This is a genomic window from Butyrivibrio sp. AE3009, from assembly GCF_000420845.1.
Classification (GTDB): domain Bacteria; phylum Bacillota; class Clostridia; order Lachnospirales; family Lachnospiraceae; genus Butyrivibrio.
This window is the reverse complement of sequence record NZ_ATVS01000013.1, coordinates 1-57,671: the sequence shown is the minus strand read 5'-3', so window position 1 is coordinate 57,671 and position 57,671 is coordinate 1. Positions and strand designations below refer to the sequence as shown.

At 42.1% G+C, this 57,671-nt stretch carries 50 protein-coding genes and 1 riboswitch (1 of these 51 running past the window's edge); of the genes, 33 read left to right on the top strand and 17 right to left on the bottom strand.

Annotated elements, in window-relative coordinates; all coding sequences use genetic code 11:
* Positions 1–810 carry the start of a hypothetical protein gene (locus tag G588_RS0108790; RefSeq protein ID WP_155830771.1) on the bottom strand. It extends 1,839 nt beyond the left edge of the window, so the window shows 810 of its 2,649 coding nt (coding positions 1–810); the start codon lies at positions 808–810; the stop codon falls past the left edge of the window.
* Positions 811–852: 42 nt separating this feature from the next.
* Positions 853–1,164, bottom strand: a complete 312-nt coding sequence (locus G588_RS0108780) for a PilZ domain-containing protein (protein ID WP_022778365.1) — start codon at positions 1,162–1,164, stop codon at positions 853–855.
* Positions 1,165–1,522: 358 nt separating this feature from the next.
* On the opposite strand from G588_RS0108780, the gene G588_RS0108775 reads away from it, so the two are divergent.
* Together G588_RS0108775 and G588_RS0108770 are read left to right on the top strand one after the other, a co-directional pair.
* Entirely contained in the window at positions 1,523–1,903 is a 381-nt protein-coding gene (locus tag G588_RS0108775) for a DUF805 domain-containing protein (protein WP_022778364.1), read from the top strand.
* Between the two features lie 110 nt (positions 1,904–2,013).
* Entirely contained in the window at positions 2,014–2,805 is a 792-nt protein-coding gene (locus G588_RS0108770) for a class B sortase (RefSeq protein ID WP_022778363.1), read from the top strand.
* 70 nt (positions 2,806–2,875) lie between these two features.
* On the opposite strand, the gene G588_RS0108765 is transcribed toward G588_RS0108770, so the two are convergent.
* Entirely contained in the window at positions 2,876–4,408 is a 1,533-nt protein-coding gene (locus tag G588_RS0108765; protein ID WP_022778362.1) for a flotillin family protein, read from the bottom strand.
* 360 nt (positions 4,409–4,768) lie between these two features.
* On the opposite strand from G588_RS0108765, the gene G588_RS0108760 reads away from it, so the two are divergent.
* The gene (locus tag G588_RS0108760) at positions 4,769–5,374 is read left to right on the top strand and encodes a YgjV family protein (RefSeq protein WP_022778361.1); all 606 of its coding nucleotides are present in this window, start codon (positions 4,769–4,771) and stop codon (positions 5,372–5,374) included.
* Between the two features lie 87 nt (positions 5,375–5,461).
* Here G588_RS0108760 and G588_RS0108755 read toward each other — a convergent pair whose 3' ends face one another.
* On the bottom strand, positions 5,462–5,698 hold the full coding sequence (locus G588_RS0108755; RefSeq protein WP_022778360.1) for a hypothetical protein: 237 nt from the start codon (positions 5,696–5,698) through the stop codon (positions 5,462–5,464).
* Positions 5,699–5,953: 255 nt separating this feature from the next.
* Between G588_RS0108755 and pta the strand changes: the two genes are divergently transcribed.
* Positions 5,954–6,937 carry a phosphate acetyltransferase gene (gene pta, locus G588_RS0108750; RefSeq protein WP_022778359.1) on the top strand — a complete coding sequence of 328 codons (984 nt, stop codon included), beginning with the start codon at positions 5,954–5,956 and terminating at the stop codon, positions 6,935–6,937.
* A 95-nt stretch (positions 6,938–7,032) separates the two neighbouring features.
* Here pta and G588_RS0108745 read toward each other — a convergent pair whose 3' ends face one another.
* Both G588_RS0108745 and G588_RS0108740 read right to left on the bottom strand, forming a co-directional pair.
* Positions 7,033–8,451: a sensor domain-containing diguanylate cyclase gene (locus G588_RS0108745; RefSeq protein WP_022778358.1), complete on the bottom strand. Its 1,419-nt coding sequence runs from the start codon at positions 8,449–8,451 to the stop codon at positions 7,033–7,035.
* Positions 8,452–8,579: 128 nt separating this feature from the next.
* Positions 8,580–9,527, bottom strand: a complete 948-nt coding sequence (locus G588_RS0108740; protein ID WP_022778357.1) for a GTP-binding protein — start codon at positions 9,525–9,527, stop codon at positions 8,580–8,582.
* Positions 9,528–9,650: 123 nt separating this feature from the next.
* On the opposite strand from G588_RS0108740, the gene G588_RS0108735 reads away from it, so the two are divergent.
* Positions 9,651–10,886, top strand: a complete 1,236-nt coding sequence (locus tag G588_RS0108735) for an extracellular solute-binding protein (protein ID WP_022778356.1) — start codon at positions 9,651–9,653, stop codon at positions 10,884–10,886.
* A gap of 100 nt (positions 10,887–10,986) precedes the next feature.
* Here G588_RS0108735 and larC read toward each other — a convergent pair whose 3' ends face one another.
* Positions 10,987–12,249 (bottom strand): nickel pincer cofactor biosynthesis protein LarC, encoded by a 1,263-nt coding sequence (larC, locus tag G588_RS0108730; RefSeq protein WP_022778355.1) that lies wholly within the window; start codon positions 12,247–12,249, stop codon positions 10,987–10,989.
* A 20-nt stretch (positions 12,250–12,269) separates the two neighbouring features.
* Complete coding sequence (hypA, locus tag G588_RS0108725; RefSeq protein ID WP_022778354.1) at positions 12,270–12,617, bottom strand: hydrogenase maturation nickel metallochaperone HypA; 348 nt, start codon at positions 12,615–12,617, stop codon at positions 12,270–12,272.
* A gap of 104 nt (positions 12,618–12,721) precedes the next feature.
* On the opposite strand from hypA, the gene G588_RS0108720 reads away from it, so the two are divergent.
* Positions 12,722–12,937, top strand: a complete 216-nt coding sequence (locus G588_RS0108720; RefSeq protein ID WP_022778353.1) for a hypothetical protein — start codon at positions 12,722–12,724, stop codon at positions 12,935–12,937.
* 33 nt (positions 12,938–12,970) lie between these two features.
* On the opposite strand, the gene G588_RS0108715 is transcribed toward G588_RS0108720, so the two are convergent.
* Both G588_RS0108715 and G588_RS0108710 read right to left on the bottom strand, forming a co-directional pair.
* Entirely contained in the window at positions 12,971–14,272 is a 1,302-nt protein-coding gene (locus G588_RS0108715) for an ATP-binding protein (protein ID WP_022778352.1), read from the bottom strand.
* A 254-nt stretch (positions 14,273–14,526) separates the two neighbouring features.
* Positions 14,527–15,699 (bottom strand): replication initiation protein, encoded by a 1,173-nt coding sequence (locus G588_RS0108710; RefSeq protein ID WP_022778351.1) that lies wholly within the window; start codon positions 15,697–15,699, stop codon positions 14,527–14,529.
* A 3,276-nt stretch (positions 15,700–18,975) separates the two neighbouring features.
* On the opposite strand from G588_RS0108710, the gene G588_RS0108705 reads away from it, so the two are divergent.
* Together G588_RS0108705 and G588_RS0108700 are read left to right on the top strand one after the other, a co-directional pair.
* Positions 18,976–19,803 (top strand): ParA family protein, encoded by an 828-nt coding sequence (locus G588_RS0108705; RefSeq protein WP_022778350.1) that lies wholly within the window; start codon positions 18,976–18,978, stop codon positions 19,801–19,803.
* A complete protein-coding gene (locus G588_RS0108700) occupies positions 19,803–20,723 on the top strand; it encodes a hypothetical protein (RefSeq protein ID WP_022778349.1) in 921 nt (306 codons plus the stop codon). The genes G588_RS0108705 and G588_RS0108700 overlap by 1 nt, the downstream gene beginning before the upstream one ends.
* A 94-nt stretch (positions 20,724–20,817) precedes the next feature.
* On the opposite strand, the gene G588_RS0108695 is transcribed toward G588_RS0108700, so the two are convergent.
* From G588_RS0108695 to G588_RS0108685, 3 genes are all read right to left on the bottom strand, one after another.
* Positions 20,818–21,102, bottom strand: a complete 285-nt coding sequence (locus tag G588_RS0108695; RefSeq protein ID WP_022778348.1) for an HU family DNA-binding protein — start codon at positions 21,100–21,102, stop codon at positions 20,818–20,820.
* Positions 21,103–21,287: 185 nt separating this feature from the next.
* Entirely contained in the window at positions 21,288–22,646 is a 1,359-nt protein-coding gene (locus tag G588_RS0108690) for an MATE family efflux transporter (protein WP_022778347.1), read from the bottom strand.
* Between the two features lie 87 nt (positions 22,647–22,733).
* Positions 22,734–23,582, bottom strand: a complete 849-nt coding sequence (locus tag G588_RS0108685) for a MerR family transcriptional regulator (protein ID WP_022778346.1) — start codon at positions 23,580–23,582, stop codon at positions 22,734–22,736.
* Between the two features lie 198 nt (positions 23,583–23,780).
* Between G588_RS0108685 and G588_RS0108680 the strand changes: the two genes are divergently transcribed.
* Genes G588_RS0108680 through G588_RS0108630 form a run of 11 tightly spaced genes read left to right on the top strand, consistent with a single transcriptional unit; the run spans position 23,781 to position 33,535 of the window.
* Complete coding sequence (locus G588_RS0108680) at positions 23,781–24,092, top strand: acyl carrier protein (RefSeq protein ID WP_081644299.1); 312 nt, start codon at positions 23,781–23,783, stop codon at positions 24,090–24,092.
* Positions 24,093–24,133: 41 nt separating this feature from the next.
* Positions 24,134–25,063: an enoyl-[acyl-carrier-protein] reductase FabK gene (fabK, locus tag G588_RS0108675; RefSeq protein WP_022778344.1), complete on the top strand. Its 930-nt coding sequence runs from the start codon at positions 24,134–24,136 to the stop codon at positions 25,061–25,063.
* 11 nt (positions 25,064–25,074) lie between these two features.
* Positions 25,075–26,007, top strand: a complete 933-nt coding sequence (locus G588_RS0108670) for an ACP S-malonyltransferase (protein WP_026668670.1) — start codon at positions 25,075–25,077, stop codon at positions 26,005–26,007.
* Positions 26,008–26,031: 24 nt separating this feature from the next.
* A complete protein-coding gene (gene fabG, locus G588_RS0108665) occupies positions 26,032–26,775 on the top strand; it encodes a 3-oxoacyl-[acyl-carrier-protein] reductase (protein ID WP_022778342.1) in 744 nt (247 codons plus the stop codon).
* Complete coding sequence (gene fabF, locus G588_RS0108660; protein WP_022778341.1) at positions 26,768–28,009, top strand: beta-ketoacyl-ACP synthase II; 1,242 nt, start codon at positions 26,768–26,770, stop codon at positions 28,007–28,009. The genes fabG and fabF overlap by 8 nt, the downstream gene beginning before the upstream one ends.
* Positions 28,010–28,012: 3 nt before the next feature.
* Positions 28,013–28,456, top strand: a complete 444-nt coding sequence (locus G588_RS21490) for an acetyl-CoA carboxylase biotin carboxyl carrier protein (protein ID WP_022778340.1) — start codon at positions 28,013–28,015, stop codon at positions 28,454–28,456.
* A 32-nt stretch (positions 28,457–28,488) separates the two neighbouring features.
* Positions 28,489–28,923 (top strand): 3-hydroxyacyl-ACP dehydratase FabZ family protein, encoded by a 435-nt coding sequence (locus G588_RS0108650; RefSeq protein WP_022778339.1) that lies wholly within the window; start codon positions 28,489–28,491, stop codon positions 28,921–28,923.
* 1 nt (position 28,924) lies between these two features.
* Positions 28,925–30,253, top strand: a complete 1,329-nt coding sequence (locus tag G588_RS0108645) for an acetyl-CoA carboxylase biotin carboxylase subunit (protein WP_022778338.1) — start codon at positions 28,925–28,927, stop codon at positions 30,251–30,253.
* A 3-nt stretch (positions 30,254–30,256) separates the two neighbouring features.
* Entirely contained in the window at positions 30,257–31,093 is an 837-nt protein-coding gene (locus G588_RS0108640; protein ID WP_022778337.1) for an acetyl-CoA carboxylase carboxyltransferase subunit beta, read from the top strand.
* Between the two features lie 2 nt (positions 31,094–31,095).
* Positions 31,096–31,851, top strand: coding sequence for a carboxyltransferase subunit alpha (gene accA / locus G588_RS0108635; RefSeq protein WP_022778336.1), 756 nt, complete (start codon positions 31,096–31,098; stop codon positions 31,849–31,851).
* Positions 31,852–31,882: 31 nt separating this feature from the next.
* Complete coding sequence (locus tag G588_RS0108630; RefSeq protein ID WP_022778335.1) at positions 31,883–33,535, top strand: AMP-binding protein; 1,653 nt, start codon at positions 31,883–31,885, stop codon at positions 33,533–33,535.
* Between the two features lie 8 nt (positions 33,536–33,543).
* On the opposite strand, the gene G588_RS21485 is transcribed toward G588_RS0108630, so the two are convergent.
* Both G588_RS21485 and G588_RS19685 read right to left on the bottom strand, forming a co-directional pair.
* Entirely contained in the window at positions 33,544–34,656 is a 1,113-nt protein-coding gene (locus G588_RS21485; protein WP_155830770.1) for a methyl-accepting chemotaxis protein, read from the bottom strand.
* On the bottom strand, positions 34,581–35,648 hold the full coding sequence (locus G588_RS19685; RefSeq protein ID WP_330361410.1) for an ABC transporter substrate-binding protein: 1,068 nt from the start codon (positions 35,646–35,648) through the stop codon (positions 34,581–34,583). Before G588_RS19685 ends, G588_RS21485 begins: the two co-directional genes overlap by 76 nt.
* Positions 35,649–36,091: 443 nt before the next feature.
* On the opposite strand from G588_RS19685, the gene G588_RS0108615 reads away from it, so the two are divergent.
* The 5 genes from G588_RS0108615 (at position 36,092) to G588_RS0108595 (ending at position 44,219) form a co-directional block, all read left to right on the top strand.
* Positions 36,092–39,439, top strand: a complete 3,348-nt coding sequence (locus tag G588_RS0108615; protein ID WP_022778333.1) for a hypothetical protein — start codon at positions 36,092–36,094, stop codon at positions 39,437–39,439.
* A 35-nt stretch (positions 39,440–39,474) separates the two neighbouring features.
* Positions 39,475–40,320: a class B sortase gene (locus G588_RS0108610; protein ID WP_022778332.1), complete on the top strand. Its 846-nt coding sequence runs from the start codon at positions 39,475–39,477 to the stop codon at positions 40,318–40,320.
* Between the two features lie 155 nt (positions 40,321–40,475).
* The gene (locus G588_RS0108605) at positions 40,476–40,847 is read left to right on the top strand and encodes a response regulator (RefSeq protein ID WP_022778331.1); all 372 of its coding nucleotides are present in this window, start codon (positions 40,476–40,478) and stop codon (positions 40,845–40,847) included.
* A 122-nt stretch (positions 40,848–40,969) separates the two neighbouring features.
* On the top strand, positions 40,970–42,964 hold the full coding sequence (locus tag G588_RS0108600; RefSeq protein ID WP_022778330.1) for a glycoside hydrolase family 31 protein: 1,995 nt from the start codon (positions 40,970–40,972) through the stop codon (positions 42,962–42,964).
* A 100-nt stretch (positions 42,965–43,064) separates the two neighbouring features.
* A complete protein-coding gene (locus G588_RS0108595; RefSeq protein ID WP_022778329.1) occupies positions 43,065–44,219 on the top strand; it encodes a glycosyl hydrolase family 8 in 1,155 nt (384 codons plus the stop codon).
* 6 nt (positions 44,220–44,225) lie between these two features.
* Here the strand turns inward: G588_RS0108595 and G588_RS0108590 are convergent, their stop codons facing one another.
* Positions 44,226–44,888, bottom strand: a complete 663-nt coding sequence (locus tag G588_RS0108590; RefSeq protein WP_022778328.1) for a DUF3592 domain-containing protein — start codon at positions 44,886–44,888, stop codon at positions 44,226–44,228.
* Positions 44,889–45,096: 208 nt separating this feature from the next.
* Between G588_RS0108590 and G588_RS0108585 the strand changes: the two genes are divergently transcribed.
* The 9 genes from G588_RS0108585 (at position 45,097) to G588_RS0108545 (ending at position 56,311) form a co-directional block, all read left to right on the top strand.
* Complete coding sequence (locus tag G588_RS0108585; protein WP_022778327.1) at positions 45,097–46,395, top strand: endo-1,4-beta-xylanase; 1,299 nt, start codon at positions 45,097–45,099, stop codon at positions 46,393–46,395.
* 118 nt (positions 46,396–46,513) lie between these two features.
* The gene (locus G588_RS21480; protein WP_022778326.1) at positions 46,514–48,106 is read left to right on the top strand and encodes an EAL domain-containing protein; all 1,593 of its coding nucleotides are present in this window, start codon (positions 46,514–46,516) and stop codon (positions 48,104–48,106) included.
* 109 nt (positions 48,107–48,215) lie between these two features.
* Positions 48,216–49,505 (top strand): alpha-amylase family glycosyl hydrolase, encoded by a 1,290-nt coding sequence (locus G588_RS0108575; protein ID WP_022778325.1) that lies wholly within the window; start codon positions 48,216–48,218, stop codon positions 49,503–49,505.
* Between the two features lie 118 nt (positions 49,506–49,623).
* Entirely contained in the window at positions 49,624–50,715 is a 1,092-nt protein-coding gene (locus tag G588_RS0108570; protein ID WP_022778324.1) for a hypothetical protein, read from the top strand.
* A gap of 3 nt (positions 50,716–50,718) precedes the next feature.
* Entirely contained in the window at positions 50,719–51,279 is a 561-nt protein-coding gene (locus tag G588_RS0108565; RefSeq protein WP_022778323.1) for a hypothetical protein, read from the top strand.
* 20 nt (positions 51,280–51,299) lie between these two features.
* Complete coding sequence (locus tag G588_RS0108560) at positions 51,300–52,088, top strand: hypothetical protein (RefSeq protein WP_022778322.1); 789 nt, start codon at positions 51,300–51,302, stop codon at positions 52,086–52,088.
* A gap of 163 nt (positions 52,089–52,251) precedes the next feature.
* Positions 52,252–53,202: a DMT family transporter gene (locus G588_RS0108555; RefSeq protein ID WP_022778321.1), complete on the top strand. Its 951-nt coding sequence runs from the start codon at positions 52,252–52,254 to the stop codon at positions 53,200–53,202.
* A 109-nt stretch (positions 53,203–53,311) separates the two neighbouring features.
* Positions 53,312–54,145 carry a YitT family protein gene (locus G588_RS0108550; protein WP_022778320.1) on the top strand — a complete coding sequence of 278 codons (834 nt, stop codon included), beginning with the start codon at positions 53,312–53,314 and terminating at the stop codon, positions 54,143–54,145.
* Between the two features lie 33 nt (positions 54,146–54,178).
* Complete coding sequence (locus G588_RS0108545) at positions 54,179–56,311, top strand: glycosyl hydrolase 115 family protein (RefSeq protein WP_022778319.1); 2,133 nt, start codon at positions 54,179–54,181, stop codon at positions 56,309–56,311.
* 15 nt (positions 56,312–56,326) lie between these two features.
* On the opposite strand, the gene G588_RS0108540 is transcribed toward G588_RS0108545, so the two are convergent.
* Positions 56,327–57,196 (bottom strand): helix-turn-helix domain-containing protein, encoded by an 870-nt coding sequence (locus G588_RS0108540; protein WP_022778318.1) that lies wholly within the window; start codon positions 57,194–57,196, stop codon positions 56,327–56,329.
* Between the two features lie 96 nt (positions 57,197–57,292).
* Positions 57,293–57,491, top strand: a riboswitch (cobalamin riboswitch).
* The last annotated feature ends 180 nt before the right edge of the window (positions 57,492–57,671 follow it).

Here is a 57,671-nt window from a genome sequence, read left to right as displayed (position 1 = left end):
TTTGAGATTATCTGCTTCTGCTTTGGCTTCTTCCAGCTTAGCCTTGGCTTCATTTACATCTGCGGATGCATCTGTAAGTGCTTCAAGATAGTCCTTTTCTGCTTTCCTAAGCTCAGCCTTAGCATTTGTATAATCTTTATTCAGCTGTTCCAGCTCAGTCTGTCTTTCCTCAACCACTTCCTGAGCCTGATCTATAAGTGTCTCCAGCTTCTGCAGCTCTTCGTTTGCCTTCTCTTCGTTTTTATCTTCAACAGCCTGATCAATCGCTTGATTTATTGTCTCGGCTTCAGTCTTGGCATCCGCTACTGTCTGTTCAACAACATCGGCAGCGACCTCTGCTTCCTGGATTATCTGAACTACTTCTCTTGCTGCTTCCTGCTCAGCTACATCTGCTTTTTCTGCTACCTTGAGGTCTTCTTCTGCGTTCTGAATGTCGGTAACCGCTTCCTGTACTGCCTCTTCGATGGCCTGTGCTGCTTCAATCACATCCTCAACTGCTTCTTCTGCAACTGCTCCGCCATCTTCTTCACTGGCTGCGGTCTCCTCGGTTGTGATCGGAGCGACCTCGCTGATTATATTCTCTATAGCCTCTTTTGCTACCTCTGCCTGTTCCTGTGCCGGTGCGGTTGTAACAGGTTCTGCTTCTGCAACTGCACTCTGCTGCGTTTCCGGCTCTGTAGGAGATGTCTCAGGTGCTTCCTCGCCTTCCGCATATGCTGTTATTGGTGCTGAAAGAGCCATCATAGCAGAAATTCCAACTACTAATGCGGATATTGTTTTCTTTTCAAATAAGTTATTCTTTCTCATCATATCACCCCTTTTTAAGAACCGATTATCAGTAACAAGTGCTTTTTAATCCAATGCTATATGTTCGAATAGATACTGAAGAACATCCTGGCTAAATCTCTTTGCGTTAAAGGCAAGTGTTCTGGTTCCGTCTTCTTCTTTGTCTTCTCTTACCACATCGGCGTACATTATAAGAGTTTCGGCTACTATGATCACGTCCTTGCCAATCATTGAAGGTGCATCTTCCTTTACTGTGATCGCCATACCCAGCGGACTGATATTTTTAACCTGTCCGTAGATCTTTTCCAAAGAATCTCTGTCTACTATCACGCTGTCTGCCTTGAATTCAATTCGATTGATTTTTCTACGTTCTTCCATATACCCACCTCATATTATTTGTTTCTTGCTACTATTATATCGGCAGTGCTCATCATAACTTTAATCATATTTGACAGTTATTTTGTCTTTTATGATTTTATTTATGATATGTTTATTGTTTTCATTTTTAGTTAAACATATCCTTCCTTATATAATAGATTTTCAATCGTATTACCCTATAATTTCGATTTAACCATTCCTAATTCGCCACCGAATGCTGTTTCTCACCTTTATTTCCCTAATTGAGATTTTTTTATCAAATTTTGCATCTTTGTAGTGATTTTTTTTCATTAATATGCTATGATTCAATCCGGTGGTTAACACTGAAAAAAGTTTATGTTTATTGGAGGATAAAAAAATGTCATTCGTAGATGCAATCAAATCTGTATTTTCACAGTACGCTAACTTCTCAGGAAGAGCACGCCGCAGTGAGTATTGGTACTATGTACTTTGCTATGCAATTATCTCAATTGTAATCAACTTACTTTCACAGGCATCTTCAGTATTTGCAATTGTCGGAACTGTCGTAGGTCTTGCTCTTATCTGCCCTACACTTGCAGTTGAGATCCGTAGACTTCACGATATTGGCAAGTCAGGCTGGTACCTTCTTTTCAACCTTATCCCTCTTGTAGGCGCAATCATTCTTCTTGTTTGGTTCTGCAAGGATTCAGAGCCCGGCGACAACATGTATGGCCCTAACCCTAAGGGAATCGGTGGTTTCCAGCAGCCCATGATGTAATTTCATCATTATTTTAACGTTTTAAACAGCTCAGGTTTTTTTAGCCCGGGCTGTTTTTTCTTGCACTAATTCCCCAGTAATCCTACAATAATTATCAGGGGGATAAATTTATGACTAAAAAAGTTCTTAATATCATACGAATCATTGTAATTCTAGCCTGTATTGGCGTGATCATCTACGAAGGAATCCACATTTATCTGGATCAAAAAGAATATACCGTGGCAGAGGATGAATATACTCAGCTCGAGATCAATGCAACCTCTGTAGCACTTCATAACGACGAGGACGCCGAGGTTGTGGACTACCCGCTCATATCCATTGACCATCAGCAGCTTTCTTCCTTAAACAAAGACTATGTGGCCTGGATATACTTCCCTGCCCTCGAAATTTCCTATCCTGTGGTCAAAGAAAATACCGTCAATGAATATCTTCACAAGACCTTTGACGGCACCTATAACAAGGCAGGTTGCATTTTTGAGGATATATTAAGCGATGAGAATTTCTGCGGAATGCACGACATAGTATTTGGCCATAATATGAAGAACGGATCCATGTTCGGTAAGCTCAAACAGCTCTATAACAGTGACAACAAGGATCTAATAGACAGTAATCCATATATTTATATATACACCAAGGATCACGTATATAAGTACAGAATATTTGCATATTACAAAACCGTTGTAGGAAGTAGCTCCTACTCCGTAGTCGAGAGTAAGTCAGATTATGAAGAATTCATCAAGTTCATAGAACCCAAGACTATATATAAAATACCAGACGATATTAGTTTTGCCGACTATCCCGGAATTCTTACATTGTCCACCTGTTCAGGCAAATCCGGAAGCGGTAGCAGGTTCGTAATTCACTCTGTTAAGATCGGCTCCTATGAGACTGCCGGCAATTAAGCACGCAAAAGATCCCCCGGGAATTACACTCCCGGGGGATTTACTTACTGATTATTTGGTTGCCGGGCTGTTAAGCCTCAACAAGAACCTTCTGATCAGCTGATACTGAAACATCAGCACCTGTGATATTCACATTCTTGTTAACCTTCGCATCATAAGTGTTTGCTCTCATGATCTCTGCGAAATCAACACCTGTTGCCTCGCTCATGGTATCAAAAACCTGTTTCATAACAATTGGTATGTTTCCTGAGATCCTTGAAGCACCGCTCTCGCCGCCTTCGCCGGTCTCATAAATATTGATCTTATCAATCTGTGAAAGAGGTTTTGCAATCTCAGCTGCGATCTGAGGCATTACCTTGATCATCATCTCAGCCATAGCTGCTCCGTTATACTTCTTATAAGCTTCTGCTTTCTTTTCCATTGCTTCTGCCTCCGCCAAACCTTTAGCTTTGATTGCTTCCGCTTCGGCGCGACCCTTAGCGGCAATACCTGCAGCCTCCGCATCCATCTTAGCCTTGATACCTGCTGCTTCCTGCTCTAAAGCATACTTTGCAGCTTCAGCCTGGGCTTTTCTTGCATCAGCCTCACGTTCTGTTTCATACTTTGCAGCCTCAGCTTTTTTCTGGCGCTGTACCAATTCTGCCTCAGCCTTTTTCTCAGCCTGATACTTCTCAGCATCAGCCTTTTTCTCAATCTCAGCAGCAAGTTCCTGCTGTTTTACCAGTACTTCTTTCTGTTTCAGTTCTGCTTCACGCTCTGCTTTAGCGATCTGAGCATTTACTGTTGCAGTTTCAATTGATTTCTGCTGTTCCTGCTGCTGAATTGCATATGCTGCATCAGCCATAGCACTTGCTGTATCAGCTTCTCTCTTAAGTTCTGCCTGCTTAATGGCAAGTGCGTTGTTTTTCTCTGCGATCTCTGTCTGAGCAAGTACTCTTGCATCGTTGGCAGCCTTATCAGCCTCTGCCTTGGCGATTGCTACGTCTCTGTCGGCCTGTGCCTTAGCAATTGCTGCGTCCTTTTTGATCTTAGAGGTATTATCCATACCAAGATCATTTATAAGTCCGTTCTCATCTGTTACATTCTGGATGTTACAGGAAAGAATCTCGATACCAAGCTTGTTCATATCCTTGGAGGCTTTCTCCATAACCTGATCTGAGAAGCTGTCTCTGTCGGTATTGATTGTCTTAAGAGCAAGTGTACCGATGATCTCACGCATGTTACCCTGTAATGAATCCTGAAGGTCCTCTGTTATCTGATCGGGATCCTTGTTAAGGAAGTTCTTGGCAGCCAGCTGAATGGCTTCAGGGCTTGTTCCGATTCTTACCTTTGCGACTGCGTCAACATTTACATTGATGAAATCATTGGTGGGAACTGACTGTTCTGTTTTAATATCAACTGTCATCTGTCCAAGATAGAGTTTATCGACTCTTTCAAAGAATGGAATCTTAACTCCTGCGCGTCCTATGAGAATTCTTGGTGTCTTTCTCATACCTGATATAATGTACGCTCTGTCCGGAGGAGCCTTCACATAACCGGCGACAATGACCATGATGATCACTGCGATCAGTGCAAATAATGAAATTGTTTGGATGTTTAACATACTTTCCTCTCTTTCTCGGGATGTACCCGTGAACCCTTGCGTGGTCTTGCTTATTGCTAAGACCGTTATCGCAGATATAATAGTTGCAATAAAAGTCTTGCAGTCTCACTTGATACGGGGGATTTCCCCGGTTGACGTTTTCAAGATCACCTTGTATAATCGGTGTTCTGCTACTCCCTTTTATCTTATAAATCCACTATATCAGTGTCAGTTAATGAAATACATTTCCGGTTAGGCGGGTTAAAGGAATGTATTTTTCCAATTTTGGATAATTGAACCATACGTGATAATTTGTTAACATTATATTGATAAAGGCGAGTAAAAAAGGAAGCTAAAATAATAGAATGAAAGGAAATATTTATGGATAGTAAGACAATAATTGAAGCAGTAGGTTACATAGGATCTTCACTGGTTTTGATATCATTTCTGATGGTATCTGTAGTGAAGCTGCGAGTTGTAAACACAGTAGGAAGTATCATTTTTACAGTTTATGCCTTCATAATCAAGTCCTACCCCACTGCAATAATGAACCTTTGCCTGATACTTATTAATATCTATCATCTGGTTAAAATGTATAACACCGAGAGGACATATGATTTTATTGAAGTAGATGCAGATGACAAGCTGTTTAAATATTCCATTGAGAACAACAAAGACGATATTGAGAAATGTTTTCCCGGTATATCGATGGATTTTTCGAATGCCAACACCGGTTATGTAGTGTGCCACAAAGGTACTCCCGCCGGCATTATTATAGGAAACCTGAAGGATGGTGTGCTGGATCTCTTACTTGATTATTCAACTCCTGAGTACAGAGATTTCTCCATCGGCAAATTCCTTTTTTCCAAGCTCCCTTCCAAGGGCATAAAGTCAGTAATCTACAGGGGATCCGACAAAAATCATAAGGAATATCTCGCAAAGACCGGTTTCGTAAATAAAGGAAATTATTACGAGAAAACATTTTGAACAAGAGATCTATAGAACAGAATAACAGTATAAGCAAAAACAAAAGGGAAGGCATAAGCGATATCACTCGTTATCCTTCCCTCTAAATCACTGACTTTTGGCATTCTTCATCATATTGATTGTCTCGATGTCGTTAGCAGTAAGCTTGATATTGGATTCCAGGGTCTTGCCGTCGGGAGTTGTGACCTTAATGGCAAAAACGGTTCCTTCCTGAACGGCGTTATTACCTACGGCCTGGAAAAAAGGCATTACCTTGGGATGATCCTGCTGAAACAGGCTTAATCTCTGCTGAAACTGCATAAGCAGCATTGGATTCATATTCATAATTCTGTAACCTCACTTTTAATGTATAAATTTGTGATACATTCTAATATAAGAATATTGTAAATGTCAAAAACAAATTAGTTAAAATAGTATCAATCTTTCTGATAAAATTTAAGTGATTTTTACATTAAACTTGAGTCAAATCAATTTTTTATGCTTTTTATTGGTCTATAATCCCTATTGCGCATGAAATGTATGCGCTTACATTGTACAAAATTGCTACTAAAACCTGTAATTATTAAGGAGGATAAATAAATGTACGGATTTGGTGACATGATTCAGAGGCTTAAAAACGATCCTAAGACTATAGTATTTCCCGAAGGCTCAGACCCAAGAATTCTTGAAGCTGCTTCACGTCTTCTTGCAGGAAATTTCTTAAAGCCAATTCTTCTCGGAAACGAAGATGAGATCAACAAGGCAGCCGAGAGCGCTGGCTACAATATCAGAGGCGCACAGATTATCGATCCTGAGAACTATGATAAGTTCGATGAAATGGTTGAGCAGTTCTGCGAGCTCAGAAAGAGCAAGGGAATGACTCCTGAGAAGGCTATTCCTATTCTTAAGCAGACCAACTATTTCGGAACAATGCTGGTTAAGATGGGCTACGGTGACTGCCTCCTTGGTGGTGCAACCTATTCTACAGCTGATACAGTTCGTCCTGCTCTTCAGATCATCAAGACTAAGCCTGAGAACAGCATCGTATCTTCATGCTTTATCCTTGTTCGTCCTTCAGCAACAGGGGAAAACGAGGTTATCGCTATGGCTGACTGCGGTATCAACATCAATCCCAATGAGGACGAGCTTGTTGAGATCTGCGGCGAGACCGTTAACTGCGCTAAGAGATTCGGCGTAGACCCTAAGGTTGCTTTCCTTTCATTCTCAACAAAGGGATCAGCTAAGGATGATTCAGTAACAAAGATGCAGAACGCAACCAAGAAGGCTCAGGAAAAGTATCCTGACGTTCCGATCGACGGAGAGCTTCAGTTTGACGCTGCAGTAGCTCCCAGAGTTGCTAAGCAGAAGGCTCCCGGTTCACCTGTTGCAGGTCATGCCAACACCTTCATTTTCCCTGACATCAACGCAGGAAACCTTGGCTACAAGATTGCTCAGAGAATGGGTAACTTCGAAGCATACGGTCCTATCCTTCTTGGACTTAACGCTCCTATCAATGACCTTTCCCGTGGATGTAACGCACTTGAAGTATATTCAATGTCTATTATCACTGCTTCTCTTGCATAATTACAGATATCAGTTTGAATTTTGAATATTAGAAAGGCTATCGCTTGATGCGATAGCCTTTATTTTTATCTTACAAATACTTTGCGATTATGATATCACTTGGTTTTTAATCCTTTTTTCTGCTGTCTTCGCTCATGACTCTCATAATATTCAACCTTGCTGCTATACATGTTTTCATCAGCTGCCTGAACAGCTTTGTTTATCTCGCTTGAATCATTTGTCCAGACATGACCTATGGCAACGGTAAGTTTCTTGGTTTTGCTCTCAAGCTTTTGTACAAGAGCGTTAAATTTTACCTCATCGATCTCGGGAACAATGGCGACAAATTCATCTCCGCCTATTCTGTAACAGTATTTTTTCTTGAAAATACCGGCAAATATTGCTGCGGTATTCTTAATTACCTCATCACCATGAAGATGGCCGAATTCATCGTTAATCGCCTTCAGACCGTTTATATCCGAATAGCACACACCAATGCTTGTTGTCATACCGGATAGAAGCATCAGAGCCTGATTCAGTGCATACCGGTTGCCAAGACCTGTAAGGGCATCGTGACTACCAAGATACATAAGCTCCCTTGTCAAAGTATGATTACGCATCTCCGCAGAAAGGAAAAGTGCCACAGATTCGAATACCTCAGCAACATTGATCTGCAGATTGTTAATGGAATAGTTGTCAGCCACAAGGTACCCGATCACATCATTTTTGTCCTTAAGCACCGCTATCATATATCTGGAGACTCTGCCGGCGAGAATGTCATGATATACCGGCTCATTCACATCAATTAAATAACCGGTGTCATTTACCATAACAACATTTTTGCCCTGAAGCTGCTTATCCCACATCATTGGAATATCATATTTCTCAAAATATTTCAGGGTAGGAAGATCCCTGGTACTTGTATTGCTTACCCACTCATGGATATCGCTTATTGCTCTGTCCTTCAGTTCAGCAATATAAACCCTGTCTGCCTCTATTGTCTGTCCCAATTTGCGCAGCATGCGCTTAACGCCTCTGTTAAAATCCGAGCTTGTAAGCTCCTTGGCGCAGTCAATAATGACATTACTGGTATTAGTAGCAAAGACTTTGTTATCCTCATCCCTTTTTGCAGCTGTAACGTCATGGATAATGAATGCGCAAAAGCCCTTCTGATAAACGGGTACAGCCCAGAATTCATACCATTTGTCCATCATGGTATTGTATGTTCGATTAATAGATGACTGCCTCAATATGGCTGCCTGGTAACTGAATTTGATCCAGTCCTCATCCAAATTGTTGACAGTCTTATAGAATGTATTGCCAATCAGTTCCGCTATAGGTTTGCCGCACATTGCAGCATATTTTTCATTGGCAAATAAAAACAGCATATCCTTAACAGTTCCGAAAGGATCCGTTAAAACCTTGAAAATACAACATGCATCAGGCAGATCCCTAAGCATGTACAGAATATCATTTGGTGCAAAATTGGCCTCTGATGAGTATCCTATCTTTCCGTCTCCAATCCCCTCATTCATAGCATCTCTCCCATAAAAAACGAAAGTTAACAGCCGCCTAGAAATTATTATACTACAATTTCGCAGAAATGCACGATTTATAAGGCTTTCCAGACAAAATTTTGAAAATATTCAGACATCTTGTGTTTTCACAGGGTCGCATCACCTAAATATGCCGATAATTTCTCCTTTTTAAGGTGCTCTCCTATAACAATTAGTATAGACCTCTCAGCAGTAACTGTTTTGGAGGTGATATTTTTTCGGTTTGCATTGATTTCATAAAAAGATCGATCTTCATTTTGGACTATTCCCTTAATCCGGTGAACATATCCGCATTCAGAATCCAAAAAGATTTTTTGTATGTTTTCCCGAAGATTTTTTTCGCTCATTTCAAAATCAAAATAAAATACGGTATCGAATTTATCACTGTCCAAAATTGGCAGTTTAGTGTAACTAACTTTATTATATCCACTTTTAACTATATGCTTATAGTCTGATTCTGCAAGGCTGTCCCAATCGAGTGCAATCAGACTAAATTTCTGATTTTCTCTGAGACATCCGAAATCTTCCATCGTTTTTTTGAGGAATTTTTCAGATGATTTGATGTCTTCTTCACTGCAAAAATTAATTTTGCTGAATAAAATAACACCAGATACTGCTGCTTCGGTTGCAAGAATATATTTTGAACTGTCGGAAATATTTTTATCAAGGGTCGGATCTACGATACAGATAACATTTCCTATTTCGTACCATCTATCCAAGGGTTCCTCATAGACAAGGTCAAAAAATTCATCAGGGTCAAAAATGCCCGAAGGCTCAATGATTATTCTGTCATAACCCTGCATAGCCATGGCGATAAGTTTGGTCTTAAGCCGCCTTCTGTGCGCTTCCTGGCCGTCACCTCCAACTATCATCTCAAGGTTGCAGCGTTCTCCCTCCAGGTCCTTTAACATCACCATATCCACGTTGATTGCTCCGAAATCATTCTCGATAATACATATTCTCTCTCCCCGGTTCAGAAGATATCCGGCATATTTTTTAATAAAAGTAGTCTTCCCTGAGCCAAGAAATCCTGTAATCAAATCTAGCTTAATCATTGTTCTCCTCTGCTTCATCTATTGTTTTTTGATTATATTTTAATCTTAAAATTATTTTATTTTCATACATAACATATCGCTATATGGTAATATGAACTTGAATAACCACATGGAGGTATTCACATGAAATTGTCCAAGAAAGCTACATCGGTGCTGTTTGCAGTTGCTATGACCGCATCAGTATTCGGCTGCGGCAGTGAACAGAATAATACTCCTGCAAACGCTGATATTTCCATAACGATAGCCGCCAGAGACGGTTCTTTTACTGATGTCCTAAATTCTGTGAAGGGTGAATTCGAAAAAGAGCACGGATGCACAGTAAAAGTATTCTCAATGTCGGCCGATGATATCAGAACCCAGGCAATTTCGGATTCATCAAACGAAGTAGCTGCCTATGACATAATTATGATCGATGACCCCCTTATGCCGGAATACATAGAAAAAGGCATGCTATGCAATCTAACATCCCTCGGATATGCGGATGATGAAGATTTCGTTGAAAAATCAAGGCTTCTCGGCAAAGATCCATATCCTCTCGGCGCCACTTACTCATTACCTTTTTCAGGTAATGTACAGTTGTTATTCTACAATAAAAACCTTGTAGACACCAATGCAGATCTGACAAATTGGAACAGCATACTCAAAATATGCCAAGAAGCAAATGATACAGGCAAAAAAGGTTACGTGATCAGAGGGCAGTCAGGAAACCCTATAGTATCCGATTTTCTCCCGATTCTATGGGCATTTGGAGGAGATATCTTCGACTCCAACAATAATGTAATTCTCGATTCACAGGAAAGTCGCGATGCCTTGGAATTCTATTGTAAGCTGCTTGCCACCGGCGCAAATCAGGACAAAGATGATCTGGTTAATTCAATCACTTCCGGTGAAGGTGCATTGGCTCTGGGATGGCCTTCCTGGTTTATTTCAGGTAACGGAACCGCAGCAGAAATTGCTCAGATTCCCGGAAAAAGAATTGCCTCCTCCGAGGCTCTTGCTACCGGCGAGATTGGTAACTGGCTCCTTGGAGTTACTGCAAATTCCAAAAATAAGGAACTTGCCTTGGAACTTGCAATCTATCTCACAAGCGAGGAAGTTCAGCGAAAATCACTTGAATCCGGTGGGATTCCCACAAGAAAAAGTGTATTTCGGGATCCGGAAGTATTAGCCAAATATCCTTATTTCGAGGCTATTTACAGTGGAACCAACAACTCAAGAGTACGTCCAAGAACCACTAAATGGTCACAGATTGAAGAAGTATTCGGAAAAGAGCTTGTAAGCTGCATAAACGGTGAACAGACAGTGAATGAAACCATTAAAAAGTCCCAGGAAGAAATAAGCCTGTTGGCCAATAAATAGGTTTTAATGTATTATATAAAAAATATATCTACTCGATATAAAAAATACAGGCGCTGCATCGTATAATACAGCGCCTGTTATTTATTATGTTCATTTTGGCCTACTTAAGGTCTTCTTTCATCTCTTTTTTCAGTTCAAAGATTGATTTGCCCGTACGCCTTGCAATACCTGAAATATCGTCATATTCAAGCTTTTCACGGCTTACATCATGGCCATATGATCTCTTAACCCTTACCTCACCGTAGGCTGTTTCTATCTTCTTAATTTCTCTGGATAAGACGTATCTGTTACATATATTCTCTCGTACTCCGATTGTTGTTGTATGCTTGAATATAAGTCCCAGCATCTTCTCGCGCTCATCCAATCTGCACATGCAGGTTATAACTGTTCCTGGGCGCCCCTTCTTCATTCCTATGGATGTTGTATAAACTTCTACCGCTCCGCCCTCAAACAGCATTTCAATCGCAAATCCTATCTCTTCCGGAGTCATGTCATCAACGTTACAGGATAACTCAACTATTTGCTCAGTATCTTCCATTGTGTCACCCATAACAACCCTGAGACAATTAGCTTGAGAAAAATCCTTTTTGCCCATGCCATAACCGATTTTTTCAATCGACATTACAGGCTGATTGGCAAAATCAAAGGCAAAATACTTCACAAGTGCTGCCCCTGTAGGTGTACAGAGCTCTGATTCTATATCGCTCTGATATGATGGAATCCCCCTTAAAAGTAGCGCTGTTGCAGGCGCAGGAACAGGAAGAATTCCATGGGCGGTCTTAACCTTGCCGCCTCCGACGTTAATAGGGGATACTATAACCTTATCGGGATCCAATTTATGCATTAAATAACAAACAGCTGCTATATCTGCTATAGCATCAAGATTCCCCACTTCGTGGAAATGTATCTCAGACACAGGAACACCGTGAACTTCACTCTCTGCTTCTGCCAGAAGTTCATACACTTCCCTGATATCGCTCTTGATTTCCTTGCAGGTCTGAAGACTCTCTATTATTTCCTCTATATCGTACAGAGACCTGTGTTCATGAGCACTCTCATGAATATGCTCATGATCATGTGCATTTCCTCCGCTGTGCCCATGATCATGCCCATGGGCGTTTTCATGATGCTCCTCATGCGGATTAATACCGGGTTCTTCTTCGGCACCATCAACCAGCACTGACATATGTTTTCCGATAATACCGCACTTTTTTGATTCTTCCAGGCAATATTGTACCTTAGGGATTCCAAGGGAATTCAATTCGATTAAAATATCATCCGTTTCATCAAAAAGGCCCATAAGTGCAGCCGTAAGCATATCTCCGGCAATACCCATCTTGCATTCAAGATATAGAGTCTTCATAAGTCCTCCGTTTTTTTGTATCAATCCTCAATTTCTACGTTTCTGAGAGCTACATCTCTTCCTTCGATTATCCTGGCCTTTCTGCCACCGCAATGAGGGCATAAATACCTGTTTTCTTTCACAGGATAATACTCATTGCTGCATTCCTCACAGAAAGCCTTTACCGGTATCTCTTCGCAAACAAGCTCTGCGCCTTCAAGAATGGTTCCTTTGGATGCTTCAGGGTAATATTTATACATGTAATAAGGCATTACACCACTGGTTTTTCCTACATCAACCACTATTTTTTTGACTTTCTTTGCACCGTTTTCTTCGGCGATTTCAGCAGCAAGAGATATCACTCTTACCAGGTAACTCATTTCGTGCATACAAACCTCTATAGCTCTATATTTTTTATTTTATCATCATTTTATCGCAATTTAATTGATTCTGCGTATATTTAGTAAATAATTATTATATAAGGAGGTGGCCTATGTCCCACAATCTTGTTAAACAATGTATGGGCTGCGGAAGAACATTTACCGCCAGAAACAGTAATATGCCCTTCTGCTGTAAAGCCTGTAAAATACGGTATTCTTACCACTATACCTTCAGGTGCCGCGACTGCAGAAATGCCTCTTGCGAAGTCAGGAACGAGAGCCTTCAGGGCTGCGCCTATGACTGTCCCAATTTAAAATGGAATCCTTAAAGCATATGATAACGCGTGTTGTCGTATGCTTTTTTATTGTCCCAAAAGATAATTGATAAACTGCTGGGCGCATCTTCCGGATATTCCTCCGTGATTGAGCTCCCATCTGTCCGCTGCTCTAAGCAGCTCTTCTTTCTCCATGGTGATATCGTGCCTTGCAGCCAGTTCCGTGACAATGTCATAAAATTCCTGTCTTGATGGCTTGTAATAGCCTATTGTTACACCAAATCTATTGGCAAGGGACAATTTCTCTTCCATTGTGTCAGATCGATGAATATCACCATCCTGCTCCACATCTCTTCTGTCTCTCCAGGTCTCTTTGATAACATGTCTCCTGTTGGAGGTTGCATAAATGAGGATATTATCGGGCTTTGTCTCCACACCGCCCTCAATTACAGCCTTGAGGAATTTATAGTCAGATTCATCTTCCTCAAAAGACAGATCATCCATGTAAATAATAAACTTATAATTCCTGTTTTTTAGCTGAGCAATCAGCTGTGACAGGAGTCTGAACTGATACTTGTATATCTCTATCATTCTAAGGCCGTCGCCATAGAACTCATTTACGATCGCCTTGATGCTGGTAGATTTACCTGTGCCGCTATCGCCAAATAAAAGGACGTTATTTGCCTTTTTCCCGGCCACAAAGGCCTTGGTATTGTCTATTAGCTTTTTCTTCTGAATTTCGTACCCTACAAGGTCATTTAAGACCACTTTGTCCATATTATTGATGGGCGTAAACTCAACTTCGCCACTTGTACACTCCCTGATCCTGAAGGCCTTGTTAAGACCAAAGGAGCCGACACCTATTCTCTTGTAAAAATCTGTGATACAGTCAAAAAACTCTTCATCCGAGGTGGTTTTTTCCAACAACTCGCTTAGCCCACGGACTTTTTCACTGACGTTGGAGTTGTACATTAGCTCCGGCTTGTCTATTGACCTGTAATCCGTTATACAGGAAAAACAGTCTATGCCAAGCTTCTCCTCAAGCTCTGAAAAGTCATAATTAAACAATTCACGGTAAGCGTGAAAATCATTTTTGGCAAAATGATTGACGCTGCCATCCTTACTTCCCACCTTCTCACAGGTAAGACTAAAGGGGTTCTCGTCCATGATAAGAAGATAAGTCAGATAATTATGCCATAGATTCTTGTCAAATGCGCAGCTTGTTCCAAGAACCAGAAGCTTTTTTACCTCCTTGTATACCCTTGATATAAGCTCCTCTTTGTTATAATTATTGCTGTGAAGATCCCTACAGACTGTTGAAAGATTAAGAAGTATCGAATCCTTAGGAAGATCTCCGTATATTAAAAGTTTGGCTACAATCCTTTCCATATGCACCTCCGACCGCTTTACCTTTTATTATTTCAGACTTTTTGTTTTTTCTCTACTGCATTTTCAGTTGAATTTCTTATTATTTTTTGCAATGATTTTGATTCAATACCAAATATAAGATATATAACAAATATAAAATATCAAATTTATATTGCAATATTATAAAGCCCGATAAAATCTACATTTTTGTCATTTGTGAATATACAAAATATCCTATATATGTTATATAACATATATAGGATATCCCTAATCTCTTAATTATCAACAAGCATTTTCTCCAGCGCTTCAAAATCATAATCCGTGCGCTGTTCAAAGTTCATAAATGAGTTATTGCTACCGGGTTTCTTGGGTTTAGCCTTGTTCAGGTAGTACTCATTCTTGATGCATTCCTTCATAAAGGCAATCGGAACCTCAATTTCTTTGTTGTAAGCCTGCATATATTCATATGCTTTTCTGATTTTCTCAATGTCATACTCAGCAATCTCGGCTATTTCCCGGATTTCCTTAACCTTGAAATCCCCCATCAAAAGCTGGATTATTTCATCAAAAATCTCATCCTTATTAGCAGGTGTAGCCTTCTCTTTGGTAACAGCAACACCTTTTTTATTTACAAAGAATCTGATTCCTACGGTCTTTCTGCCGCTTTTTATTGGATCATAATCTACTTCGAGGCATGTCTTTTTGTTGAGCTCTTCCTTGGTCTTACTTAGTACATTACGGTTGAATATCTTGTATTCCTTGTACTTGGTTTGCCCCAGTTTCTCGGCAATTTCCTCAATTTTGTCATAATCGGGGTAATCCTTGGCCAGTTCGTTCTTGATCTCCTTGCTACCACCGGAATTGATGACTCCCAGATCAAGCTTGAGCTCTGTCAGATCATAATCAAATACCTGAACGCCGTCCTCTTTGGTGATATAAGCCTTACGGTCATAAGCTGAAAGAAGCATCTCATATAGCCTTAAGGAATATACGCTCTTAAGACTAAGAGTCTCGGATAAACTAAGGACTGTGTAACCTTTCTTCAGATTGACTATCTTATCAGTAAGTGAATTGTTATATCTTAATGTAAGAGTGCCATTTTTGAAGGATGCATCGGTTACCACCTGATGAGCCTCTATTTTGCCGTTTTCCTTGTCCTTCATAAGAAGATTCCAGTCAAAAATGGTTGATCCTTTAACCTGGCGATCGCACAGCGCCTCGATGTGCTCATATAGCGAACCAGAACTTGACTTAAACATCTTACGAAGCTCCGGGCCGTAAATAGTGGCCACTACGTTATTGGTATCATCTATTTCTATATGCTGCATACCAATAGCAAATAGCTTCTGGGAAAGGGCTGTGCCCTTTCCCATTGCATTGATCAATTCATTTGATTTATTATAGGTCTTGTGACTGACAATGAGCTGTTCTTTTTCTTCTTTTTGCATATCTCCCCCAATACTATTCCTTTTTTGTACACCTAAAGGGACGATAGAATCTTCCTTTTCCAGTCACCATTGAATATAATTCATTAGATAACATTCCCTTTTTGTAAACCTTATTAATTATTATATTCCTTTTATTGTCACTTTCAAGCAAAATTTCCCATATTTAGTGGGTTTCACTGCATCATTCCACTATTTCAAGTAAACCTTTTTGGTCAACGCAATTATTTCCCTTTTTATGCACCTATACAGATAGGGGCGCCCTTTTTGTATACCATTGACCAATTTGAATTGACTACTATGGTATATATTCTTCCCTTATTGTTCACCTTTAACACCTATTTTATTCTCCTAATATCTAAAATCTTAACTTTTTCCACTGATATTTATTCATTTCCGTGCATTTAGCTCTATATTGCAGCGTAATTCGTTGTTTTATCCCCTCGAAAACTTCAAATACTTTCATCCAATAAGTGCTTTTAAACCATTAAATAGATCGAATTTCTATATTATTCAGGTCACCGGTGTACTTATCTCCTCTTTTGAGGACTTTAATTCTAAAAAGGTGAACAAAAAGGGATTTCGTGTATTCCCTTTTTGTTCACCTTTATCATATTGAGAGACTTTTCCAACCTGTTACTTTCCTGGATGACAGTTTCCGGCATATACTATTCCCTTTTTATGCACCATTATATTCCCTTTTCAGTCACCTAAATTATGTTATTGTTTATTGGAAAGCGCATGTTTACTGGGGTTATGAAGCTTTTGTCACTAAGAAGTTTTATTAAAACTGCATTTCCCTTTTTAGTCACCTTTTATCCCTTTTTATACGCTTTTGGAACCTTTTTACTGCACTTTTATCGCAGTATGATTTATTCCCTTTTATATCACCTTATATCCCAGAAACTATAACCTTTTAATCCCTTTTATGTCTCTTTTTAACCCCATTTAAGTCACCTTAAAAGCATCAAATCCAGAGCTGGTCTGTAATACCTGAAGTTCTAATTAATAAATGAATTGTAGTTTATTAATTAAATTTAAACAAACTACAGGCTGTCAAACCAGGTATTCAAAAGAATGTCCTTAGGATCATAACAATCATCTATAAGAAAATAAATGCTTGTATAGATAGATTATCAATATTTTTAATTAAATGCCTATAAAGGAATAATAACGATGAAAATTAAAAAAAAATAGGTTAAAAAAAGAAAAAAATGAAAGAAATTAAAATATAAGATCAATTTAAACATTTTGAATACAATAAAAACAACAAAATGACTTGAATTTAATAAATTAAATCATGATTTACAATTTTGAATAATGAATGATTGCAAGACAAATATAAAATAAATTATAGATTTAATAAGCTGAAATTATTTAGACTATTACTTTAGATACTAAATATAGTTTTTGATTATAGGCATTATATTATATGGGAATTTATTTGATAACATTCATTTTTTACTTGCAATATATAAAGACAAATAATATGTTCTATTGACCGATTAAATCTCATAACTGACCAAGACGGTTAATAGTTAAGAAAATATAAAGTTTATAAATTAAAAATATCTAGAATTATTCAATCGAAACTTAATAAACAGCGAAATCCTTGTAAATTGCAGGAATATTACATATGCTATTATATCATTTTTGTGATACATATTTATTAAAATTGAAAGAAAAAATGCAAAAATATGTAATAAATTTGCATCCAATTACTATATAATCGATAATTTCAGCATTTTATATATAATTGAGTCTTGCAACATTATGATATTGAAATTTATAAATTATCACTTAAATATTTTATTCTTTTTTCAATGGCACCATCCCATCAATTGCACCAAAACCATAATTAAAACTTAATACATCAAATAATGATTAATATCGCTACAAAACTTGATCAATATTAATATTTTCATGATGTTAAGGCCTGTTCACTTCCGGGTTTCAGATCTGATTCTGGTAATCTGCGTTTCCAGGTGGGAATTGTTTGCTTTCTATGTTTAAATGAAAATGATTACATATAAAATATAAAGTATAAATAATATATAAAACGTAAATATTCTAATTAATACATATCAATTATATCAAATATTCATTTACTATTCAATATTTATATTAATTATAAAATATATAATATATTAAATATAGAGATTATTTCATATATATGTATTAATTGAGATAAATCAAATATATATTATAAATAATTGCTATATTAGTTATATTAGATATTGAAAATATAATGGATTTATAAATAATAAAAGATATAAAAGATATATAATATAGATGCATTATAAATATATAACATATATACATAATTGTGTACACACAATATATATAACATAAATATGGTAATAAATATAAGATACATAACATGTATATATTATTTATATATAGCAATTATTTTAGATATATATGATATATGTTTAGAGAATATAATAAATATATATGATATATAATTCATATGTTATATAGATTCAAATTTGAAAAACTAACAAATCATACAAAATATATTTAATATAGAAGATATATAACATACCAGTAACTTCGGGTTCGCATCAGAAAGGTTACTGATTTGAAATACATATATAACATATATAATTAATATTGCTTGAGCGTTTAAGATATAAAAGAACATAAGCTACTGTACCAGGCTTTCTACAGCAGAAAGCTTTTACAATGATGCTGAGTTATAGTTATATAATATATATAACAATGCTGCTTTAGATTGCTTCAGGATCAAATCCAGAAAAAGATGTTATATAGAAAATGGAAATATAAAACATATAAGTTATATATAACAAAACATAGATACACATGTATTTTGTATATATAACATTATGAATATATTTTGTATATAGATATAATAATACATATATATCATAAATAATAATTTTGAGATAATATAATATAGATTACATATATAACATATTTAATAGCTATATCATACAAAAAAATGGAGTATTATATTATTTATATAAGATATAGATATAATGATATACACATTATATAACTTATGTAGTATATAGATTATATAATGTGATTCTATTTAAGTTATTTGTGATATATAATTTATTTAAGAATAATATTTAAAGTTGTTTACATATATAACATGTATATCTTATATGATTATTCAATGAATTAAATATGTTATATATATTATTTTTAAAATATATTCGATATTACATATTGAAAGTAAATAAAAATAAGGATATAATAATTCAGGGAAAAAAGTGAAAATAAATAAGATATATATGTTTTATAGGAGGAGATATGCGTATTATTGCTTTCAGTAATCAGAAGGGTGGTGTAGCTAAGACTACATCCAGTTATGCCATGGCTGTAGGCCTGGCAAAAAGGGGGTACAAAGTACTGGTTGTAGACGCAGATCCACAGGAAAACCTCTCAATGACAGCAGGAATCGACCTTAATGAGATTGATCCGGATCCTGAGGATATAGAGTCACTTACTGAAGATGAACAGAAATACTTTTACGATAATGTACCTGCCAAGCTTTTTGAAGTAATGAGCGGCGATAAGGACATAAATAAGGCGATTATTCCTATTCAGGAGAATCTGGACCTGATTATTGGCGGAATTGACCTGGCATCTGCTGATATGACCTTTAATATGGTGGCAAGAGAGAGACTTATCAAGAACGCCTTCAAGAAGATCAAAAAAGAGTATGATTTCTGCGTATTTGACTGCAGTCCGGCCCTAGGTGTGGTTCTTATGAACATCCTTACTGTGGCAGATGAAGTTATTATTCCCCTGGAGCCCGGTGCATACTCACTTCAGGGATTATCAAGACTCTACAAGTTCATTGACCAGATTCATGATTTCACCAATGATAAGCTTAAAGTAGCAGGAATCCTGGTAACAAAGGTTAGAAATACTTCCAATTCAAAGATTTGGATCGGTGATATAGAAGAGAAGGCAGAACTTCTGGGAACAAAGGTATTTGACTCAAAGATCAGGCTTAATGTATCGGTAGAAGAGGCACAGACAATGAAGATGGATCTGTTTTCATATGCAGGCGGATCTCAGGCAGCAAGAGACTATGATGACTTTATTGATGAGTATTTAGGAGGGGATGAGTAATGGCCAGTAAAGCGAGTATGTTGAAACAGGGCGCCAGGAAGACAGGAACGGGACTATTTCAGGGTATGAAGCCGCTTAGCGCAGCATCTGAAACTGAAGACAAAAAAGCTCCTGAAAAGGCAAAAGAAGAAGCAAAAGAAGAGTCTAAGGAGACAAAAGAAAAGGCTCCCACAAAAAAAGCAGAAGCGCCAAAGCCTGAGGTTAAAGAAACGGTTAAGAAAGAAGCCGAAAAGCCAGTAGCTGCGCAGGAAACAGTTGAATCTGAAAATGATAAGATATCAAGCGTTACTCCTTCGTCAACCGAATTAGTCAACGAAAAACAGGTCGATGAGCCGGTTGTTCCACAGCCTAAAGAGCCAGTATTTGTCGAGGAGCCACAGCCTTCTCAATATGTTCAACAGCCAAATACGCAGGATATGCTCCAGAAGGTCACAGAGCAGGCTCCCGCATATATGAATCAACCCATGAATCAGCCAGTGACTGCACCGGTTAATCAGCCTGTAAGTCAGCCTGTTCCAACGTACGTGCAGCCTCAGGAGCAGACTATTGCATATACTCAGCAGCTCCAGTATTCACAGCCTGTGCCGCAGCAGGTTCCTCAGTATATGAACCAGCCTGTTGTACAGCCTCAGTACAATCAATATGCAGCATACCAGCAGAGTGTTCAGACTCCGGCTCAGCCTGCAAGAAGAGGCAGAGCTGCAGCTAATTCCGGCGAAAAGAGCAGCAGATATGAGAAGGACAAATTCCTTCTTCTTGATATCAGGGGATACAGGGACTATGTAGAACATATGGCTAAAGCAGCCAATATGTCAGCCACAAAGTATATCAGAAGTCTTATCGAGCAGGATATGCTCAAGAATATGGATATCTATCAGGCTCATAAGGAACTGGAAGAAAGACTCAGAGGAAGACAGTAAGAGCATCTTTCAGAGTATAGATATAATAGTGATCAGATACAGCAAAAAAGCCTTGAGGCATATGTCTCAAGGCTTTTTATATAGCATATTTGAATTATTTCTTCTTGCCGTTAACAGCGTCCTTAAGGGCCTTACCAGCCTTGAATTTAGGAACTGTAGCTGCAGGAATCTTGATGCTGGCGCCGGTCTGAGGGTTCTTACCTGTTCTGGCTGCTCTCTTAGCGGTCTCGAATGTACCAAAGCCTACAAGCTGAACTTTGCCTTTCTTCTTAAGCTCCTTAGAAACAGTGTCTGTGAAAGCCTTAACAACCTTCTCGGAGTCCTTCTTGGAAAGACCGGTCTCTTTTGCGATAGCATCAACAAGTTCTGTCTTATTCATGGATTTTACCTCCCTCAAATAGAGTGTTTTCAACTACAAAAAAAATTTTACACCCATTTTATGCATGATACAAGACGTTTGGTTCGTAAAAATGCCAAAAATTATAGCGGTTTTTAGTGCATAATACTTAAAAACCGCTTAATTCAATACTTTTTATAAATTATTCTACCGAAAAACAGATGACATCACATGGTTGAAACTGTAGATTTGTAAAGCTTACGGAAATAGAAGCTTGAAAGTACCAGGGATGCCAATTCAGCAATAGGGAAGGCAAACCAGACATTATTAAGTACTCCTGTCTTGGATAAAAGCCATGATGCGGGGATAAGAACCACGAGCTGACGGCCTACTGAGATGATCAGTGAGTAAAAACTCTTGGAAAAGGCCTGGAATATAGATCCCATGGCTATACATATGCCTGCAAGAGGGAAGGATAAGCAAATAGTACGAAGGGCGGGAATACCGATTTTTACCATATCTTCCGATGCATTGAACATATGCAGCAGAGTCTCGGGAATAGCAAGGAAACATACTGTTCCGACACACATAATTGATAATGCAAGGATGAGAGCGAACTTAAGGGCTTCTTTAATACGCTCTTTATTTCTTGCGCCGTAATTATATGCAAGAACAGGTATAAGTCCGTTGTTAAGACCGAATACAGGCATAAAGAAGAAGCTCTGAAGCTTGAAATATACACCAAATACAGCAGTTGCGGTCGATGAGAAGGTACCGAGTATCAGGTTCATCAAATAGGTCATTACGGAGCCGATTGACATCATCAAAATCGAGGGTATACCAACAAAATAGATATCTTTGATGGTTGATAAATCAGGTGTGATGATCTTTTTGAATGCAAAGTTGATCTCTTTGTTGAACTTCAGATTGCAGAATATTCCGATGCTACAGCCAACAAACTGTCCGAATACTGTGGCGTAAGCAGCACCCGCAACTCCAAGTTCGGGGAAGGGGCCGATTCCGAAAATCAGAAGCGGATCAAAAATAATGTTAATAATAGCGCCTGTTCCCTGAGAAATCATGCTGTATATGGTCTTTCCGGTTGACTGCAGAAGTCTCTCAAATGTCATCTGGAAAAACAGTGCAAGTGAGCAGCAACAGATGATTCCGAGGTATTCTGCGCCGTATTCCCTGATCACAGGATTCGTAGTCTGAGTGTTGATAAATCTGCCGGCAAAAAATATTCCGATGATCAAAAATACGATGTAATTAAAAAATGTCAGGAGCAGACCGTTATTGGCGGCGGAATCCGATTTGTCAAAATCTTTTGCACCAAGGGATCTTGAAAGGAGTGCATTGATGCCGACGCCGGTACCGGAGCTCAGGGCAATCATAAGATTCTGCATAGGGAAGGCCAGTGTTACGGCAGTAAGAGCATATTCGCCTTCGCCGATCTGGGCTACGAAAATACTGTCAACAATGTTGTACAGAGCCTGCACAAGCATTGAGAGCATCATTGGAAGTGACATGCTGATGATCAGCTGCTTTACGGGCATAACGCCCATCTTGTTCTCTTTTGTGTTCATGATAATTCCTTTACTCTCTATTTCTCTTTTACAAAGTACACAGTATAACAGATTAAAAAAATAAAAATAAGACCTTTTTATGAATTATTATGGTTCAACACAGATAAATAAATATTTGAAATATTTATGGGTTTTTTCTTTGCTGTATAAATTAAAAAGGCTGATTGAATACAAGTTGGAACAGGCTTTTAATTTATTCTTTTGAATAAAATCTGTTATTTTTTCATAGGATTTTTCAATATTTATTTCTGAGTTGCCGTGATAACATATTACAGCCCTGGTGCTGGGGATTGGCTTACTTTGAAGGTCGTCTGCGGGAAGCAGCGATAAACTTACGATACTGTTGTAAACATATTTTTTATCTAAAAGATCTTCGTAAGAAATAGTTACACCGGTTGGAAAATTGGACAGTGCACCTTCTCCGGAGGTATGCCGCAGGTGCACGGATATATCTGAGGCTATGTCAGCGGTATGGAAAGCTCCGCCTTTATTGGAAATTAGCGTCTGAGTTATGCTTATTTCCGGAATCTGATCCAGCATGGGAATTCCGGTGCTGTCTGAATCATATTTTCCGAGGATCCACATTGCAAGGTGCAGGGAACTGATTTTTTTATTTATTAAATATAATTCCCGCTGCATATCGGTAATTTTGGAATTAACCATTCTTGTCAGGCTGTCCTTGGTGGAATTATGAATAATATTTTTGATTTCTTTGATTGAGCAGCCGGCCTGTCTCATGGTTGTGATAAAAAAGAATGAGCTGATCTGAGAAGCGGAATAATAATGATATCCGTTTTCGGGATCGATCCTTGGAACGAGAATATCCTGCTCATAATAATATCTCAAAGTGTCTCTTGTGGTCTCACAGAGCTTGGCGAATTGACCAACGCTGAGTGAATAATCGAGTTCATTACCCGAATAATCATTTTTGCCCATATTTGCCCCTAAATTTCGATTTTTGATTATTTGACGATAAACAAGTCAAAAAAGTATTTTTCACGCCTAAAATAGGCCAAATTTCGAGTCGATTTTAAAGCTGTTTTTTGGCGAAAAAAAATAATTGAATAAAATGTATTGACCTGGGGGTAACCCCCAAGTTTATTGTAGCAAAGAAAAGTACGAAATCAATGCCAAATGTACATCGGTTACCTAAAAGGGAATGTAAGGTGTACAAAAAGGGAATACCTAAAAATGAATTCAAAAAAAGAAAAGGAGAATGAAAAAATGAAAGACGTAAAGGGAACAATCATCAGAATCATTGCAGAGTATCTTGACAAGGAGGAGTCAGAGATCAGTTCAAGCGCAACTTTTACAGATATCGGACTGGATTCACTGGATATCATGGAGCTTGTTATGCAGATGCAGGAGGAGCTCGATTGCAAGATTGAGCTTTCACAGGAGATCACAACAATCGACAAACTGGTTGAGCTGATTGAGAAGCAGTAATATCTCATAACAGACGATATTACATATTCGGAGGAGCAAAAATGGAAAAAAATCCGATTTGTGAGCTGCTTGGTGTCGAGTACCCGGTTATCCAGGGCGGAATGGCCTGGATAGCTGATGCGGAACTGGCAGCTGCAGTTTCAAATGCCGGCGGTCTTGGGCTTATAGCGGCAATGAATTCCAATGGGGAGCAGCTGAGAGAGCAGATCAAAAAAGCAAAGGCTCTTACAGATAAGCCATTTGGTGTAAATCTTATGCTTATGAGTCCTTTTATCGAAGAGGCGGTGGACGTGGTCTGCGAAGAAAAAATTAAAGTTGTCACGACCGGAGCAGGCAACCCTGCCAAGTATATGGAGAAACTCAAAAACGCAGGAGTGACTGTTATATGCGTAGTAGCGAGTGTACCTCTTGCGGTAATGACCGAGAGAATGGGCGCCAGCGCAATAATAGCAGAAGGTTGTGAATCCGGCGGACATGTCGGTGAAACCACAACAATGGCCCTTGTTCCACAGGTTGTAGATGCTGTAAATATACCTGTCATTGCAGCGGGCGGAATTGCCGACGGAAGAGGAATGGCAGCTGCATTTATGCTGGGGGCCAAGGCTGTGCAGATGGGTACAAGATTTCTTACAGCCAGGGAGTGCAATGTTCATCCCAATTACAAGGAAAAGGTTCTGAAGGCCAAGGACAGAGATACCATCGTTACAGGAAAAAGGCTCGGTCATCCTGTCAGGGCACTGAAAAACAGAATGACACGTGATTTTAATGAAATGGAGTCAGATAGCACTACACCGGCAGAAGTTCTCGAAAAAATGGGAGCAGGTGCTCTCAGAAGAGCCGCAATTGAAGGAGATGTGAAAACAGGATCTTGTATGTGCGGACAGATAGCAGGCCTTGTAAACAGTGAGAATACCTGTGAAGAGATCATCACCGGTATATGCAGAGATGCCTTCGCACTTATGGGGGCATGACCGGAGGAAGTATGGGAAAAATAGCGTTTTTAATGGCCGGACAGGGGAGTCAGTATCCGGGTATGGCCAGGGAATTTTTTGAAAACATCAAAGAAGTACATGACTTTTTCGGAGTTGCAGAGGCTATAAGGCCGGGAACTCTTGCTCAGATAATTTCTGGCACGGAAGAGGAACTTAAGCAGACAGAAAATACACAGCCCTGCGTCTTTCTCGCGGATATGGCCAGTGCTATGGCATTAAAAAACGAGGGAATTAATCCTGACGCAGCCGCAGGCTTCTCACTGGGTGAGGTCGCAGGACTTGCAATAACAGGCGCTATGTCAAAAGAGGATGCCTTTAAGCTTGTATGCACCAGAGGAAAGGCAATGAATAAAGCCGCAACTGAGCATGAGGGTGTCATGATAGCTGTTCTTCGCATGGACAAAGAGGAGCTTGAAAAAGTCTGTGAGGAAACGGGCGTATATCCCGTTAATTATAATTGTCCGGGACAGATCGTGGTTTCCGGCAAAAAGAATGAAATGAAACATCTGATGGAAATCTTATCCGAAAAAAAGGTGAGATACGTCGAGCTGGCCACATCAGGCCCTTTTCACACACCATATATGGGCGGCGCTTCCGAGGAAGTACGCAGCGTCTTGAAGGAAAAGAAGTTATATAACATAAATAGCACTGAAATACCGCTCTATGCCAATATGACAGGTACTCCTTACCCTTCGGAAGAAGAGGAAATAGCTGAAACACTGGCACTTCAGGCATCTAACAGCGTCAGATGGGAAGAAACCATCAGAAACATGGTAAAGGACGGAATCGACACCTTTATCGAGTGCGGCCCCGGTAAGACTCTGTCAGGTTTTGTAAAAAGAATCGCCCCGGAGGCAAAGATTTATAACGTAAGTGATATGGAATCCCTTATGAAGGTCAAAGAGGCTCTTGCAGGAGCTTAAGACTATAGGGAAAGAGGTGGATATATGATCTTAGAAGGGAAAGTCGCGGTAATTACCGGCGGAACAAGAGGAATAGGTCAGGCAATTGCCGGTAAATTCGCAGAAAACAGAGCTGACCTGGCTATTATCGCAACACGTGTTACCGATGAAGCAAAAAGCGTCGTTATGGAGCTGGAACAGACCGGAAGAACCGTAAGGCTCTATACCTGCGATATTTCTGATGCAGAGCAGGTTGCTTCGGTTGCAGAGGAAATCATGGCGGATTTCGGTAAAGTGGATATTCTGGTAAATAATGCCGGAATAACAAGAGATAACCTTCTTCCAAGCCTGGGAATAATGGATATTGACGATGTTATTAACGTGAATCTCAAGGGAACCATGTATATGACAAGGGCATTTATCAGAAATTTCATAAGGCAGAGAAGCGGAAATATCGTAAATATCAGTTCCGTCGTTGGACTTATGGGAAATAAAGGACAGACCAATTATGCCGCTTCCAAGGCGGGAATTGTAGGCTTTACCAAGTCTGTTGCCAAGGAATACGGAAGAAGAAATATCAGGTGTAATGCTATTGCACCGGGATATATCGAGACTCAGATGACTGAGAAGCTCCCGGAGAATATTCAGGAAGAGTTAAAAAAATCCCTCGCAATCGCAAGGCTGGGAAAACCCGAAGATGTGGCTAATCTGGCGCTTTTCCTGGGAAGCGACAATTCATCTTACATAACAGGAGAAGTGATCAAAGTTGACGGAGGAATGTATGTGTAGAGTAGTTGTAACCGGCATGGGAGTAATTACCCCTGTTGGAAATGATTTGGATACTTTTTGGAATAGTCTTAAAAACGGTGTCTGCGGAATTGATAAAATCGGCCGTTTTGATGCATCAAGGCTTAAGGTAAGTCTTGATGCGGAGGTTAAAGGGTTCGAACCAAAATCCTGTTATGACACCATGCAGGAGATCAGAAAATCAGATCTGTTCATGCAATATGCCATGGGAGCAGCCAAGCAGGCAGTTGAGCAGAGTGGGATTCTCGAATCAGACCTGGATAAAGAGCGTTTTGGTGTGTATATAGGCTCAGGAATAGGCGGTATTAACACAACCATCAGAGAGACCAACAAGCTGGCTGAAAAAGGCCCTGAGATGGTGTCTCCTTTCTTTGTTCCCATGATGATCAGTAATATGGCGGCAGGCGCAGTTTCGATCAAGTTCGGGGCTAAGGGACCTACACTTCCGGTGGTTACGGCCTGTGCCACATCAACCCACACAATTGGTGAGGCCTACAGAGCAATCAAGCACGGTTATGCGGATGCAATAATAGCAGGTGGTAGCGAAGCTTCGATAAATGAGCTGGCCATGGCCGGATTTGTAAACTGTCAGGCCCTTAATCTTGCAGAGAATCCCGATGAAGGAAGCCTTCCCTTCGATAAGAGAAGAGGCGGCTTTGTAATGGGTGAAGGTGCGGGAATCCTCATTCTTGAGGAGTATGAGCACGCCAAGAAGCGCGGCGCCAAGATCCTTGCAGAGGTTGTCGGCTATGGAAATACCGCTGATGCATATCATATAACAGCTCCTGATCCTGAAGGAGACGGCGCAATTAGAGCAATCAAGAATACCGTAAAAGAAGCGGGAATAAGCGATGACAACGAGATCTACATCAATGCCCACGGTACAGGAACACATTTAAATGATGCAATGGAGACCAAGGCAATCAAGGCTGTTTTTGGTAAAAAAGCATATGATATTCATGTTAGCTCAACCAAATCCATGACCGGCCATATGATGGGAGCAACAGGCGCAGTAGAGGCAATTGCTTCTGTTCTTGCTCTCAAGGACGGAATAATCCCTCCAACCATCAACTACAAGGAAAAGGATGAGGAGTGTGACCTTGATTATACGCCTAATGAGGCTGTGGAGGCAGATATCGAATATGCTATCAGCACATCACTTGGCTTTGGTGGACATAACGCATGTATTGCATTCAGGAAATACACAGAGGAATAAAAAATGAATTCTTTAAATGATTACGGAGATCTTTTTGAAAGGCTTGGGCTAACGGAACTATCTGTAAAAGAGGGAGATTTTGAATTAACTCTTAAGAAAAAAGCTGATATTTCTGAGGCTGTTGTCGTAAGGGAAAATGCAGAAGAACCCCCGCAAAAAAATAATAATGTAATCAGCATTGACGGTGGCAAAACCAATCCCAAGGGACAGAGTAAGCAAGGTACAGAGGTTAAGGCCCCTCTCCTTGGAATTTTCTACGGTAAAGTTGGGGAGAAAGAACCCGTAAAGGTAGGCGACAAGGTTAAAAAGGGCGACTGCCTCTGTACCATAGAGGCCATGAAGATGCTCAATGAAGTGCTTTCCCCAATTGACGGCGAAATCGTGGAAATTTCTGCGAAAGACGGAGAGCTTGTCGAATACAATCAGATGTTATTTGTTGTTGCATGATTTTCTGAAAAATAAAAAGAAAAAGGAAAAAAATGAATAAAGAAGAATTGATGAAAATCCTTCCCCACAGAGAGCCCATGCTCCTGGTGGAGGAGGCCTTCGTAAACGAGGATGGGACGGCAACGGGGTATTACACCGTAAAGGGCGATGAATATTTCCTTCAAGGGCATTTCCCCGGAAATCCCATCGTACCGGGAGTTATTCAGTGTGAGATGATGGCGCAGTCAGCCTGCGTATTATTTGCTGACAAGATGACACAGGAAGGGTTCATTCCGGTGTACACAGGACTTGATAAGGTGCGCTTCAGGGGAATGATAAAGCCCGGAGATACAATCAGGATCGACACAAAAATATTAAGAGAGTGTCCACCTATGTTCATGCTTCACGGAGAGGTGTCGGTGGACGGAAAAAGATGTATGAGCGGAGATTTTTCTTTTGCAATCGTAAAAGAAGATAAGGAGAGCTGATATGTTTTCGAAAATTCTTATTGCAAACAGAGGCGAAGTTGCGGTCCGCGTAATTAGGGCCTGCAAGGAAATGGGAATAAAAACAGTTGCTATATATTCAGCTGCCGACAGGGATGCGCTGCATGTTGAAATGGCTGATGAGAGCTATTGCATCGGCGGACCGCTGGTCAAGGACAGCTATCTGAATATGGCTGCGATAATTACCGTTGCCAAAAAATCCGAGGCTGAGGCCATTCACCCCGGCTACGGAATGCTGTCGGAAAATCCCGAATTTGCCAGAATTTGCGAAGAAAATGAGATAACATTTATCGGTCCCGGCTATGAGGTTATGGCTAAAATGGGGCAGAAGGAGCTGGCAAGGGAAATTGCCACAAAGGCAAATGTTCCGATCTGCCCCGGTAGTGATCTTTTAAAAAATGTGGAAGAAGCAGTAAATGTCGCAAAAGAAATAGGATACCCTGTTATTTTAAAGGCGAGAGCAGGAGGCGGAGGCAAGGGCATCAGAATCGTAAGAGAAGAGGCTGAGCTGGAAAATGCCTTCTATCAGGTAAAAAAAGAAGCAAAGAGCTCTTTTGCCGATGACGAAGTCTTCATGGAAAAATACCTTGAGGGTGTGAAGCACGTGGAGGTTCAGATAATCGCCGACAAATACGGGAAGGTTCTGGCGCTTGGTGACAGGGACTGCTCTGTTCAGAGAAAAAATCAAAAGCTTATTGAGGAGTGTCCTGCTCCGGTTCTTGCAGAGGACGTCAGAGAAAAAATGTATGAGGCCGCAAAGGGCCTGGCAAAGGCCGTTGGTTATGTGACCGTTGGCACTGTGGAATTTTTGCTCCATGGAAATGATTTTTATTTTATGGAGATGAATACGAGGCTTCAGGTGGAGCATTCGGTTACGGAGATGGTATGCGGGATCGATATTGTGGAATGGCAGATACGAACCGCTGCCGGAGTGGCCCTTGCCTTCGACCAGGATAATATTCTCAGGAACAGACATGCCATTGAGTGCAGGATCTGTGCGGAGGATTCGGCGACCTTTACACCGGCTACCGGTAAGGTTGAGCTCCTTCATGTGCCGGGAGGCGTGGATGTGAGATTTGACTCCGCGCTGTATACAAATTACGAGATCACACCATTTTATGATTCCATGCTGGGAAAGCTGATCGTATGCGCCTCCACAAGGGACGGAGCCATCAGAAAAATGAAGAGCGCCCTGTCGGAATTTGTCTTGGTGGGTGTCAGCAATAATAGAGATATTTTTATGAAGTTTATGAATAACAGTCGTTTTGTATCGGGTAATTATGATACCGGAATTTGTAAGAAAGTGCTGTGAAAAATGGAATTAAAAAAATTATTCCTAAAGGCGGATAATGAGCTGGAAAGTGCTCCAAATAAGCTGTTGGGAAGAAAAATAACCTGCAAAAAATGCGAAAATAAAATAAGTGTCAGCAAAATAAGAAAAAATTATTTTATCTGCCCGCAGTGCGGACATTATTTTACCGTAAGGGCCAGAAGAAGAATTCTGATGCTGACGGATAAAAGAAGTTTTATTGAGATGGACGCAGATCTGGAGTCCAAAAATATCATAAGTTTTCCCGGATATGAAGAAAAGCTGGCGGCTGCCAGGGAAAAGAGCCGGGAAAATGAAGGCGTTATATGCGGGACAGCAACCATTTGGGGAAGAAAAATATGTATTTTTTCCATGGATGCGAATTTTATGATGGGCTCCATGGGTGCTGTTGTGGGAGAGAAGATCACAAGGCTCTTTGAATATGCCACGGATAATAAGCTCCCTGTTCTTGGAATTACTGTATCCGGCGGAGCCAGAATGCAGGAGGGAATGATCTCTCTTATGCAGATGTCCAAGGTGTCAGCTGCGGTTAAAAGGCATAGCAACAGCGGCGGCCTCTATATAGTGCTGCTGACCAATCCCACAACGGGCGGCGTTGACGCAAGCTTCGCAATGCAGGCTGATATTACTCTGGCGGAGCCGGGGGCAAGAGTTGGTTTTGCAGGTCCCAGAATTGTTGAAAAGACCACCAATCAGCCGCTACCGAAGGGCTTTCAGAGGGCTGAGAGCGTTCTGGAGTGCGGGTTTATTGATGATATTGTGCCGAGAGAGGTTCAGATGGACTATCTTGGGAAGCTCTTGGAGCTTCATGGGGAGAAATAATTATGGATGCATATGAGATTGTTAAGGCGGCCAGGGAAGAGGGACGTCTTACCGCTATAGATTATATAAATGAGATTATTGAGGATTTTGTCGAATTTCATGGGGACAGGCTCCATGGCGATGATAAAGCTGTGATCGCAGGCATCGGAAGGCTAGGAAATACCGCGGTTACGGTTATAGGTGTAGAAAAAGGGAAGAATACCAAGGAACGCATAACTCATAATTTCGGAAGTGCCAAGCCCGAGGGTTACAGGAAAGCCCTAAGGCTCATGAAACAGGCGGAAAAATTTAAAAGGCCTGTTATCTGCTTTGTCGATACTGCGGGTGCCTACTGCGATCTATTATCCGAAGAAAACGGGCAGGGAAGGGCCATCGCCGACAATCTGTTTGAAATGTCTGATCTGAAAACCCCCATTTTATCAATTGTAATAGGAGAAGGCGGAAGCGGAGGAGCGCTGGCGCTGTGTCACAGCGACCGGATCTGGATGATGGAAGACGCTTATTTTAGCGTGGTTTCTCCCGAGAGCTGCGCAAACATCCTCTGGAAAACTACTGACAAAGCTCCTGAAGCTGCTGCAGCCCTGTCTCTTACGGCTAAAGATCTGTATAAGCTAGGGATAATTGACAGGATCTGTCCCAAAGGTGACCAAAAAGGGCTTAAAAAGGAAATGGAAAAAGAGCTGGAAATACTGATGAATACTGAGTTAAATGAGCTTATTGAAGGCAGGTACCGAAAATTCAGGACAATTGGTTACTGATGTTATTTATATTGTGAAGAAGAGGTGCAAAATGTCTGAAATATACGAAGATTATTACAAAGAAATAACAGGAAAAAACGGTGAAATAATTAAAATCGAGACTTCGGTGACCCCGCATTTTAATTTTGCCTATGATGTCATGGACAGGCTGGCGCTTGAAAATCCTGATGGAACTGCCATGGTACATGTAAGCGCCGAGGGAGCGAGAACAGTTTTTTCGTATGCTGATATTAAGCGGCTTACCGATAAAGCAGCTAATGCATTTATGTCACTTGGAATAAACAGGCATGATAGCGTGATGCTGCTGCTTAAAAGAAGATATGAATTCTGGATCAGCATTCTTGCGCTTCATAAGATTGGTGCGGTGGCTATTCCCACATCTCATATGGTGTCTTCCGAGGATATTGAGGAAAGAATAAAGATTTCCGGTTGTAAAGCTGTGATCTGTGTTAATTCTGAGCATATATGTAAGAAAGTCGCAGATGCTGTTGATAAATTTGATGTAGTAAAAATCGCTGTTGGAGAAAAATATGAGGATTTCATAGAATTCAGCGGTTTGTTAGAAGGGGCAGCGGCCAACTTATTTCGCATAACTACGAATGCAGAGGATGACATGCTATATTATTTTACTTCCGGAACCAGCGGATCGCCAAAAGCAGTTATTCACGACTTTTCTTATCCGATAGCACATATTTATACTGCAAAAAAATGGCACGGAATAAAAAAAGGAGGCCTGCATCTGACCGTTGCCGACTCCGGATGGGCCAAGACAGCCTGGGGCAAGCTCTACGGACAATGGTTCCTTGGAGCTGCGATCCTTGTATATGATTATGAGCAGTTCTATGCAGCTGATCTGTTAAAAATAATTTCCGAGGAGGGAGTAAATACTTTTTGTGCACCTCCGACGGTATATAAATATTTAATTTTGGAAAAAATAAATGATTTTAATTTAAATAACCTTTGTTATGCTACAACCGCCGGAGAGTCCATGCCTAAAGAGGTTTCAGCTAAATTCACAGAAAAAACAGGCCTTGTAATTCGAGAAGGTTTCGGCCAGACTGAGACCGCACTTCAGATATGTACACCGGAGGATGGAGTGCAGGTTCCGGGGTCAATCGGAAGGCCTTCACCACTTTATAACATAGCGCTGCTGGACGATGCAGGAAATCTTGCAAAACCTGGGGAGGAGGGAGAAATAGTGATAATTCCTGACTCCGAGAGGCGCCCTATAGGAATTTTCAAGGGATACCTGGGAGATGAGAAGCAATATGAGGAAGTTTGGCGCGGAGGCGTTTATCACACTAAGGATAAGGCTATAGGTGACCAAAAAGGGAACTTCTTTTTCCTTGGAAGGGGCGATGATGTAATTAAATCAAGCGGCTACAGGATCGGCCCTTCCGAGGTTGAGGATATCCTTATGAAGCATCCTGCGGTGTTTGAGTGCGCTGTAACAGGATTCCCTTCTAAGAACAGGGGAAATGTGGTTAAGGCCAGCATCATTCTTAAAAAAGGTTATGAAGCCAGCCAGAAGCTTATCACAGAGCTGCAGGATTTTGTAAAAAAGAGGGCAGCTATATATAAATATCCAAGAATAATTAAATTCGTGGACGATCTGCCCAGGAGTTCCAGCGGCAAGATCAGCAGAGCCATGATACGCAAACAGGATGAAGCAAACGTTGGATAAAGCTCTTTTTATAGTCCCTTGAATCTCTGAGTTGTATCACTTAACTGTTCGGTGATCTCATTATTCTTGACGATTGCCTGGGATATCTTCTTAATACCGCCTACGATCTCCGCTGAATTTTCAGCAGAAGAGGTAATGGCGATGGAGCTTTCTTTTATTGATGTGGTGATCATCTGAACGGATTCTACCATTTCCTCCATGATATTATTGAGGTTCTGGGCCTTTTTATCAAAGCTTTCAAGCATTTCATCCATTATATCTGCTGTATGCTCGTATTTTTCACCGGTGGTAACGAATTCGTCATAATCGCCAAGGACGGTTCCATTGATATAATCAAGAGCTGACCGGGCGTTCTGAGCAAGACTGTTAACGGCTTCCGTTACTTCGGTGCTGATTACCTGGATATTTGAGGCGGTTGAGCGGCTGTTTTCAGCAAGAGCACTGATCTCGGTGGCTACTACTGCGAAACCTTTGCCTGCTTCGCCTGCTCTTGCGGCCTCTATGGAGGCATTGAGAGCAAGGAGATTGGTGCGCTGGGCTATATCAAGGATCTGGTTGGTGAGTTCACCGATCTGGCTGACCTTACCGGAATCCTGTACGGACTGGGAAAGAACTGCGGAGAGCTGTGATACCTGATCGCCTGCCTCCGCTTTTTTGGCGGTTACGCGCTGTTTCAGTTCAATTGCTTCCTGCTTGATTGATATTGCGGTCTCTGTACCGCTCTGGGCCTGATCTGTGATCTCCTGTGCAGCGGATTTGACGTCTTCAACCCTGTCATTGATTGTGGATACGGTTCCGGCAAGAGCAGTTATATTGCCGGATGCAAGATTGGCCTGCATCGCAGTGGTTGTTTTATTTGCGGAGGCTGAAATTGCCTTATCTATAGCCTTGGCAGAGTGGAAAATAGCCACCTTCTGGATTTCTGCTTTGTTAAAAAGTATATTGTAGGCAGAAGCCTGGTCTCCTGCGTCGCATTTTGCAATCGCAGAGTCTATAAGGGTCGACAATCTGGAATACTGTGCTGAGATCTCAGATAACTGCGCAGTTATCTCTTCATCGTCGTAGTCTGCAAAATCGCTGTTAAGAGTGGCGATATCTGTGGAAATAGCATCTCTTGCCACCTGGAGGTCTTACCTGCGGAAATATATTCCGAGATCGTGCTTGCAAAAGGATCTGAAGCCACATATTTACAATCCTTGAAGGGACTGATAAATCCGGCTTCTTCAACCATTACCTGTTGAGCTGAGTCCTCAGCGCACCACTGAAGGAACGCCATTGCTGCGTCCGCCTGACCTTCCTTAGGAACAGCCCACCAGGAAGGCGCGCTGGTTAAAATAGTGTCCTGGCCTTCCTCAAAGGCGTAGGGAATCATACCGACTTTGAAATTACCGGCAGCTGCATAGGAGGAGGCTTCGTCGCCTACAAGAGTTGCACCGATCCAGGATCCTTGTGTGATAAATGCGTATTTACCTGCAGCGAAATTGTGAACCTGGTCGCCATAGGTTCCGTTAACCAATAGAGCGGGATCAGAGTAATCTATGAAGAGGCCGATCATATTCGCATAACCAAGAAATCTGTTTTCATCCAGCTTAACTTCATTATTTAACTGGTCGATATATTTTGTGTCGGTTCTGGATAGGCCGGAATCGAAATATGCGCCCATAAGGTGATTACCACTGGACCAGCCTAGATTTTCAGGCTCAGCGCAGTAGCCTACCACAGCGGTAAGTCCAAGAGATGATTTCTGAGAATCAATTTTTTTGAAGGCGTCCTCCATTGAAGAGGGACCTGTGATGCTCTTAGGATCTATTCCGCATTTCTCAAGAATATCGGCGTTGTAAGCAAGGCCGATGGCCTCAGTGGTATAGGGAAAACCAAGAGTTCCGTAGGTGCTGTCAACGTAGGCCGCATCTGTCTTGGATGCCCATCCCTGATCGGACATGTCCATGAGAAGCCCTTCCCAGTTGGAAAAACCTGAGGCTTCGCAGGCGATGATATCAGGCATCTGGTCTGAGAGATAATAGCCCTTCAAAGTTGCCTGAGCGTCTACTCCGGCGGCTACAGGGATAATCTCAACTGTAACACCTGTTTCCTTTTGGTAGCGATCTGCCAGAGCTTGAAGCTACGTGTTAACTTCAGATTTAATATTTAGGAGTTTCAGCGATGCGACCTGAGATTGCGATTCATTTTCCTGGCTCTGTGATGAATTTTTTCCGCAGCTGATTGATGAAGCCGCTAAAGTTATGACTAAAAAAATGGATAAAAGTATTCTTTTTCTCACAATAGAAATCCTTCTTTCCTGAAATATTTTGGGATAAAGCAATAATGAATACAATAGTGATAAAAAATAATTAATATTACACATATATTATGACAAGAAAAATGACCGTAAGACATAAAAAAACCATGAAATTTCTATATTTTATAGGACTTTGAAGATTTATTTATAGGCTTTGCTAAGGGAAAAATATTCGCTTTTTATAAAAATTATTCTTCTATAAATACGAATATAGGTTTATAATCACTGTATATATTTATAGGGAGTAGTATGCAATCATGAAAAAGTTTTGTAATTCCAAAAATGTAAATAAGAGCGCTGTTACTGCGCATTTTAAGAGGGGCCTGGCCCTTGCGGTAGCTGCATCTGTAGCTCTGACAGGCGCCGACTTCACATCCATGGCCGTGTCAGATCAGGCAGAGATAGACCCCATTGAGATAGCAGGTTTTGAAGATCTTGCAGAGGAAGTTGCATACCAGCAGCTTGAGGTAGGAGCTTCTGAGGCAGACATCGTTCTACCTAATACTCTTAGGGCAACCAAATCCATTAAGGAAGACAACATCATAGACGAAGTTGATGAAGAGGTTTCTGAGACACCTGAGGACTCACAGGATGACAGCAGTGAGGACAACGGATCAGAGAGTTCTGATAATAATGCGGAATTAAACGAAGTTCCCGTTGAAGTTATCGAAGAGGAGACTCCCGCAGAGGATTCACAGGAAGAAGAAATCACTGTTGAGGAAGAGAACATCGTAGCACGTATCATCGGCGGCCTCTTCAAAAATGTATTCGACAGCTTCTCAACAACTGCTTATGCAGCTGATTCCGAGGATATTACAATTACAGGAGTTGAATGGTCTCTTAGTGAAGAGCTCAGCGACAGAGCAGAGTTTAAGGCTGATGAGCAGTGGCTTAGATATGTATATGTTCCTGAGATTCCTTCCTGCTATGTAACTGATGCGACACTTCCTAATATTACTGTTGATATAATCGGCGGAGAGGTACTTGGCGAAGTCAGAGTTAGTGATGAGCCTGAGTATGAAGAATTAGAATTACTTGAGAATGATGAGTTTGAAGATGGCGATGCAGAGTTTGAGGCTGAGGAAGCTGAAGCTGAGGAAGAGCCCGGCGTAGATGAAGTTGCTCCTGAGGGAGAGTATTCATATATCTCTAAGGCTAATGAAACCAAGCTTATCATTGACATTTTGAAAGCAGCAATGACATCAGGCGGTTCTACTCCAATAATCGCAGATGAAGATTTGACTAAGGTTGAAGTTTCAGAGGTTACCGCTCCTGAAGGCACTTCAGAATTATTCGAAATTAAGAAGTATATAAAATCAGGTGAGACCCTTGTGGAGGATGCTACCAACGGTGAATATGGTATCCACGTGTTGAAGGAATTTAATGAGGAGAAGATAGTAACTGTTAAGCTTAAGGAAAAAGTAACAACGACAGGTGATACTACTACTCCTACCACACCAAAGGAATACACTTTTAAGATTAAGTTATCAGCAGACCCTGCTACTGAAGAAGTAGAAATAACTGTAGCTGATAAATACGTATATCATAATACGCTTCAGACATTGGCAAAGGCAGATGTAACTGTTACAAAGAAGTCTACTTCAACTGTGATACCGGCAGACGAGTACGATGTTGAAGAAATATCACAGAAGGATGTAGGTGAATATTTATTCAGAGTAACATTCAAGGGAGCAAGTGCAGATCTTGTTCAGGCAACAGGTAAGTGGACTATTAAACCTGTTGAAGTAAAACTTGTGGCAGATAACAAAGCGAGTGTTATCACTGAGAATTTACAGACTCCTTCCTATAAGATTGAATGCATTAATACAGATGATGCTAAATATTTTACTAATGTTCATACTGATCAGCTCAAAGGAGTTACAGTAAAATATGTAACCGAGCCTGACAAGACTAAGGCAGGTACATATGACATAACATGTAGCATCGAGGGTACAGATCCTAATTACAATATTGTTAGTGCTCAAAATGTACATACTGCTAAGTATTATATTGTTGGTAAGATAAGGCAGAGGGTAAAAGCAGGTTCAGCAACATACGATACAAGCTTTACTATTTCCAAAGGAACCTCATACTATGCAACTGTAGTAGCCAGTGCCAGCTCAAATATGATTGCGAAAGGTGCTAGTTTCTATTCTATTTATAAAGACTCTACCGGCGCAGTTGTTGCACAGGTAAGCGCTAACAGCACTGAGGGAGTACCGACTGAGATCGGAAAATACTCCGTAATATCGTATTACAAAATAGGCTCAATCAATACAGGAAGCGGATCGAATATTACCGTATATTCACCCGACTCAATAGCAACTAATGAGATTACCTACGAAATCGTTGATTCCAAAACAAAGATCACCGATTCATCCGTTAAGTTAAATAAAACATCATTTACTTACAACGGAAAAGATCAGGGACCAAAAGTAACAGTTACAGTTGATAAAGTTACGCTCGAGGAGAATATAGATTATACTGTTTCCGGAGATGAGGAAACTGATGCAGATGATTATGAATTAACCGTAACAGGTAAAGGTAACTATGAAGGCACCGTTACCAAGTCATGGAAGATCAATAAAGCATCAATTGCCAATGCTACAATTCCTTCCGGAACAAAGACATCTTACTCCTACACAGGTAGTGCTATTACACATGAGACACCTGAGACCATCAAATTATCAGGCTTCTCAGATGCGCTTGAGTCAGATGTTGATTTCGAGGTAGATACCAGCAAGTCAACAGTCAGTGCTACTAAAGCTGGCACATATACCGTATACCTTAAGGGTATCGATAACTTTACCGGAACCAAATCATACACTTGGAAGATCACATCATCATCAAGTTCTTCCTCAACAACCGGTAAGGCAACCTCAAGTGTTAACTTTAGTAATCCTGACAATGTAACTTCCGGGGTATCAAATGTTTCATCATCAGCGCTTTCTTCTTATGCTACATCCAAGAAAGAAGCCGGTAAGACAACAACTTATACACTTAATGTTAAGCCTATTTCCAAGTCAACACTTAACTCTGTGGAACTTAATGCAATCGCAGAGTATGGCGATGAGTCAGTTGTAACAACAGACAGCCTTAACATTACCGTTCACAGAACTGTAAAGAACGGTGATACTGTTGAAGTTGATGAGGATGTAAGCGACCTTGGAGCATCAATTGACGTAGCTTGCTACATCGGAACATCCAATGCTTCCAAGACAATAAATATCATTCGTGAGCACAACGGACAGATCAAGAAGTTCGATAAGTTATCCGCCAGAGCTTCAAGCGCACCTAAGGACGGAACTTATTATGTAGATAAGACCAACGGCAGAGTATATATCTACTCACAGTATTTCTCACACTTTACTCTTATCTACACAGCAACAGATGCTGTTGTTAAGACTTCAAGAACCGGTACCGCTTCAAGCTCAAGCAGTAGCAGTGATCCCGATGCACTGGGAGCAAGAGCTCCTCAGACAGGTGATAACCTCCCTGTAGTATGGGTATGGGTGATCGTTCTGCTGGCAGGCGTTGCACTTATTGGCTTTTCAGCATTCGAGCTTAAAAGGTTTAAAAGAGGCGACTTCAAAAAAAAAAGATAAGCAAGATTGAACGTTACTTCATAATTTTCGTTCTGGTGGTCTCAACTGTATTTAAGTTCATCGGAAAGAAGATCAAAGAATACAGATATCATCTGCTGTTTGCTACCGGAGCAATTATGGTGGCAGTAGCTGCCGGAGTAATATTTGTTACATTGCAGGAATACAACAAGTCCAAGAGCCTCTACAATGAGACAAATGAAGAGTTTGTTTCGATAAATGAGGAGGCTAAGAGAAAGGTCGAAGCCATAGATACAATAATTCCCGAAGCCAAGGAGTCTGATACAGAGACCCAGGAGCTTGGCTGGTGGAATGAGATCAGCGTAGATCTGACAGGACTTGAAGCCAGAAATTCAGATATTATCGGCTGGCTGTACTTCGAAAATGAGAGTATCAGCTATCCGATCCTGTATTCAGGAGATAATATCACTTATTTGAGAAAGACTTATGACGGGAAGGCTTCCACCGCAGGTTCCATATTCCTGGACGGAGAGTCTACACCTGATTTTAGTGATCCTAATGTTCTTATCTACGGTCACAACATGAGAGATCTCTCAATGTTTGGTAAGCTCCGTTATTACAAGACTGATAAGAATTACTACCAGGATCATCAGTACTTCCAGATCTTTACACAGGGCAAGGTATACAGATATCAGATCTTTGCCTATGCTGATGTTAAGGATAACGATCAGATCTATTATGCTTATGGACCTAACCCCGATGATTTCGGCGGAGCTGTTAAGCATATATTGAACAAATCCTACATCAAGACAGACCTGTACAGTGAAAATGACAACATTGTCACCCTGTCGACATGCACGTCAGCTTCTGACGACAGCCGCCTTGTAATCTGCGCTGTCAGGGCAGATGAGCACGATCTATAATATCTAAAATAAAACTGCTTACGAAAGTGAGCAGTTTTATGCTGTGTTCAATTAATTGTAATTTAATAAACAATTATTTGTTAATTTATTTGGGAAGATGTAGAATTATTGTACAGACGTTTTTGCCATGTGTAGCGACTTCCAAGGAGAATCTTATGAGAAAGAAGATACTTATCGTTGACGATACAACTTTTATGAGAGAGATGCTCAAAAATGCGCTGGATCCGGAGAAATATCAGATAATCGGAGAGGCTCTTAACGGCGAGCAGGCTGTTGCACAGTTCAAGGAAAAGGACCCTGATCTTGTAATTCTTGATATCAATATGCCCAAAAAGAACGGAATCGACACCCTTAGCGAGATAATGGAAGTCAATCCCAAGGCCAATGTGATCATGTGCTCTGACCAGAAATACGACAATATGATCATGATGGCTCTTAAGAGGGGAGCCAAGGATTTTATCATTAAGCCATTTACGGCTACAGACGTCCTTAAAGCCGTTACAAAGGTATTTGGCGAGGATGAATAGCCTAAGATGATTTAGGGCAAAATAGAGCCAAATATAAGAGAAAAATAGCACAATATGACTATAATTATTAACCTCCGCTGTGGTATGCTTTTTAAAAGAATGTCAGAGAGGGGGTTATTTTTATGCTTTTTACACAGGTAAATAATGCGCTTATAGCAAAAAGACAGGGTGAAACCTTAAGGATCGAGACCTGGGGGAAGGATTCCTTCAGAGTAAGAAGTACCATGTATCCCGAGTTTACAGGAAGAGACTGGGCTCTTACAGAGGACGCAGATAAGCCTGCTCCGGTTATTAAGACAGGAGAGGATGAGAACGGAATCTGCTCCGAGATAGTAAACGGAAGGATCAAGGCTACGGTTAACAGCGCCGGAGTTATCTCTTTTTACAGGGATGACAAGCTCTTTTTGAGAGAATACTTCAGATCCTACGGTGGAACTATATCCAGGGAGAGCCGCTGCCTTAAGTATGTGAACAGAGAGTACAGGGCACATAACGGCGGAGATTACCGCTTCAGCGTGAAGTTTGAGAGTAACGACGGCGAGAAGATCTTCGGAATGGGACAGTATCAGCATCCATACACAGATCTTAAGGGCTGCGTTCTTAATCTGGAGCAGAGAAATTCACAGATCAGTGTTCCTTTTGCGGTATCAAGTCTCGGATACGGATTTTTGTGGAATAATCCGGCTGTTGGACGAGTTACTTTTGGAAATAATTACACCGAGTGGATAGCTGAGGCCACCAAGGAGATGGACTATTGGATCACTGTATCTGACGCTCCTGCAGGAATTATTGAGAATTACACCGGGGTAACGGGAAGAGCACCTCAGATGCCTGAGGATCTCATGGGACTGTGGCAGTGCAAGCTCCGTTACAGGACCCAGGAAGAAGTATTGTCGGTTGCTCGTAAGGCCAAGGAGCTGGGAGTTAAGATCGATTGTATCGTAATCGACTTTTTCCACTGGACGGTTCAGGGCGATTGGAAGTTCGATGAGAAATACTGGCCGGATCCCAAGGCTATGTGCGATGAGCTTCACGGCATGGGAATCAAGGTCATGGTATCTGTGTGGCCTACGGTTGATAAGAGGAGCGAGCATTTCTATGAGATGCTGGAAAAGGGTCTTTTACTCAAAAATGAGAGAGGAACCCTGCAGAATTATGACTTTGAGGGCGATTGTACGGTTCTGGATGCGACCAATCCTGAGACAAGGCAGTATGTATGGGATGTTTGCAAAAAGAATTACTATGACCTCGGAATAGATATGTTCTGGCTGGATAATTCGGAGCCGGATCTTGCGGTATATGATTTTGACAATATCAGATATTATCTGGGTCCCGGATTAGAGTGCAGCAATATTTATCCTCAGTATTACAGCAAGCTCTTTTACGAGAACATGAAGAAGCTTACGAAGGAGCCGATCGTGAATCTTCTTCGCTGCTGCTGGGCAGGAAGCCAGAAATACGGAAATGTGGTGTGGTCAGGAGATGTTCCGAGTACCTTCGAAGCTCTTAAGGATCAGCTGGCTGCAGGCATTAATATGGGACTTGCGGGAATTCCATGGTGGACAACGGATATCGGCGGATTTATGACAGATGACGTGAATGACCCGGATTTCAGGCAGCTCCTTATCAGATGGTTTGAATTTGCGGTATTTTCACCGGTTCTTCGTATTCACGGTGACAGGGGACCTTACAATATCCCTACTCTTGATGACAGGACCTTCGGCGGCGGATATCTTCATACAGGTCAGCCCAACGAGCTCTGGAGCTACGGAGAGGACAATTTCAAGATCATGAAGGATCAGCTGGCTCTTCGTCATGAACTCATTCCTTACATCAAGACCTTGTATGAGGAGACTTCCAGAAACGGAGCACCTCTTCTCAGAGCCCTGTTCTATGAGTTCCCGGAGGATGAGAAGTGCTGGAATATCTATGATGAGTATATGTTCGGCGACAAATACCTCGTTGCGCCTATCCTTGAGCTTAACTGTTTCGAGAGAGAGGTATATCTTCCTGAGGGCAAGTGGGAGGATATTCGTGACGGCAAGGTATATGAGGGCGGCGCGGTGATAAGCGCCAAGGCTCCGATTGAGTCAATCCCTGTATTTAAGAAGATTTGAAAAGATATATAACATATGTGACATATATAGCAATTACTAATACAGGTCAGTTGCAGTAAGGCTCTGTGACCGTAGATTAGAGAGGCTGGAAACAAAGAAAATGGCAGCATTTGAGACAAAAACCTACAGAAATGTTTTTAAAGAGATCGGCAAGATCGATGCAGAGATAGAGAAGAGGCTAAAAGATGTGGTGGATACATTCTTTTGGGACGAAGAAGAGCGTATCTATCATGACGCCGGAGAGGACATGGGGTATCTCACAGATACCGGCAACAACGATGCCAGAACAGAGGGAATGTCATATGGAATGATGATGTGCGTTCAGCTTGATATGAAGGAGCAGTTCGACCGCATCTGGAAGTGGGCCAAGACCTATATGTTCATGACAGAAGGGGACAATGAGGGCTATTTTGCCTGGTCCTGCGAGACTACCGGCAAAAAGAATGCCGACGGACCTGCTCCCGACGGAGAAGAGTTCTTTGCTATGGCTCTATTCTTCGCATCCCACAGATGGGGCGACGGCGAGGGAATATTTGAGTATAGCAGACAGGCCAGAGAAATCCTGGAGGCCATGGTACACAAGGGAGAAGACGGCAGAAAAGGATGCCCTATGTTTAACAGGGAGAACGGACAGATTCTCTTTGTTCCGGGTATGGATTTTACGGATCCTTCTTATCATCTGCCCCATTTCTACGAGCTGTTTGCACTGTGGGCTGATGAGAAGGACAGAGAGTTCTTCAAAAGGGCAGCGAAGGTCAGCAGAGAATATTTGGCAGGTTGCTGCCATCCTAAGACCGGTCTCAATGCCGAATATGCTAATTTTGACGGAACTCCGATGGATAAGGAACTTCCCTGGGGATTCTTCGGAAATTTCTTCAGCGACGCCTACAGAACAGCAGCCAATATCGGGCTGGATGCGGAGTGGTTCGGTGAGGACAAGGGCCAGATAGGTGTGCCGCTTAAGATGATGAAGTTCTTTGGAACCAATATTGAAGCTGTCAGATGCGTATATGCCATTGACGGAACACCGATTGATAAGACGGTGCTTCATCCTGTTGGTCTTATGGCTACAATGGCCCAGGGGGCACTGACTGTGCCTTACAGTGAGGACCCTGAGAGTGATTTTGCAGTAGCAAAACGCTGGGTAGAGTGGTTCTGGGATCAGCCTCTCAGAAAGGGCGTTCGCAGATATTATGACAACTGCCTGTACCTTTTTGCGATGCTGGCTCTGTCAGGCAATTACAGAATCTGGTGAAGATAATTACATAGCTATAGCAGCCATTACAACTCCCACAATGACTATGACAACGCCCACCGGAAGGAGGGCCCATAGTCCTTGGGGAGTTTTTTTGAGCTCATCATTCAGATAAATATCCTTGGGATTGTAGGTATTGTAATGAACAACGACGCGGGTTCCCACCTGGAGAAGATTGTCAGAGTGAGAGACTACGTCGCAGTAATGGTTGTAGGTAACGCCGCCTATGGTATAGGTGATGATATTTCTGTACTTAGGGCTGGCGTGGGGAAGGGACTGGTAGCTTGTGTCAGCCTTGGCTCCGGAGACTACACCTGATGCGGTCTTGACGAAGTCTGCCAGTGGATCTTTTTTGTTTGTAAGAAAAAGGTGGCCTTGAAGGCACAGGGCAAGGCCAAGGCAAATAATATCCCAACTGATCCTTAGCCACCGGGTAGTGTCGATCAGAAGGATGCCGGTGATCAGGATGAAAACTGCGGTGAACAATCTGATGAGAAATCTTGCGAACATCAAAATTCTAAGGGTCTGGGAGATGTCAGACACCACATAGCCTGTCCCGGCCATGCTGAGCTTGTTCTCCAGATCCTTTTTTATAAAAAAGAACATTATATAAACAACGGCCGAGGCACACAGCCAGGGCAGAAGCGCCATTATTTTATCGTTATCCATTAAAGGGATCCTCCGCAAAAAAGCACTACTTTTATAATATATCATTATTGCCTGTTTGAAACGATGGGAAATGGAGAAAAAAGCATGTGTATAGCAACATAATGGCAAAAAAACACAATGAATGAGTAGTCAGACTGCTTAGGTTCAAATATAGTAATGGATAGCTGATTTTTTGGCTGAATTAAAGACTATATAATCGGAGGCATTTATGAGAAGGAAAGGAATTTTGGCAGGTATTGTTGCTCTGGCTCTGCTGGCAGGATGCGGGCAGGAGGCAGGAAGTATAGCCAGTACCGAAGGAACAGATGTACTTGTGAGCGAGGCAGGCGCCAGCGAGAGCTTAGAGGCAGAGGCATCGGGGGAAGCAACTGCAGACAGCACAGCTACTGAGGCTACAGAGGATGTTCAGGAAGAGCCCGTGGACGACGGAGTGGCTCTTAAGGACCTGTGCAAGGACTATTTTACCCTTGGAGTTGGTATTAACGGAAGTACGGTGGAGAATCAGACACTGAATATACCTTCCTACAAGGAATTATCACTTAAGCATTTTAACAGCTGCACCATGACTAACCTCATGAAGAGCTGCTATATTCTTGATCAGTTCGGCTCACAGGAGAGCCTGTTAAACGGCGACGGAAGCCCCGCGCTTAATTTTTACTCCATCGATCCCACACTTGAGTGGTGTCAGGAGACAGGTATGAAGATGAGAGGTCATACACTTGTATGGCATACACAGGCACCGGAGTGGTTCTTCAGAGAGGGTTATAAGGACGACGGAGAGTACGTTGACAAGGAAACAATGAGTAAGCGTATGGAGAGCTACATTCAGCAGCTTCTTACCCATGTTCAGGAGAATTATCCGGGAGTTATCTACTGCTGGGACGTTGTAAATGAGGCAGTTGATCCCGAGAGCGCTGATCCGAACAGTGATTTCAAGTGCAGAACCACCTGCGGAGACCAGGCCAATCCCTGGTATGAGACTATTGGTCCCGACTACGTGGAGCTGGCATTTACCTATGCAAGAAAATATGCAGACAGCGATGTTAAGCTCTTTTACAACGATTACAACACCTTCCAGGTTCCAAAGACAGAGGGCATCTATACACTGTGCTCCTCACTTAAGGAAAAAGGCCTTATAGACGGCATCGGAATGCAGGGTTATTGGGGAATTGATTATCCCGAGATCTCAGAGATCAAGACTGCTATGGAGAAATTCGCAAGTCTCGACCTGGAGATTCAGATCACGGAGCTGTCCGTTGGTGTTGATAAGGAAAATGATGAGTGGTTCGAGAAGCAGGCCAACAAATACGAGGAAATCTTCGAGATGATATATGAGATGGATTCAGATAACGGCGGCCCTGCAAACATAACAAATGTTACCTTATTTGGTCTTGTGGATCATTACCGCAAGGAGGATACAACCAACACCCGTATCTTCGACAGAAACTATGAACCCAAGCCTTCCTACTACAAGATCAAGGCTGTAATGGAAGAACACGCGAACTAATATTTTGATAATAATTTAATAAATCATCGATAAGAAATCAGCGGTTTCTATGGTATTATTAATCATACGGGAGGAGCAGAACTGCTTTCATTGGTACATTGGATACAGGAGGTACCGTATGCAAAGACGTATGACTACAGAGGAACTGCTGGTTTCTTTTGATGATGCCATTAAACTTGGCCATATTTTTGCGTATTATCAGCCCCAGTTCAATCATTCCACCGGCAGAATGACAGGTGCAGAGGCCCTTATGAGATGGGTGGATCCTGAGGCCGGTATGCAGTATCCTTCTGACTTTATCCCGGTGCTGGAGGAGAATGATCTTCTGTATTTCGCAGATATTCAAATGGTTGAGATGACCTGCCGGTTTCTGAGGCAGTGTATCGACGATGACATTCCCGTTATTCCCATTTCTTTTAACATGTCAAGAAACGATATCTTCAAGCATGAGTATGTTGAAGATGTTGAAAATATCAGAAAAAAATACGATATTCCCGTGAAGTACCTCAGGGTAGAGATAACAGAGACCTCCGCCATAGGCGGAATGGAGCTGATGTCCTCTGTGATCGGCAGATTCCATGAGCTGGGATATATTGTTGAGATGGACGATTTTGGCAGCGGGTATTCCTCGCTCAATATCCTTAAGGATCTGGACGTGGATATTATTAAGCTTGATCTGAATTTCCTGAACGGTAATGTGAGCGGCCGCGGCGGAATAATCATAAGGAGCGTCGTTCAGATGGCAAAATGGCTACGGACGCCTATTATCGTTGAGGGCGTGGAAACCATTGAACAGGCGGATTTTATGAAAAGCATCGGATGTTATTATATTCAGGGCTATCTGTACTCCAAGCCGCTTCCGGAGGAGGAATTCCTGGAAAAAATGAGTCTTGCTCACCATGAACCAACCAAGAGTCCCATTGACCTTCTCAAGACCTTTAATGCGGACAATTTCTGGGATCCGAATTCATTGGAGACGCTGATCTTCAACAATTTCGTCGGAGGAGCCGCTGTTTTTTCCTATAATGAGGGAAGGCTTGAGTTTATCAGAGTTAACAGGAAGTACATCGAAGAGATCGGAATGAATATATCCGAGAGGGATTTCATTGAATCCAACCCTTGGAAATACTTTGAAACTGACGGTAAAAAGCTATTCATAGATACGATTAAAAAGGCAATTGACAGCGCCGAAGAGGAGACCTGTGAGGTATGGATGACGCTTACCTCTGATTGCTGCGGCACTGACAGGATGTGTATCAGATATCACCTTAGGGTAATCGGAAATGCCGGGGATGAATACCTTATTTATTCAATAATCAGCAATATTACGGCAGAGAAAAAGAGCTATAGGGATCTGTATGAGAGCGAGCGTAAATTCGCATTTGCCAGTGAGCATACCAATACCTATGCCTGGGAATATACGATCGCCACGAAGGAGATGCGGCCGTGCTTTAGGTGTATGCGTGATCTGGGGCTCCCGCCACTTATCAGGAATTATCCCGAGCCGGTGATAGAGAGCGGTCTGTTCCAGCCGGATTATGCGGAAATGTACAGGGAGTGGCACAGGCAGCTGGCTGCGGGAATCGGCAGCCTTGAGGCGGTAATGCCATTGACGGCTGCGAGGATAATGTTCAAGGTGAAATATACGACGGAATTTGACGAAAATGGAGTGCCGGTGCGGGCGTACGGGTCGGCGACTCCGCTGCAGTAGTAAGGGGGCGGTTGTGAGTCAATGGGGACGGTTCTCTCTGACTCACGAAGCGAGTCAGAAAGAACCGTCCCCATTGACTCACAACCGCCCAGAAGTAAGGGAGAAAACTATGTCGAGAGAAACCGGTAAAGAACTCAGAAACAAAGTAATGTACCAGATTTTTGTCCGAAACTTCAGCAAGGAAGGCACTTTCAAGGCTATCACACCGGAGCTTCCAAGGATTCATGACCTTGGAGTTGATATTGTGTGGTTTGCTCCGATCCATCCAATCGGCAAAAAGGCCAGGAAGGGGAGTCTGGGGTCTCCCTATGCAATAAGCGATTACAGGAAGATCAATCCGGAATATGGCACAATGGACGATTTTAAGGCCATTGTGGAGGCCATACATGAGCAGGGGATGAAGTGCATCATTGATGTGGTCTACAATCACACGTCTCCTGATTCTGTCCTTGCCAAGGAGCATCCTGAGTGGTTCTACCACAAGGCTGACGGCTCCTTTGGAAACAGAGTTGGTGACTGGACAGATATCATAGACCTGGACTATGCCAATGAGGGACTCTGGGCTTATCAGATTGAGACACTTAAGATGTGGGCAGAGATAGTTGACGGCTTCCGCTGCGATGTGGCGCCGCTGGTTCCTATAGATTTCTGGAGCAGGGCAAGAAAAGAGGTTGAGGAGGTAAGACCCGGCTGCATCTGGCTCAGCGAGTCGGTGGATCCGGGATTTATCATGACGATGAGAGATATGGGGCTGACAGCCCAGTCTGACTGTGAGATGTATCAGGCCTTCGATATTCTCTACGACTATGACATCTATGAGAAGATGACAGAATATGCCGCCGGAAAAGGGCCTTTACAGGCTTATTCAGAGGCGATAAACAGACAGGAGTATATTTATCCCGATAACTATGTAAAGCTCCGTTTTTTGGAGAATCATGACCAGCCGAGGGCACGTTTTCTTTTCCCGGATGAGAGGGCACTTAGAAATGCCACTGCCTTTTTGTATTTCCAGAAGGGTATGACTCTTATTTACGCGGGACAGGAAAAGGGTGTGAGCCATCTGCCAAGCCTTTTTGACAAGGACGAAGTAGATTGGAAAGCCAAGGAAAACATTGATCTTGGGGACCTTATGAGGCGCCTGTATGAAATCAAGCAGGATGAGCTCTTTACAGACAGCACCTACAGGACCAAGACCTACGAGGATAACGTTCTGAAGGCTATTCATAGCAGGGGCGGCAAAAAGATCATCGGTATCTTCTCTTTCAAGGGTGAGCCGGGAATAATCCCTATTCATGCTCAGGACGGATGCTATGAGAATCTTATAGACGGCAGCACCGTGGAGATAATGCACGGCTATGTCAGTCTCAAGGGCGAGCCGGTGATAATTGATATATCCTAAAGTGTCATTCGTCCGATTTCAAGTGTCATTCGTCAGAAAATCAACACTTATAGTCCAAAGTATGATATAAAAAGATGTATTTCTAACATATAAAAGAAAGTATTGGGAGAGGAAAAATATGTTTTACATTAATCCGACAAGTTGCAAGAGCAACGTGTCCACTTTTGAGAACGCCCAGGCAGAGCTCAAGAATCTGAGTGCGCAGATTGAACAGGTAAGGAATGATCTTCCTATGGAGACACGGTCATCGGGATCCATCGATGCCGCACTTCAGAGCTGCATAGACAACGTTCTGGTCTGCAGCGTGGCTATGGGGAAGCTTGGTACCGCACTTGGGGTTATCTGCGATACCTATTCCAAGACCGAAGAGGGTATCTTGGGGAAAATGGCGAAAAGCTCAGATTATACAAATGGCGAAAATTCATCTGCAGCAGGAGGAGATTCAGGTAGTGGAGAATCCAGCCCGGCTCCTAATACGCCGTTTGATGACAACGGTTGGTATGGCGGTAAACAGGCCGGTCCAAAGAGTGCTACCGGAGATGAGAGAGATGCATTATATGACATAGTAAGGAAATATTATCCTGAAATGACTGATGATGAGATCAAGGATTATTTGAAAAAGCTTAATGACGAGGGCTGCGGATACGTAGCAATCGCCAATAGTATTTTTAAAGAATTCGAAGGCAAGGAAGAGCTATTCGAAAAGAAATTCGGATTCCCTATGGTTAACCCGGATACCGGAGAACTTAATTATAATATGCTTGTTACTGACCTGTACGCTGCTACAGATAACCATAATCTTCACGATGGATTCTGGATTTTCGACAGTGATGAGGTAAATCCTTCCGAAGATGCTTCAGCGACAGATGGATGGGGAACAACGGAAGGCTCCAGAAAGTATAGAGCGGAATTGTATTTGAAGGATAAGGGAATAAAATGTAATATTGATAACTCGATCGAAATTACACCCGAAAACTTCCATGATTATGATGACGGTTCTGTAATTATGCGTGCAGATCACTTTACTCTCATTGATGAAAAGGGGAATACCAAGTATGTTGAAGGTGGTCACGCCATGACTGTTACAGGAGTTACTGAGGATGGCATGCTGATAGTTTCTTCCTGGGGTAGGAAGTACTACCTTGATCCTACGGCAGAAGGATGCAGCTATAGTTACGCATATTATGATTATACGGTAAAGGGAAAATAATAAATGAACACAGAGCTTATACAGTTTTACAAATATCTGATAACTGATTATATAAAAGGCCTTGGAGTTTTTGATGAAGCAGAAAGGCATTTGAAAGAAGCGGGCGTAGCCACAGTAAAGGAAGAAGAGAAAGATGCTTATCAGAAAACCGATGTTACAGGCTACGATTATTTTTATCTTAGCAGTATCGTACGGGTCGATAAAATACCGGATGATATTAAAAAAGAACTGATCGCAGCCATGGAAAACAAGGCTGACAGTAGTCTCATGGAGCGGGCCAAAACGCTGGCAGTTTCTCTTATTCCCGAGGTTCTGATGGCAGACAGAAACAATAGCAAAAATTTTACTTTGATGCGTTATGATCTGGGAGATGACGGTTTTGTTGCGGATGATGAGATAGCCTTTGGCTTTGCAAGTGATGCTTCCTTTGATGAGAAGGGCTGCTTTGTTTCCAAGAAAAGTGAAGATGAGCGTGTGAATTATATGTTTGGCCAAAAGGAAGCAATACAAAAGGCATTCCTGGATAAAACGGGCTATAAATTAAGACTTTTTGTAAGAATCTGATAATAATAGGAGAGAGAAAAATGCGAAAAAAGTTTGTAGCAGCAGTGCTGGCGGGGATAACAGCACTTGCGATGCTTACTGCATGTGAGGATAAAAAGGAGGCGGAGAAGAGCTTTTTTGACAGAGAGCAGATAAGTTCGGTTGTCATTGAGGATGCGGTTAAGGGATATTATGAGGATGATCTGGAAATAGAGCTTGGTAAGAATGAATTATCCGTTTTCATGTCGTTAGTTCCCGAACTTGAACTCAGAGATGGGCAGAGTGGACAATTAAATTGCCTAGGCGGATCCTACAATATTGTCTGCAGGAATGAGAGCGGAGACGCAGTTTATACCTTCACTGTAGACTCTTCTCATAACCTTAACATGGATGACAAATACCTGTGGCATAACGAAGCAGCAGATGAGTTCTTTGACAAGCTTGAGAACAAATACGGGCTTAAAACCTCAGAGAACTATAGTCGTAATCCCGGAGAAGGATATTTTAGTGTGACAGATCGTATAGCCAAGATTGATTTTAGGGAGTATACAGAGACGAATTTCGATGAAGGTGTGGAGTATACCTTGACGGAAAAAGAAGTTGAAGAGCTTAAGGACGGCGTAAGCAGTGCAGCATTTTCATCGGAGCAGACTGCAAATAAGGACGAGTTTCTGTACATGATCTGGACCTATGATAAGTGGGGAAGTCTTATTTATCAGATAGTGGTCAGAAGTGATGTAGTAGAGATCAATGACAGAGCAGTCGATTATGATTCTGTAAAAGACTGGCTGAAGAAGATTGAAGATGTAAGCGGATATGTAAGAGAATAAAAAAGCAGCCATGGGAACGTGATGTTGATATCGTTCCCATGGCTGTTATTTATGGGGCTTGACGGTGTTATCGCAGCTAAAGTTTGCATCGGATGTTTTCACAACCTGCGTGGCATTTGGACTATTTAGAGCTAATCTATGGAAAGAGGTATTTTGATATCTTATGGATAATAAATCAAAAAACAGCCTGTGGTCGTATCTTCCGATCACATTTCTGACAGCATTATTCTGCTGCGTGTTATGGGGAAGTGCGTCTCCGGCGATCAAAATAGCATATGAACTGTTCAGGATACCGCCGGAGGATACAGCGTCGAGACTTATGCTGGCCGGGGCAAGATTCCTGCTGGCGGGGATAATGACGATAGCATTTGGCTCTGTCATTTCCCGGAAGGTTCTTATTCCGAAGAGGGAATCCTTGAAATATATTGGGATACTATCTCTTTTGCAGACTATAGGACAGTATTTCTTCTTTTTCATGTCACTGGCCTATATCAGCGGAGTCAGGGGCTCTATAATCAATGCTTCAGGCAATTTCCTGGCGATCATTATTGCTGTGTACATCTTCAGGCTGGAGAAGCTTACGGTAAAAAAGCTGGTGGGCTGCATCGTGGGATTTGCAGGAATTGTGCTGATTCTTGGCGGTGTGAGGGCCTTGGTAAGTGGAGGAAGCATAAGCTTTCAGGGAGAAGGGGCAATGCTGATGGCAGCGCTTTTCTATGCTTTTTCTTCCTGCTGCATCAAGATTTTTTCAAAGCATGAGAATCCTGTGGTGCTGAGCGGATATCAGTTCATGCTGGGAGGTCTGGTATTGTATATTATCGGCGCTGCAATGGGCGGACAGCTGGTATTTTGGAGCAGTGGATGCGCATACAACCTGATCTATATGGGATTTATTTCTGCGGGGGCCTATACGCTGTGGGGCGTTCTGCTCAAGCACAATCCGGTGAGCCGTGTTTCGGTGTTTGGATTTATCAATCCTGTTATGGGCGTGCTGCTGTCGGCATTATTCCTGGGAGAGAACAAGGAAGCGTTCTCAATTACCGGTATGCTGGCACTATTACTGGTCGCAGCAGGCATATTGATTGTAAATATTGAGATCAAGGAGAGGAAATAAGACCTCTCCTTATATGGTTTTGAGGATATCTCATTTTTGTTGTAAATGATAAAATAAGAATAAGAACCAATATACAATTGTTGACGTAAATAACTTTTGGAGAAGTGGTATGAAGAAGAAACAGGGCATTTTGTCATATTTTCTGATAATACTTGGGGCGGTCATGGCGAGCTTTTCCGTTGCTCTGATACTGCTTCCCAATGATGCGATAGATTACGGAACCGCCGGGGTTGCCATTATTATCAGCAAGCTCACGGGATTCCAATTGTCAATGTGCGTGTTGTTCGTCTTTCTGCCATTCATTGTGGCGGGTTATATCTTTTTGGGCAAAAAATTCACTGTCAAAGCCGCAGTGGGTTCAATAGTCTATATGGTTGGCCTTGATTTCTTTGAGAATATTCCCTTTGAACTAAATACGGAGCACTTCCTGGCTGTGGCCTTCGGAGGAGCAATTCTCGGTGCGGGGCTGGCGCTGATCCTAAGAAATGGCGGATGCATCGACGGCTCAGAGATACTGGCTAATATTGTGGTTAAGAAGCTCTCAGACAAGACTGGGCGAAATTACAGTCTGACGCCTATGCTGCTGGGCTTCAATGCGCTGGTGTATATCACGGTTTTTGCAGTTATTGATGCAACGGCGGCGCTATTTAGTCTGCTGGTATATGTGGTTGCTACTGCTGTTATCGACCACTATACCGATCACTTCGAAGCAATCAAGCAGGTAACCATAATAACCCAGGATCCCGACGGAATCATCAGAGATATCAAGGAGAAGCTGAATAAGACCTGTACCATCATGGATTCCCGCGGTGCCATTGCAGGAGAGAACAATACACTTATCTGCTATATCAGCTACTTTGAACTGCCGATGATGAAGGAAATAATTTCCATACATTCGGGTAGTTTCAGCACGGTTTCTACAATTGATGAGATTTTGAGATAACGTTTGATACCATAAGAACGGAGAGAATGTCCAATGATCACATATAATTCAGCGGTAATTACAGATGACTGCAGCGGGGCAGTGCAGCTCGCCGCAGCAGCGGTCAGAAGAGATATTGAGAGTACCTGCCTTGAAACCGATAAAAAGGGCGTTGATATTGCTCTTTTGCAGGATTCAGGGGTAAAAAAAGAGTGCTTCCGTATAAGCGTCCATAATGAGAACGAAGTTAAGCGTCTTATGATAGGCGCTTCTGATGATTTTGGGGCGATTTACGGCCTTTTTTATGTGAGTAAGATATTTCTTGGGGTAAAGGAATTCTGGTTCTGGAATGAGCAGAATTTTGCGAAAAAAGAAGGGTACCCTGTGCCGGAGGATTTCACCTATGAGTCCAGGCCCTTTAAAGTTAAATATCGCGGCTGGTTTATTAACGACGAGGTGCTCTTTGACGGCTGGATCAGGGATAAGGATCCGGAGATGCCCTGGAGAATGGCCTTTGAGGCTCTTCTACGCTGCGGCGGTAACATGACAATCCCCGGGACGGACTTCAATGCCCACAAATACAAGAAGCTGGCGGGAGACTACGGGTTATATATCACCCATCATCACGCAGAGCCCATGGGAGCGAGGATGTTTGCGAGAGCTTATCCGGAGCTTGAGGTTTCCTACGACAAGTATCCCGAGCTGTTCAAGGGGCTGTGGGAAGAGGCTATAGAAGATCAGAAGGGGCTTAAGGTCATATGGAACATAGGCTTCAGAGGACAGGGTGACAGGCCCTTCTGGATTGACGATCCCGCCTATGATACACCGGAGAGCCGCGGCAAGCTCATGAGCGATCTTATGCTGGTTCAGTACAATATGATCCGGAAAAAGGACCCTGAGGCCGTCTGCTGTATGAATCTCTACGGCGAGATTATGGAGCTGTACAGGGACGGATACATGGATATACCAAAGGACGTTATCAAGATATGGGCAGACAACGGATTCGGCAAAATGGTCTCCAGAAGGCAGAATAATCACAACCCAAGAGTATATGCTCTTCCTGACCAAAAAGATGATGGAGCCGGCGCCAACGGAATTTATTACCATGCAAGCTTCTATGACCTGCAGGCGGCAGCCATGATGACAATGCTGCCCAATTCGCCGGAGTTTGTGGCTTCGGAGTTGTCGCAGGTGTTCGAGAAAGGCGCAGATGATTTCTGGATCATCAACTGTTCCAATGTTAAGCCCCATACCTATTATCTCCAGCTGATATCAAGGATATGGAAGGGTGAGACTGATTCAGGCAATATTGAAGCTTTTACGCATGGCTACTGCGATGACTATTATGGTTTCGAGTATTGCTCGGAGATTTCGGAGTTGTATAAAAAGTGGCCTGAATATGCCATTTCCTACGGCCAACATGAGGATGACCACGCAGGAGAGCAGTTCCCAAATCATGGAGCAAGAATACTGGCCTGCGCGTTTATTGCAGGTTTCGACAGGAAGGATCCGGAGTATACGGATAAGACCCCGGAGCTTAACTGGCTGATAGAGGCGGATACGCTGCGGCAGCAGGTTGTATGGCTGCTTGCGAAGTATGAGGAAGGTGCTCGGGGATACAAGGAGTATCTGGAGAAGTGCCTCGCGGTAAAGGAATTCATTGAGAGTGATGGGGCAGCTCACATCGCGGAGCAGCTTGAGAACAACTTGATAATACAGGTGAAGTATATGTATTATAGCTATCTCGGAGCTTATCACATTTGTAGAGCGCTCCTTAAGTGCCTTGATCCGGATAGCAAAGACGCAAATGGCGAGAGTTTTATTGGAGCCCTGGAAGAGACCGGTGAAGGCAGAACTATAGACTACCTCAGCGCCTTCTACGAAGCGGGGCTGGCACGAAAGGCCTTTTACGAGGGCTATCAGGATATGCGTGCTCATGAGCATGGAATCTGGGAGAATTTCTATGAGAACGACTGTGAAGCAGACATAAGACAGTCCTATCACGTGGCGGAGAGCCTTATGTCGTACCTGCGAGTCCTGGGAGATGGCCCGCATTTTTACAAGTGGCAGAGGCATTTCCAGCAGGGGGCCGGCGGAGACAAGGTACATCTGATACTCAGGATCAAGGCACATCTTACGGATCTTGAAGTGTGGGAACTGATGGATGAGGCAAATAAAAAATATTGATATTTTTTATAACGTTCACACATGAAATAACATGCGTTTGGCAAAGGCGTTACGATACTCACTGGGTGTAAGCCCGGTGAGTTTTTTGTAGGTGCGGGCAAAATTGTGGACATCGGAAAAACCAAGCTCGGCGGCGATATCTGTTATGGGCTTGTCATTGTCGGTGAGCATGAAGTTGGCGGCGTCGATTTTCTGGTTGAGAATATACTGCTTCAGCGGAATGCCTCTTATTTCGGCAAATAGATGGGACAGATACTTGGCATTATAGCCAAATTCTTCTGCTATCTCCGTGATCTTAAGGTTTCGGTGAAGGTTTCTCTGAATATAATCGATTATATCCCTGTAGATCTGCTTTTTCTCAAGAGTGTCGGCATTTGTCATGGAGTCGGAAAAGAGCTGACCGTAGAGCTCGCAGACGATGCTGGTCACCATGGCATTTAATGATACGGTGGGATAATTGTTTTTTACAATGTCCTGCAATTGCTTCATCTGAACAACGATCTTCTCGGGCATGGGAATAGCGCCCTTTTGCGGAATGCAGAAGGAGCGGGAGAAGCCGGAATCCTTAACGATCTTCTCAGTGCTGTTGATTGTAAGAGGAAGGTCCGTTACGGGTACGCCAAAATGCATCCAGTAGAAGGAGCAGTAGGCCTCCTTGTAGCCGATCCTATAGCCGTTACTGGGCGGAAGGAGCAGATATTCCCCTTTTTTTACGCAGAAATTGTCGCTGCAATAGCTAAGATACAGCTCTCCCTCAGTCATAATGATGAGCTCGTAGTCCCTAAGAGGGAACTTCTCGTGCTTCCAGTCCGAGGACAGGGCCTTAAATTTGCCGGTGTAGGAATATGTAAATTGTTGGTTTTCAGGAAGAACTATATGCTTCATGGGCGCTCCTTTTGATAATTACAAGTATAGCATGTAGGTAATTACAAATAGCAAAAACTTGCATATACCTCAAACTATGTTATTATTAACCCAAGAAAACAGAATAAGACGGAAGGTGCTTGTGGGCATTTGCTGCACAAGTGAAAAGGGAAGCGGGTGAGAATCCCGCACGATCTCGTCACCGTGTTTCGAGAGCTTTTTTCATTATGTCACTGGAGTGGTCCGGGAAGGCGAAAGAAGCGAGACTGTAGTCATATCGATCAGCCGGGAGACCTGCCTGTCGTCGTACATGGGAAACCAAGTCACGAGGAATTGACTGTACAAAGCTATGTAGGTAAATGCCCGAAATGAGCGTATCGGCGCATTTGCTTTGATTTTGTGCACATAAAAGTCTTCACCATCTTGGTGGAGGCTTTTTTTGTAGCACAAGACCGGCAAGCGAATGGATGCTTGCATACAAATTCATTTGCCGGTC

Bases quoted from the DNA above. Each gene is read 5' to 3' on its own strand.
- G588_RS0108780 (WP_022778365.1), bottom strand. From the start codon at position 1,164: ATGGAAGAACGTAGAAAAATCAATCGAATTGAATTCAAGGCAGACAGC.
- G588_RS0108775 (WP_022778364.1), top strand. From the start codon at position 1,523: ATGTCATTCGTAGATGCAATCAAATCTGTATTTTCACAGTACGCTAAC.
- G588_RS0108770 (WP_022778363.1), top strand. From the start codon at position 2,014: ATGACTAAAAAAGTTCTTAATATCATACGAATCATTGTAATTCTAGCC.
- G588_RS0108765 (WP_022778362.1), bottom strand. From the start codon at position 4,408: ATGTTAAACATCCAAACAATTTCATTATTTGCACTGATCGCAGTGATC.
- G588_RS0108760 (WP_022778361.1), top strand. From the start codon at position 4,769: ATGGATAGTAAGACAATAATTGAAGCAGTAGGTTACATAGGATCTTCA.
- G588_RS0108755 (WP_022778360.1), bottom strand. From the start codon at position 5,698: ATGAATATGAATCCAATGCTGCTTATGCAGTTTCAGCAGAGATTAAGC.
- pta (WP_022778359.1), top strand. From the start codon at position 5,954: ATGTACGGATTTGGTGACATGATTCAGAGGCTTAAAAACGATCCTAAG.
- G588_RS0108745 (WP_022778358.1), bottom strand. From the start codon at position 8,451: ATGAATGAGGGGATTGGAGACGGAAAGATAGGATACTCATCAGAGGCC.
- G588_RS0108740 (WP_022778357.1), bottom strand. From the start codon at position 9,527: ATGATTAAGCTAGATTTGATTACAGGATTTCTTGGCTCAGGGAAGACT.
- G588_RS0108735 (WP_022778356.1), top strand. From the start codon at position 9,651: ATGAAATTGTCCAAGAAAGCTACATCGGTGCTGTTTGCAGTTGCTATG.
- larC (WP_022778355.1), bottom strand. From the start codon at position 12,249: ATGAAGACTCTATATCTTGAATGCAAGATGGGTATTGCCGGAGATATG.
- hypA (WP_022778354.1), bottom strand. From the start codon at position 12,617: ATGCACGAAATGAGTTACCTGGTAAGAGTGATATCTCTTGCTGCTGAA.
- G588_RS0108720 (WP_022778353.1), top strand. From the start codon at position 12,722: ATGTCCCACAATCTTGTTAAACAATGTATGGGCTGCGGAAGAACATTT.
- G588_RS0108715 (WP_022778352.1), bottom strand. From the start codon at position 14,272: ATGGAAAGGATTGTAGCCAAACTTTTAATATACGGAGATCTTCCTAAG.
- G588_RS0108710 (WP_022778351.1), bottom strand. From the start codon at position 15,699: ATGCAAAAAGAAGAAAAAGAACAGCTCATTGTCAGTCACAAGACCTAT.
- G588_RS0108705 (WP_022778350.1), top strand. From the start codon at position 18,976: ATGCGTATTATTGCTTTCAGTAATCAGAAGGGTGGTGTAGCTAAGACT.
- G588_RS0108700 (WP_022778349.1), top strand. From the start codon at position 19,803: ATGGCCAGTAAAGCGAGTATGTTGAAACAGGGCGCCAGGAAGACAGGA.
- G588_RS0108695 (WP_022778348.1), bottom strand. From the start codon at position 21,102: ATGAATAAGACAGAACTTGTTGATGCTATCGCAAAAGAGACCGGTCTT.
- G588_RS0108690 (WP_022778347.1), bottom strand. From the start codon at position 22,646: ATGAACACAAAAGAGAACAAGATGGGCGTTATGCCCGTAAAGCAGCTG.
- G588_RS0108685 (WP_022778346.1), bottom strand. From the start codon at position 23,582: ATGGGCAAAAATGATTATTCGGGTAATGAACTCGATTATTCACTCAGC.
- G588_RS0108680 (WP_081644299.1), top strand. From the start codon at position 23,781: ATGTACATCGGTTACCTAAAAGGGAATGTAAGGTGTACAAAAAGGGAA.
- fabK (WP_022778344.1), top strand. From the start codon at position 24,134: ATGGAAAAAAATCCGATTTGTGAGCTGCTTGGTGTCGAGTACCCGGTT.
- G588_RS0108670 (WP_026668670.1), top strand. From the start codon at position 25,075: ATGGGAAAAATAGCGTTTTTAATGGCCGGACAGGGGAGTCAGTATCCG.
- fabG (WP_022778342.1), top strand. From the start codon at position 26,032: ATGATCTTAGAAGGGAAAGTCGCGGTAATTACCGGCGGAACAAGAGGA.
- fabF (WP_022778341.1), top strand. From the start codon at position 26,768: ATGTGTAGAGTAGTTGTAACCGGCATGGGAGTAATTACCCCTGTTGGA.
- G588_RS21490 (WP_022778340.1), top strand. From the start codon at position 28,013: ATGAATTCTTTAAATGATTACGGAGATCTTTTTGAAAGGCTTGGGCTA.
- G588_RS0108650 (WP_022778339.1), top strand. From the start codon at position 28,489: ATGAATAAAGAAGAATTGATGAAAATCCTTCCCCACAGAGAGCCCATG.
- G588_RS0108645 (WP_022778338.1), top strand. From the start codon at position 28,925: ATGTTTTCGAAAATTCTTATTGCAAACAGAGGCGAAGTTGCGGTCCGC.
- G588_RS0108640 (WP_022778337.1), top strand. From the start codon at position 30,257: ATGGAATTAAAAAAATTATTCCTAAAGGCGGATAATGAGCTGGAAAGT.
- accA (WP_022778336.1), top strand. From the start codon at position 31,096: ATGGATGCATATGAGATTGTTAAGGCGGCCAGGGAAGAGGGACGTCTT.
- G588_RS0108630 (WP_022778335.1), top strand. From the start codon at position 31,883: ATGTCTGAAATATACGAAGATTATTACAAAGAAATAACAGGAAAAAAC.
- G588_RS0108615 (WP_022778333.1), top strand. From the start codon at position 36,092: ATGAAAAAGTTTTGTAATTCCAAAAATGTAAATAAGAGCGCTGTTACT.
- G588_RS0108605 (WP_022778331.1), top strand. From the start codon at position 40,476: ATGAGAAAGAAGATACTTATCGTTGACGATACAACTTTTATGAGAGAG.
- G588_RS0108600 (WP_022778330.1), top strand. From the start codon at position 40,970: ATGCTTTTTACACAGGTAAATAATGCGCTTATAGCAAAAAGACAGGGT.
- G588_RS0108595 (WP_022778329.1), top strand. From the start codon at position 43,065: ATGGCAGCATTTGAGACAAAAACCTACAGAAATGTTTTTAAAGAGATC.
- G588_RS0108590 (WP_022778328.1), bottom strand. From the start codon at position 44,888: ATGGATAACGATAAAATAATGGCGCTTCTGCCCTGGCTGTGTGCCTCG.
- G588_RS0108585 (WP_022778327.1), top strand. From the start codon at position 45,097: ATGAGAAGGAAAGGAATTTTGGCAGGTATTGTTGCTCTGGCTCTGCTG.
- G588_RS21480 (WP_022778326.1), top strand. From the start codon at position 46,514: ATGCAAAGACGTATGACTACAGAGGAACTGCTGGTTTCTTTTGATGAT.
- G588_RS0108575 (WP_022778325.1), top strand. From the start codon at position 48,216: ATGTCGAGAGAAACCGGTAAAGAACTCAGAAACAAAGTAATGTACCAG.
- G588_RS0108570 (WP_022778324.1), top strand. From the start codon at position 49,624: ATGTTTTACATTAATCCGACAAGTTGCAAGAGCAACGTGTCCACTTTT.
- G588_RS0108565 (WP_022778323.1), top strand. From the start codon at position 50,719: ATGAACACAGAGCTTATACAGTTTTACAAATATCTGATAACTGATTAT.
- G588_RS0108560 (WP_022778322.1), top strand. From the start codon at position 51,300: ATGCGAAAAAAGTTTGTAGCAGCAGTGCTGGCGGGGATAACAGCACTT.
- G588_RS0108555 (WP_022778321.1), top strand. From the start codon at position 52,252: ATGGATAATAAATCAAAAAACAGCCTGTGGTCGTATCTTCCGATCACA.
- G588_RS0108550 (WP_022778320.1), top strand. From the start codon at position 53,312: ATGAAGAAGAAACAGGGCATTTTGTCATATTTTCTGATAATACTTGGG.
- G588_RS0108545 (WP_022778319.1), top strand. From the start codon at position 54,179: ATGATCACATATAATTCAGCGGTAATTACAGATGACTGCAGCGGGGCA.
- G588_RS0108540 (WP_022778318.1), bottom strand. From the start codon at position 57,196: ATGAAGCATATAGTTCTTCCTGAAAACCAACAATTTACATATTCCTAC.